The organism is Streptomyces sp. NPDC000345, from assembly GCF_042898825.1.
Lineage (GTDB): Bacteria > Actinomycetota > Actinomycetes > Streptomycetales > Streptomycetaceae > Streptomyces.
In genome coordinates this window covers 57,108-114,778 of record NZ_JBIAZE010000024.1, presented here as the reverse complement: position 1 = coordinate 114,778, position 57,671 = coordinate 57,108, and the positions used below count along the sequence as shown (strand labels likewise).

General features: G+C 70.9%; 42 protein-coding genes and 6 pseudogenes (1 of these 48 only partly in view). 25 read left to right on the top strand and 23 right to left on the bottom strand.

The window, feature by feature from the left end; translation table 11 throughout:
• Positions 1-108 carry the 5' end (the start) of a metallophosphoesterase family protein gene (locus ACFY30_RS37635; protein WP_390849641.1) on the bottom strand. It extends 744 nt beyond the left edge of the window, so 108 of the gene's 852 nt are visible here — the first part of the coding sequence; the start codon lies at positions 106-108; its stop codon lies off the left edge, out of view.
• Between the two features lie 292 nt (positions 109-400).
• On the opposite strand from ACFY30_RS37635, the gene ACFY30_RS37630 reads away from it, so the two are divergent.
• Positions 401-1,171 (top strand): thioesterase II family protein, encoded by a 771-nt coding sequence (locus tag ACFY30_RS37630; protein ID WP_390849640.1) that lies wholly within the window; start codon positions 401-403, stop codon positions 1,169-1,171.
• 51 nt (positions 1,172-1,222) lie between these two features.
• Here the strand turns inward: ACFY30_RS37630 and ACFY30_RS37625 are convergent, their stop codons facing one another.
• From ACFY30_RS37625 to ACFY30_RS37600, 6 genes are all read right to left on the bottom strand, one after another.
• Positions 1,223-4,105, bottom strand: a complete 2,883-nt coding sequence (locus tag ACFY30_RS37625) for an AAA family ATPase (protein ID WP_390849639.1) — start codon at positions 4,103-4,105, stop codon at positions 1,223-1,225.
• A gap of 72 nt (positions 4,106-4,177) precedes the next feature.
• Positions 4,178-6,718, bottom strand: coding sequence for an AAA family ATPase (locus ACFY30_RS37620; protein ID WP_390849638.1), 2,541 nt, complete (start codon positions 6,716-6,718; stop codon positions 4,178-4,180).
• Positions 6,715-9,480, bottom strand: coding sequence for a LuxR C-terminal-related transcriptional regulator (locus ACFY30_RS37615; protein ID WP_390849637.1), 2,766 nt, complete (start codon positions 9,478-9,480; stop codon positions 6,715-6,717). The genes ACFY30_RS37620 and ACFY30_RS37615 overlap by 4 nt, the downstream gene beginning before the upstream one ends.
• Before the next feature lie 581 nt (positions 9,481-10,061).
• Positions 10,062-11,048, bottom strand: coding sequence for a sensor histidine kinase (locus tag ACFY30_RS37610; protein WP_390849636.1), 987 nt, complete (start codon positions 11,046-11,048; stop codon positions 10,062-10,064).
• Between the two features lie 612 nt (positions 11,049-11,660).
• Positions 11,661-13,145 carry a sensor histidine kinase gene (locus ACFY30_RS37605; RefSeq protein WP_390849635.1) on the bottom strand — a complete coding sequence of 495 codons (1,485 nt, stop codon included), beginning with the start codon at positions 13,143-13,145 and terminating at the stop codon, positions 11,661-11,663.
• A gap of 1 nt (position 13,146) precedes the next feature.
• Positions 13,147-13,872 (bottom strand): response regulator transcription factor, encoded by a 726-nt coding sequence (locus tag ACFY30_RS37600; protein WP_390849634.1) that lies wholly within the window; start codon positions 13,870-13,872, stop codon positions 13,147-13,149.
• A 186-nt stretch (positions 13,873-14,058) separates the two neighbouring features.
• Here ACFY30_RS37600 and ACFY30_RS37595 point away from each other — a divergent pair, with 186 nt between their 5' ends.
• The gene (locus tag ACFY30_RS37595) at positions 14,059-15,378 is read left to right on the top strand and encodes a helix-turn-helix domain-containing protein (RefSeq protein WP_390849633.1); all 1,320 of its coding nucleotides are present in this window, start codon (positions 14,059-14,061) and stop codon (positions 15,376-15,378) included.
• A 616-nt stretch (positions 15,379-15,994) separates the two neighbouring features.
• On the opposite strand, the gene ACFY30_RS37590 is transcribed toward ACFY30_RS37595, so the two are convergent.
• From ACFY30_RS37590 to ACFY30_RS37580, 3 genes are all read right to left on the bottom strand, one after another.
• The gene (locus ACFY30_RS37590) at positions 15,995-16,546 is read right to left on the bottom strand and encodes an EF-hand domain-containing protein (protein ID WP_390849632.1); all 552 of its coding nucleotides are present in this window, start codon (positions 16,544-16,546) and stop codon (positions 15,995-15,997) included.
• Between the two features lie 722 nt (positions 16,547-17,268).
• Positions 17,269-17,628 (bottom strand): PLAT/LH2 domain-containing protein, encoded by a 360-nt coding sequence (locus tag ACFY30_RS37585; RefSeq protein WP_390849631.1) that lies wholly within the window; start codon positions 17,626-17,628, stop codon positions 17,269-17,271.
• A gap of 356 nt (positions 17,629-17,984) precedes the next feature.
• Positions 17,985-18,422, bottom strand: a complete 438-nt coding sequence (locus ACFY30_RS37580) for a MarR family winged helix-turn-helix transcriptional regulator (protein WP_390849630.1) — start codon at positions 18,420-18,422, stop codon at positions 17,985-17,987.
• Positions 18,423-18,537: 115 nt separating this feature from the next.
• Here ACFY30_RS37580 and ACFY30_RS37575 point away from each other — a divergent pair, with 115 nt between their 5' ends.
• On the top strand, positions 18,538-20,046 hold the full coding sequence (locus tag ACFY30_RS37575; RefSeq protein ID WP_390849629.1) for an MFS transporter: 1,509 nt from the start codon (positions 18,538-18,540) through the stop codon (positions 20,044-20,046).
• 147 nt (positions 20,047-20,193) lie between these two features.
• On the top strand, positions 20,194-20,985 hold the full coding sequence (locus ACFY30_RS37570) for a maleylpyruvate isomerase family mycothiol-dependent enzyme (protein ID WP_390849628.1): 792 nt from the start codon (positions 20,194-20,196) through the stop codon (positions 20,983-20,985).
• A gap of 862 nt (positions 20,986-21,847) precedes the next feature.
• Here ACFY30_RS37570 and ACFY30_RS37565 read toward each other — a convergent pair.
• Positions 21,848-22,051 (bottom strand): cold-shock protein, encoded by a 204-nt coding sequence (locus tag ACFY30_RS37565; protein ID WP_055711351.1) that lies wholly within the window; start codon positions 22,049-22,051, stop codon positions 21,848-21,850.
• A 595-nt stretch (positions 22,052-22,646) separates the two neighbouring features.
• Between ACFY30_RS37565 and ACFY30_RS37560 the strand changes: the two genes are divergently transcribed.
• Positions 22,647-23,741 (top strand): glutamate--cysteine ligase, encoded by a 1,095-nt coding sequence (locus ACFY30_RS37560; protein WP_390849627.1) that lies wholly within the window; start codon positions 22,647-22,649, stop codon positions 23,739-23,741.
• Between the two features lie 212 nt (positions 23,742-23,953).
• Here the strand turns inward: ACFY30_RS37560 and ACFY30_RS37555 are convergent, their stop codons facing one another.
• Entirely contained in the window at positions 23,954-25,153 is a 1,200-nt protein-coding gene (locus ACFY30_RS37555; RefSeq protein WP_390849626.1) for a serine hydrolase domain-containing protein, read from the bottom strand.
• A gap of 270 nt (positions 25,154-25,423) precedes the next feature.
• Here ACFY30_RS37555 and ACFY30_RS37550 point away from each other — a divergent pair, with 270 nt between their 5' ends.
• The 6 genes from ACFY30_RS37550 to ACFY30_RS37525 all read left to right on the top strand — a co-directional run bounded on the left by ACFY30_RS37550 (position 25,424) and on the right by ACFY30_RS37525 (position 28,773).
• Positions 25,424-25,723, top strand: a complete 300-nt coding sequence (locus ACFY30_RS37550) for a hypothetical protein (RefSeq protein ID WP_390849625.1) — start codon at positions 25,424-25,426, stop codon at positions 25,721-25,723.
• 432 nt (positions 25,724-26,155) lie between these two features.
• Positions 26,156-26,797 carry a carbonic anhydrase gene (locus ACFY30_RS37545; protein ID WP_390849624.1) on the top strand — a complete coding sequence of 214 codons (642 nt, stop codon included), beginning with the start codon at positions 26,156-26,158 and terminating at the stop codon, positions 26,795-26,797.
• 88 nt (positions 26,798-26,885) lie between these two features.
• Entirely contained in the window at positions 26,886-27,125 is a 240-nt protein-coding gene (locus ACFY30_RS37540) for a hypothetical protein (protein WP_390661652.1), read from the top strand.
• Positions 27,125-27,502 carry a fic family toxin-antitoxin system, toxin component gene (locus ACFY30_RS37535; RefSeq protein ID WP_390849623.1) on the top strand — a complete coding sequence of 126 codons (378 nt, stop codon included), beginning with the start codon at positions 27,125-27,127 and terminating at the stop codon, positions 27,500-27,502. Before ACFY30_RS37540 ends, ACFY30_RS37535 begins: the two co-directional genes overlap by 1 nt.
• Positions 27,503-27,581: 79 nt before the next feature.
• The gene (locus ACFY30_RS37530; RefSeq protein WP_390849622.1) at positions 27,582-27,872 is read left to right on the top strand and encodes a hypothetical protein; all 291 of its coding nucleotides are present in this window, start codon (positions 27,582-27,584) and stop codon (positions 27,870-27,872) included.
• A 649-nt stretch (positions 27,873-28,521) separates the two neighbouring features.
• A complete protein-coding gene (locus ACFY30_RS37525; protein ID WP_390849621.1) occupies positions 28,522-28,773 on the top strand; it encodes a hypothetical protein in 252 nt (83 codons plus the stop codon).
• A gap of 148 nt (positions 28,774-28,921) precedes the next feature.
• On the opposite strand, the pseudogene ACFY30_RS37520 reads toward ACFY30_RS37525, so the two are convergent.
• Positions 28,922-29,562: pseudogene (locus ACFY30_RS37520) on the bottom strand (MFS transporter); the annotation flags it as partial.
• A 44-nt stretch (positions 29,563-29,606) separates the two neighbouring features.
• Between ACFY30_RS37520 and ACFY30_RS37515 the strand changes: the two are divergent.
• Positions 29,607-30,191, top strand: a complete 585-nt coding sequence (locus tag ACFY30_RS37515) for a hypothetical protein (RefSeq protein ID WP_390849620.1) — start codon at positions 29,607-29,609, stop codon at positions 30,189-30,191.
• Positions 30,192-31,121: 930 nt separating this feature from the next.
• On the opposite strand, the pseudogene ACFY30_RS37510 reads toward ACFY30_RS37515, so the two are convergent.
• From ACFY30_RS37510 to ACFY30_RS37490, 5 genes and pseudogenes are all read right to left on the bottom strand, one after another.
• Positions 31,122-32,897: pseudogene (locus ACFY30_RS37510) on the bottom strand (BTAD domain-containing putative transcriptional regulator); the annotation flags it as partial.
• A 420-nt stretch (positions 32,898-33,317) separates the two neighbouring features.
• Positions 33,318-33,530 (bottom strand): annotated as a pseudogene (locus ACFY30_RS37505) (helix-turn-helix domain-containing protein); the annotation flags it as partial.
• A gap of 11 nt (positions 33,531-33,541) precedes the next feature.
• Positions 33,542-33,808 carry a hypothetical protein gene (locus ACFY30_RS37500; RefSeq protein WP_390849619.1) on the bottom strand — a complete coding sequence of 89 codons (267 nt, stop codon included), beginning with the start codon at positions 33,806-33,808 and terminating at the stop codon, positions 33,542-33,544.
• Positions 33,809-34,693: 885 nt separating this feature from the next.
• Positions 34,694-34,912: pseudogene (locus ACFY30_RS37495) on the bottom strand (IS5/IS1182 family transposase); the annotation flags it as partial.
• Positions 34,913-34,919: 7 nt separating this feature from the next.
• A complete protein-coding gene (locus ACFY30_RS37490; protein WP_390849618.1) occupies positions 34,920-35,258 on the bottom strand; it encodes a hypothetical protein in 339 nt (112 codons plus the stop codon).
• Between the two features lie 130 nt (positions 35,259-35,388).
• Between ACFY30_RS37490 and ACFY30_RS37485 the strand changes: the two genes are divergently transcribed.
• Positions 35,389-35,544 carry a hypothetical protein gene (locus ACFY30_RS37485; RefSeq protein WP_390849617.1) on the top strand — a complete coding sequence of 52 codons (156 nt, stop codon included), beginning with the start codon at positions 35,389-35,391 and terminating at the stop codon, positions 35,542-35,544.
• A gap of 24 nt (positions 35,545-35,568) precedes the next feature.
• On the opposite strand, the gene ACFY30_RS37480 is transcribed toward ACFY30_RS37485, so the two are convergent.
• A complete protein-coding gene (locus ACFY30_RS37480) occupies positions 35,569-36,066 on the bottom strand; it encodes a DUF1877 family protein (RefSeq protein ID WP_390849616.1) in 498 nt (165 codons plus the stop codon).
• Positions 36,067-36,699: 633 nt separating this feature from the next.
• Here ACFY30_RS37480 and ACFY30_RS37475 point away from each other — a divergent pair.
• The 4 genes and pseudogenes from ACFY30_RS37475 to ACFY30_RS37460 all read left to right on the top strand — a co-directional run bounded on the left by ACFY30_RS37475 (position 36,700) and on the right by ACFY30_RS37460 (position 40,614).
• Complete coding sequence (locus ACFY30_RS37475) at positions 36,700-37,821, top strand: FAD-dependent oxidoreductase (protein WP_390849615.1); 1,122 nt, start codon at positions 36,700-36,702, stop codon at positions 37,819-37,821.
• A gap of 172 nt (positions 37,822-37,993) precedes the next feature.
• Positions 37,994-38,236: pseudogene (locus tag ACFY30_RS37470) on the top strand (hypothetical protein); the annotation flags it as partial.
• Positions 38,237-38,328: 92 nt separating this feature from the next.
• Positions 38,329-38,841 (top strand): transposase, encoded by a 513-nt coding sequence (locus ACFY30_RS37465; RefSeq protein WP_390849614.1) that lies wholly within the window; start codon positions 38,329-38,331, stop codon positions 38,839-38,841.
• Positions 38,842-38,877: 36 nt separating this feature from the next.
• A complete protein-coding gene (locus ACFY30_RS37460) occupies positions 38,878-40,614 on the top strand; it encodes an immunity 49 family protein (protein WP_390849652.1) in 1,737 nt (578 codons plus the stop codon).
• A gap of 164 nt (positions 40,615-40,778) precedes the next feature.
• On the opposite strand, the gene ACFY30_RS37455 is transcribed toward ACFY30_RS37460, so the two are convergent.
• Together ACFY30_RS37455 and ACFY30_RS37450 are read right to left on the bottom strand one after the other, a co-directional pair.
• Positions 40,779-41,672 carry a peptidoglycan-binding protein gene (locus tag ACFY30_RS37455; RefSeq protein WP_390849613.1) on the bottom strand — a complete coding sequence of 298 codons (894 nt, stop codon included), beginning with the start codon at positions 41,670-41,672 and terminating at the stop codon, positions 40,779-40,781.
• Positions 41,673-42,216: 544 nt separating this feature from the next.
• On the bottom strand, positions 42,217-42,510 hold the full coding sequence (locus ACFY30_RS37450; protein WP_390849612.1) for a hypothetical protein: 294 nt from the start codon (positions 42,508-42,510) through the stop codon (positions 42,217-42,219).
• A gap of 196 nt (positions 42,511-42,706) precedes the next feature.
• Between ACFY30_RS37450 and ACFY30_RS37445 the strand changes: the two genes are divergently transcribed.
• The 3 genes from ACFY30_RS37445 (at position 42,707) to ACFY30_RS37435 (ending at position 44,967) form a co-directional block, all read left to right on the top strand.
• Complete coding sequence (locus ACFY30_RS37445; RefSeq protein WP_390849611.1) at positions 42,707-42,925, top strand: Hsp70 family protein; 219 nt, start codon at positions 42,707-42,709, stop codon at positions 42,923-42,925.
• Positions 42,850-43,821 carry an Hsp70 family protein gene (locus ACFY30_RS37440; protein ID WP_390849610.1) on the top strand — a complete coding sequence of 324 codons (972 nt, stop codon included), beginning with the start codon at positions 42,850-42,852 and terminating at the stop codon, positions 43,819-43,821. The genes ACFY30_RS37445 and ACFY30_RS37440 overlap by 76 nt, the downstream gene beginning before the upstream one ends.
• A 696-nt stretch (positions 43,822-44,517) precedes the next feature.
• Positions 44,518-44,967, top strand: coding sequence for a hypothetical protein (locus ACFY30_RS37435; protein WP_390849609.1), 450 nt, complete (start codon positions 44,518-44,520; stop codon positions 44,965-44,967).
• Between the two features lie 256 nt (positions 44,968-45,223).
• Here ACFY30_RS37435 and ACFY30_RS37430 read toward each other — a convergent pair whose 3' ends face one another.
• Positions 45,224-46,702 carry a PQQ-binding-like beta-propeller repeat protein gene (locus ACFY30_RS37430; protein ID WP_390849608.1) on the bottom strand — a complete coding sequence of 493 codons (1,479 nt, stop codon included), beginning with the start codon at positions 46,700-46,702 and terminating at the stop codon, positions 45,224-45,226.
• 967 nt (positions 46,703-47,669) lie between these two features.
• On the opposite strand from ACFY30_RS37430, the gene ACFY30_RS37425 reads away from it, so the two are divergent.
• The 5 genes and pseudogenes from ACFY30_RS37425 (at position 47,670) to ACFY30_RS37405 (ending at position 53,809) form a co-directional block, all read left to right on the top strand.
• Positions 47,670-48,650: a GlxA family transcriptional regulator gene (locus ACFY30_RS37425; protein ID WP_390849607.1), complete on the top strand. Its 981-nt coding sequence runs from the start codon at positions 47,670-47,672 to the stop codon at positions 48,648-48,650.
• Positions 48,651-48,791: 141 nt separating this feature from the next.
• Entirely contained in the window at positions 48,792-50,204 is a 1,413-nt protein-coding gene (locus ACFY30_RS37420) for a DJ-1/PfpI family protein (RefSeq protein ID WP_390849606.1), read from the top strand.
• Positions 50,205-50,789: 585 nt separating this feature from the next.
• Positions 50,790-50,978, top strand: a pseudogene (locus ACFY30_RS37415) (VOC family protein); the annotation flags it as partial.
• Positions 50,979-51,454: 476 nt separating this feature from the next.
• A complete protein-coding gene (locus tag ACFY30_RS37410; protein WP_390849605.1) occupies positions 51,455-52,012 on the top strand; it encodes a PadR family transcriptional regulator in 558 nt (185 codons plus the stop codon).
• 72 nt (positions 52,013-52,084) lie between these two features.
• The gene (locus tag ACFY30_RS37405) at positions 52,085-53,809 is read left to right on the top strand and encodes an acyl-CoA dehydrogenase family protein (protein WP_390849604.1); all 1,725 of its coding nucleotides are present in this window, start codon (positions 52,085-52,087) and stop codon (positions 53,807-53,809) included.
• A 1,503-nt stretch (positions 53,810-55,312) separates the two neighbouring features.
• On the opposite strand, the gene ACFY30_RS37400 is transcribed toward ACFY30_RS37405, so the two are convergent.
• On the bottom strand, positions 55,313-57,268 hold the full coding sequence (locus ACFY30_RS37400; protein ID WP_390849651.1) for an amino acid transporter: 1,956 nt from the start codon (positions 57,266-57,268) through the stop codon (positions 55,313-55,315).
• Between the last annotated feature and the right edge of the window lie 403 nt (positions 57,269-57,671).

Here is a 57,671-nt window from a genome sequence, read left to right as displayed (position 1 = left end):
GTCGGAGGGATCGGAGGGGTGCAGTCGCCGCACCACGGCGCGGTTGTGCTCGTAGGCGACGTGCAGGTCACTGACCGCGTAGAGCCTGCCGCCCGGGACACCGCTCACCGCTTTCGTGCTTCGCCCGTCGCGGGCCGTGGATCCGTGGTGGTGGGCATGGGGGCTCCTCGCTGGGGGTCGGGCGCCTCGGACACGCGTCCGGCGCTCAGCTTTATGCCACCGCGCCCTCCCGCCGCACAACGCACAGCCGCCCCGCCGGGGCAAGTACGGGGGAAACGACCAGACTTCGGGACGCGAGGTCCCGCACGGCACGGCGGTGCCGGATAGTTGCGGCACACCCGCAGGAGCACGCCAGTGATCCAGCCCACCGCAATCCCCTGACAGAGGACGGACGAACAGCGTGAGTGCTTCCCCCGCAGACGACGGCCTGTGGTGCCGGCGGTTCGACCCGGCTCCCGAGGCCGCCCACCGCCTGGTCTGCTTCCCCCACGCCGGCGGCTCGGCCAGCTACTACCTTCCCGTGGCCACCGCGCTCAGCCCGCGCGTCGACGTCGTCGCCGTGCAGTACCCCGGCCGCCAGGACCGGCGCAACGAGCCGCTGATCGACGACATCGGCGCCCTCGCCGACCAGGTGCACCAGGTCCTGCGCGGCTGGGACGACCGCCCGCTGACCTTCTTCGGGCACAGCATGGGCGCGCTCGTCGCCTTCGAGACCGCCCGGCGGTTCGAGCGGGAGGGCGGCGGCCCGGTACGGCTGTTCGCCTCGGGCCGGCGCGCCCCTTCCCGCTACCGCGACGAGCAGGTCCACCGCCGGGACGACGACGGCGTCATCGCCGAGATCAAGTCGATGAGCGGCACCGACGACCGGCTGCTGGGGGACGAGGAACTGATCCGCATGATCCTCCCGGCACTCCGCGGCGACTACCGGGCCGTGGAGACCTACCGGTGCGCTCCGGGCGCCACGGTGGGCTGCCCGGTCACCGCGCTCGTCGGCGACAGCGACCCCAAGACGTCCGTCGACGAGGCCCAGGACTGGGAGAAGCACACCACCGCGGACTTCGACCTGCGGGTCATGCCCGGCGGCCACTTCTACCTCAACAGCCGTGCCGCCGACGTGCTGAAGGTGCTCGACGAGCACTTCACCGCACAGGCCGCGCTCCAGGACACCTGACCGGCGTCCCCCGTCCGCGCGATCGCCCGCCGCCCACGACCCGCCCCGCGCTCACGCCGCCCCCTGGGGGCGGATCGTTTCGGCGGGCTGAGCCGACGCGCCCGTCGGCTCGAACAGGCCCGCGTCCTCGAGCGCGCTCGCGAGCCCGGAACGGCCGGACGTCGACATCTTGCGGTAGCAGTTCGTCAGATGTTTCTCCACCGCCCGCCGGGAGACCCCGAGCGCGTCGGCGATGGCCTGATTGGTCAGACCCTCCACGGCCATCCGCGCCACCATCCGCTCCGCCGACGTCAGCCGCCCCCGCGTCGGGACCCCCACCGCCGCCGGCCCCAGCATCTCCTGCGCGCGGGCCGCGATCCGAGAGGCTCCACAGTCCACCGCCAACTCGTACGACGTGCGCAGCGCCGCCTCCGCCTCCGCGGCATGGCGAGGTGCCACCGCCTCCGCGAGCCGCAGCAGGACCGACGCCCGCGTGAGGAGATCGGCGGAGCCCTCCAGCACCCCGGCGGCCTCCCGCAGCAGACTCGGCGCCGAGGCCGCGTCCGTCACGGCCGCCCGGAGCGCCAGCGCACGGCCCAGACCCGACGGGGCACCCCAGGCCCGCGCCTGTTCGAGGTGCTGCTCGCACAGCTGCTCGGCCCGCTCGGCCTCGCCCATGCGGTGCAGGGTGCGGGCCGCCCAGTAAGCGGACGGCGCCAGCACCGGGTTGCGCCAACCGGCCCGCTCCAGCGCGTACTCGGCGTCCAGGAAGTGCTCCACGGCCATGGCCGGCTCGTGCCGTCGTTCCGCCTTCATGCCCCGCACCATGGTGAGCAGCCCGGCCAGCACGCAGTTCTCGTGCACACCGCGGATCCGCTCCGGCAGCCCGTCGACCAGTTCCGGCTCGCGGGTGCGCAGCGCCACCATGGCCAGGGCGATGAGCGAGAGCGCGCTCGCCTCCTGCGGTCCGATCACCGAGCAGGCCCGCACCGCCCGTTCCCGCGCGGCCGACAGCCTGCCCTGGGCGAGCAGGACCAGCGCCTGCTCACTGAGCACCACCGACTGCTCCAGCCGTCCGCCCCGGCGCTCCGCGTCGGCCAGGGCCGTGTCCAGCCAGGACATCAGTCCCGTGACGGAGTCGGCGGTGACCGAGACCGGCACCACCAGCGGCAGCATGGTGTGCACATGGGCCGCGCGCGCCGGCTCGTGTGCCAGCACCCGGGCCGCGAGTGTCCTGAGCTGCGCGGCGGGCAGCGCCGCGGACACCGTCACCGTGTACATCAGGGCCACCAGCAGCTCACGCTGGCCCGCGTGCGTCATCTCCGGCCGTCCGCCCAGCCCGGTCAGCCGGCCCGCGGCCGACGCGAGCACCGACGGATCGATGTCGCAGAGATGGTGCAGCCGGGCCTCCAGCCGCGGTTCCAGCGGCCGCCGGTCGGCCGGCCGTGCCTCCGTGGCGGTCAGTTCCCGTGCCGTCTGCCGCATCGCGTCGCCCAGCGGCAGCAGCGTGGCACCGGTCGCCACCGGGGTCAGCGTCAACAGCGCCTCGGCCCGGGCCCGGGCCGAGGCCAGCAGCGGGAACGCCTGGGTGATGTGCCTGACCGCCACCGACGGTGCGAAACTGCGCTCCACGGTCGCCAGTTCCACGAGCAACCGGGCCCGCTCCTCGCTGTGCGGCGGTACGTCGCGCAGCGCCCGGCGCACATATCGCGCCGCCGTCTCGGGGGCGCCGCGCAGCGTGGCCGCCTCGGCGGCGTGGCGCAGCGCCGCCACCGAGTCGTCGTCCAGCGGGGCGGTGGTGGCGAGGAGATGACCGGCCACCCGTTCGGGCGTGCTGCCCCGGTAGCGCAGCAGCGCGGCGGCCTTCAGGTGCAGCCGGTTGCGTTCGCCCGGTGGCATGGCGTCCTCGATCACCTCGTGCACCGCCCGATGGGCCAGCGCGAGAGTGGTGCCCTGACGGACGACCAGCGTCAGCCGGCGCAGCCGCCAGAGACTGGCCTCGCGGTCCACCCGGTCCAGTCCGGCCAGCTCACCCACCACCTGCGGATCGGCACCGTCCCCGAGGACCTGCAGCGCACGGGCCGCGGCCAGTACGGACGGCGGCTGTTCCTGAAGACACAGCAGCAGTCGCCGGCGCAGCGCGGGCGGCACCAGCGTGGCCACCCTCGACGCCTCGGCCGCCACCGGGGCGACGCCGCGGGACTGGCACTCCTGCAGAAGCGACACGAGGTGCAGCGGATTACCGCGCGTGGCGTCGTGACACGCGGAGATGAACTCCGGGTCGGCCGGCACGCCCAGGCGCTCCAGGATCAGGGCGTCGACCGACGCTGCGCCCAGCGGGGCCGGGAACAGGACGTGCTCGGCGGCGGCGACCGGACGCACACCGGGCGGCTCCGCCGCGGGTTCTCCCTCGCAGACGGTCGCCGCGACCAGGATGCCCCGATGGGGCACCTGCCGCACCAACTCGTCGAGCCAGTCCAGTGTGCCCTCGTCCGCCCAGTGCAGATCGTCGATGAGCAGGACCGGTGTGCGCTCCTGGCTCATGTTCTCCACCATGGCCAGCAGGGCGCGTACCGTCGTGGCGGTGTGCTGCCGGGGCGACTCCGGGTCGCCCTGGAGGAAGGCGAGCGCGGGCCGGGCGGGTCCCGAGCACCATCTGCTCGCGAACGCACCCGACTTGAGCACCGGTTCCAGCAACTGCCGGGTGACACCGAGGGAGAAGGAACGCTCCGAGGGGGCGGCGTAGGCACGCATCACCAGAGGGCGGCCGGGCACCACCGACCCGGCCGTCGGGCCGGTGGCCAGACCGGCGGCGAGTTCGCCGATCTCCGACAGAACGGCCGACTTGCCGCTTCCGGGCGGCCCGCTGATCACGACCATGGATCCGTTGCCGTGTGCCGCGAGCCGAAGAGCCTCGGCCGCCTCTTTCAGTTCGTTCTGCCGCTCGAGCAGCATGCCAGCGGCCTCCTTGCGCGGTGTGGTTGAGCCGGGGTGGGGGTGGGTGCGGGGTGGGGCGGGTGCGCAGCGTCATGGGCCCATCGCAGTGCCGCCGTCCTGGGTCTCGGAGGCCGGCGACGCGCTGTCCGCCCCTTCCCCCCGGCGCGATCCGGCGGCCTCCCGGGCGACGACGGCCTGGACGTAACGCCGGGACACGGGGGTGGGCCCCAGCCGGCGCAGGGCGCGCTCGGTCAGCCGTGCCGCCCGTGGCGCGGGGGAGCCGAGGCCACGGCGCAGGTCGGTCCAGGCCAGTGCGGAGCCGGTGCCCCACCGCTCGGCCAGCCGCGCCTCCTCGGCGAACAGCTCCGCCGCCCGGTCGTCCTCCCCGCAGCCCAGGTGGGCCAGGGCGGCCAGCGAGCGCCAGGCCACCAGCGCGGGGTTGGACCACCCACGGGCCGCCGTGCGCCGGCCGCACTCCTCGGCCTCGGCCAGTGCCTGCCGGGGGCGCCCCTGGCAGAGAGACAACTGGGCGCGGGCGTACAGCAGATGAATCCAGGGGCCGCTCTCCTCGGCACCGGGCGGCAGCTCCTCACCGGCCAGTCGGCCGGCCTCCGTGTACCGCTCCCGCGCCACCAGCAGGCGGATCTCCGTCGCCCTGAGCAGGGTGAGCCGGGTGGGATCCCACACCTCCGGCGGCGCCAGGGACCGGCAGGAGGAGAGGTCGTGCGCGGCGGTGTCCGGGGCACCGGCCTGCAGACTGAGCTGGGCGCGCAGCAGCCGCCCCCACCCCACCAGTGCGGGGCTGCGACGACGTGCGGCCTCGGCGAGGGTCACGTCCAGCGCGTCACGGGCGGCCTCGTGGGCGCCCGCGACGGACAACGCGCAGCAGAGGGTGAACCGGGGGAACAGCGCCTCGTCGAGCGGCGCCCGCAGGGCGTCCAGACACAGCGCGCGCACCGCGGCCGCGTCGTGTCCCCGCACCGTCCGCCGCCACGCGTCCGCGGCGAGCAGGGCCGAACGGGCGTCCGGCCCCGGCTCACCGTGGGCGGCCGTCCTGGCACTGCGTGCCGTGGTCCTGGGCTGAGGGACGCCGGTGGGCCGGCTCCGGGAGGGGACGCCCGCCGGCTCCGCGCCGGGCGTCCCGTACAAGCGGGCCGACAGGGGCAGCATGGCCTGGGGTTCGCCGCGGCTGAGCAGCAGGTCCGCAGCGGCCGCGCGCACATGCGGTCGGGCCTGCGCCGCGGACAGCAGTTCCGCGATCCTGCGGTCCGCCGCCTCGGGCGCGATCATCGCGTACGCCTCGGCGGCCTCCAGAAGCACTTCGGCGCGCTCCGCCAGGGGCAGCGGCTCGCGCAGCGCCCGCTCCAGCAGTTCCGCGGCCCCGGCGTGCCGGCCCCGGGCGAGCAGGGTGCGGGCGGTGCGGCGCAGTACCGGCGGCACCCAGGGCTCGCCCAGCGGCACGGTGTTCAGCAGCAGGACGGACAGCGCCTCCTCGTCGGCGTCATAGCGGTGCGCCCAGCGGGCCGCCTGCGCGTGCAGCCGTTTGCGCTCGTCGCCGTCCGTACCGGCCAGCAGCCCGGCCGTGCAGCCCGTCATCCGCAGCTTCGGGGGATCGCCGGGGCCGATCAGCCCGTGTACCCGCAACGTCCGCACGGCCACCGACAGTTCGGCCTCGTCCAGCCCCACGAGCGCGGCGACCCGGTCCAGCGGCAGCAGATCCCGGGCGACCGCGAGACCGCGGATCAGCGCGAGCGGTCCCGCGGTCAGTTTCGCGGCCGACTCGGTGGCCCGGTCCCGGTCCGCGGCCTCGATCTGCTGGGAGAGCGCCGTCCGCAGCCCGACGGCGGAGACCAGGGCGGGCTCGCGGCGCAGCTTCTCCAGGGCCCGCAGCATCACCCAGGGGCTGCCACGGGTGAGCCCGGTGACGCCTTCCCACCAGCCGTCGTCCGATGCCGCGGGAACGGGCAGTCCCGACGCGGTGCACATCGCGTGCATCTCGGGCACGCCGAGCGGCGCCAGGTCCAGCAGCAGCCCTCGGCCATCGGGGAAGACGGCCGCCTGGTCGAGGAGTTCCGCGCAGGTGTCGGGGAACTCGCCGTCGGCGGAGGCGACGGTCAGCAGCACCCCGAGCGGGGCCGACGCGAGCCGCCGCAGCAGCCCCGCGATCACCTGCACCGACTCCGGGTCCGCCCACTGGACGTCGTCCAGGGCGAGGAGCGTCGGCCGGGACGCGGTGGCCAGGAGGGAGCGGCACCAGCCCTGCACCGAGTCCTCCGCGGGCGGCTCCGCGGCAGGGGCCGGACCCCCCGCCGTGGAACGGACCGGCCGCAGCTGTCGTACGAAGGCGTAGGGGGCGGGCGAGGACGGGGCCGTGCCCAGAGCGGTGAGCACCTGGACACCGGAGACCCGGGCGAGGGCCATGCCCCGCCGCAGCAGGCGGCTGCGGCCGGCGCCCGGGACGCCGTGGATCACCGTCACCCCGGGCTGTCCGACGGCGAGCCGGTTCATCATGCGCAGCAGCGCCGCCTGTTCGGCCTGCCGCCCGTACAGCGGTGTGAAGCCGTCCAGCGAGGCCAGTTTGAGCAGGAAGGGGTTACGGGGTGTGGTCCGACGGTCCGGTGCGGTGCTCATCGTCCCCCGTCACCGGCCTGGGCCGCACAGGGCCGGAGGGTGGCCCGCAGCACGCCCACGAGCTCCTCCCGGCCGCTCACGCCGAGCTTCTGATAGGTGTGGGTCAGGTGCAGTTCGACCGTGCGCCGGGTGATGTAGAGCGCTTCCGCTATCTCCCGGTTGGACCGGCCGGCCATCGCCAGGGCGGCGACCCTGCGCTCCCGTGTCGTCAGGGCGTCGTCGGGGCGGCTGGTGGGCTGGCGGGGGCGCCCGCCCGCCTCGGCGAGCCGGAGCCGGACGCCTTTCGCGGCGTTGCCCGCCCCGCACCCGGTCATCAGGTCCAGCGCGGTCCGGAGCCGGGGCCGGGCGGCCAGGGGGTCCCCGTCGTCGAGCAGGGCGGCGCCCAGCGCGTATTCGGCGCGGGCCCGCAGCAACCGCGCGGGGGAGTCGGCCAGTCGCGCGCAGGCCTCGTCGAGGAGCCGGTGGCCGGCGCGGCCCTCAGTGGCCAGGCCGCGGGCCAGCAGGGCCAGTCCGGCGCTGCGCGGGGTGTCGGAGCGGGCTATGTGCGCGCCGCCCTGGGCCGCCACCCGGCGTGCCTCGGCCGGGCGGCCGAGTTCCGTCAGCAGGTCGGACGCCTCCAGCCACCACGGCAGCACCAGCGGGGACTCGGTGCCCTCCGGGCCCAGCGCGCGCCCGCTCGCGCGCAGGGTGATCAGCGCGCCGCGCAGGTCGCCCTCGGCGCGTCGCACGGCGGCCGTCGCCCACCAGTACACGGGGTGGATGTAGGAGAGCCGTCGCAGTTCGGTGCAGGCGACCTTGGAGAGGACGGCCGCGGCGGCGGCCATGGTGCCGCGCTGGGCGAGTACGTAGGCGAAGACGACGGCGGACGTGACGGCGGGGCCGTCGCCGCGCCGGCGCTCGAGTTCCAGGGCGAGCCGGCTGTCCCGTTCGGCCGCGAGCAGGTCGCCGGTCGCGCTGAGCACCAGAGCCCGGACCGTGAGGGCGTGGATCCGGCTGGGGTCCAGTTCCCCGCGGAGCTGGTTGCCGAGGAGCCGGTCGAGCGTGTCCAGCGCCGCGGTGTTGTCGTCGGTGAGGTTCGCGACGACGGCGGAGGCGATCAGCGACAGGTCGTCCAGGGGGGTGCCGGGGGCGTCGACGGCGGGGAGGCGGGGGTGCTCGCGCACGGGGCGGCCGCTGAGCACCGACAGCGCGGCGCGGGCGAGCCGCAGCCGGCGGTCGCCGGGGCTGTTGCCGGCGGGTTCGCCGGAGGCGAGGGAGCGCTCCCGGACCCAGTGCACGGTTCCGGGGCCCAGCGCTCCGGTGAGCAGCAGGGCGGACTCCAGCGCGGGGCGGCTTTCCTGCGGGACGACGACCTTCCCGAAGCCGGCCCGGTGGTCCAGCACGTCGGCGAGCAGCCGGGCGGCCTCGTCACCGCGGCCGAGCACGACGAGGGTGTCGGCGTACCGCAGTGCGATGTCGGCGAGTTCGTGTCCGTCGGTGCTGCTCGCCAGCAGCGTGCTCAGCTGGTGGACCGCCCGTTCCGGTGCGGCGGTGCTGAGGGTGTCGGCGAGCAGGGCCCTGATCCGGCGCAGCATGCGGGTGTTCTCGCCGGCGCCGATGTCCAGCGCGTGCGACAGGTAGCGTACGGCGGCGTCCGGCGAGTCGGTGGACAGGGCCGCGCTGTAGAGGGCCTCCAGCATCCACGGCGCGGCCCCGTACCGGATCCGCAGCAGCACGTTCGCCACCTGGGCAGGTGGTCGGCCCGCGTCCTCCAGGAGCCGGGCGGCGCGGGCGTACAGCGGAAGGAGGTCGTCGCTCGACAGGCCCTCCGGCACGTCGGCGGCCGGTCCCCGCGAGGGGGCGCGCGGGCCGCCGAGCGGGAGGACCCGGCGTTCGGTGAGCTGGTGCAGAGCGCGCCGCACGGCGGGCAGGGGCATCCGGATCAGTTGGCTCACCAGCTCGGGGTCGGCGCACCCCAGCACGGCCACGGCCGACAGGACGGCGGAGGCGGAGGAGGGGAGCGCTCCCAGACCCTGGAAGGTCGCGGGGCCGTCACCCGTCTCGTCGTCTGCCGCGCCAGGTGTGCCGGTGTGCCGGTCGGTGAGCGCGTGCACGGCCGAGGGGTTGCCCTCGGAGCGCTCCAGGCACTCACGCAGCAGGGTCGCGCAGGGTTCGTGTCCCAGTCGCCGGGTGAGCAGTTCGGCGATGTCGGTGTCGGACAGGGGGGTCAACTCGACCGTGGTCCACGCATGGTGGGTGAGCAGGCGGACGAGGGCCGGTGGCTCGGCGACGGGGGCCGCCGTGATGACGGGCAGCAGCGGCAGCCCGAGGGATCTGCGCAGGACGTAGTCGAGTGCGCGCAGCGACTGCGGGCGGGACAGGTGCGCGTCGTCCACGGCCAGCACCACGGGCCCGCGCCGGCAGAGCTCCAGCACCGTCTCGTGGAGCTGATGGCACGACAGAGGGCCTTCGCCCGGCGAGGGCCGGCCGAGGGGGGAGTCGCCGCGTGCGGATCCGACCGCGTCGTACCAGGTTCCGTCCAGCGGGCCCGCAAGGAGCACGGACGCCTGGGGGGCCACGAGGTCGCAGAAGGCCCGCAGCACCGCGCTGCGGCCGATTCCGGCGGGCCCGGTCAGCAGCACGCCGGTGGCGGATCCGGAGTCGGTCGGGGGCATGTGGTCGATCAGTGCCGAGAGCACGGTGGATCTGCCCACCAGGGGGTCGGCCGGGATCTCAGGCGTGCTGGGTGATCGATGGGCCGGTAAGGCCGAGGTGCGGTTCACGGGGCCACCGAATGTTCTGTGGGGGACGGACACTTGATGGGCTCTGTGCGGGGAGGTGAGGGGAGAACGAGCGGGCCGCGGGGTCTGCACGGCGGCGTGTGGCTCTAAGTCCACAGTGGCCCATGGGTGAAGGGCGTAAGGCGCTCACCGCCTTGTAAACGGTTTCTAGCGCTTTGTTCTTGGTTCATGGTTGGCGCACACACAACGCTCTGGATTGTAGCGGATTAGCCCTGTCCGCTTGTATGTCATGTGAAAGATGCGGTGCCGGGAATGCTCCTGGGAGTGCCGCGACGGCACCCCGGAAAGGCCGGAAGAATCCGTGTTGACGGGTATTGCTGTCCGGTTCATCCAATTCGCGCCGATGTGGAGCGGGTGTGAATGAGCCGTGACTAGTGAATCGCCTAGAATTTAAGTCAGTTTTCCGGGCAGCTGCTTCACGACGATTGAACGTGCGACATTTTCTGTGTGCCGCCGGGCTCCCTCGAAGTTCTTTCTCCCCGGAGATGGCGCCTTCTTGCTCCCTGCCGGGACCGGTGCGGCGCGCCGGAAATCCGGCGGCTCAGTGGCGTGGCCGGCGCGGCTCAGGCGGGCAGCCGGATGCGGAACCACGCCCCCCGGCGGCCGGGTTCCAGGGACACCGTGCCGCCGTGGGCGGTGACGATGGCCGCCACGACGCTCAGTCCCAGGCCGTTCCCGCCGCCGCCCGTGTCCGTGACCACCGACCCGGCGGCCGGCGTCTGCCCGCCGTGGACGAACCGCTCGAAGGACGAGTGGCGCAACTCGACGGGTATGCCCGGCCCGTCGTCGATGACCTCGATGACCCGGAAACCGTCCTCGGTGCCCAGACCGAGCGCGGTGCGCGTGCCGTCGGGCGTGTGATGCCGCACGTTCGCCAGCAGATTGGCGACCGCCTGGTAGAGGCGGTCCCGGTCGCCGGTGACCGCGTGGGTGCCCGGCAGGATCGTGAGCCGGATCGGATGGTGCGGGGAACAGGCCTGGGCGTCGGCCACCGCTTCGCGGCACAACTGGGCGAGGTTGACCGGCTCACGGCGCAGCGGCTGGCCCAGGTCGAGACGGGCGAGCAGCATCAACTCGTCCAGGAGGCCCGACATACGGCGGTTCTCGTCGGCCATGCGGGCCATGACCAGATCGAACTTCTCCAGATCGGCCAGCCCGCCCAGTCTGGCCAACTGGACATAGCCGGAGATCGCGGTGAGCGGAGTGCGCAACTCGTGGCAGGCGGTCGCGACGAACGCCATCATCCGCTGCTCGGACTTGCGCCGGTTCTCGCGCTCCCTGCGCAGTTGGGCGCAGAGCCCGACAGCCGCCAACAACGGCAGGAAGACCAGTGCCAGCTTGAGCAGCGCCCGCGAACCAGGGGCCCGCAGGGCCGGTATCGGACCCACGATCCCCATGCTGTGCGTGCTGCCGCCGATCACGGCCACTCGATCCCCGCCGCGACCGGTGGCGCCCGAGTGGAGGGTCGTCGCGCAGGCGGTGGCCGGTCTGACCGGCGACGGCCCGCCGCCCTGCACCGGCCCGGCGGACAGGGCCAGGAGAACGGCCACGAGGGACAGGGCCCCGACCGCCGCACGTCTGTGGGGGCTCCGCGCCGAGTTCAGGGGGTGAGGCACCGACACCTCGGTCTCCTCGCCGGTCCGTCGAAAATACACCTCACCGCCCGATCCGGGTGCCTTGCGCCAACGCGATGAAAACAAGCCTTGCTTGGCGGCACGATACCCAAGGCCCCTCTCGGGTCGGCAAGTCTCCGCGTGACGAAGGTGTTACAACGCGCTATGGGCGTCGACAGGAAAGGAAGACCAGGTGGGAAGGGGTGGAGTCGGACATACGGGGGATTCGCCGCGCAGTCGGAACGCTGCGGCCCCGACTCTTCGAAGGAGCAGCCCCGCCGACCGCGTGTTCGTCCACGAGCACCGCACCGCCGCCCGCCGACCCCGCGGCGCCCGACGGAAAAGCGCTGCTCAAGGCCGTCGTACGGGTTCGGGGCGGCGCGGCGCACGGTCACCCGTTGCCGGATTCCGCCCCTCAGCCGGATCACACGCAGCCGGCGCGGGCATGACGCACTCTCGCTCCGTGGATCTAGGGGAATCCCTGGTTTTCGCCGGGATGCCCGGCGCCGGTCCGGCGGATGTGCGGAGGCGTACCGCGTCGGTTCCGGCTCAGGGCAGCGCTCCGGGTGCCGCCGCGTCCAGAAGGCGTCCCCGTCCCGCGGCGGGCAGGGTGACCCGCAACCAGGCGCCGCGCTCGGTCGGTTCGAGACCGATGGAACCGCCGTGTGCGGTGATCACCGCCGCCGCCACGCTCAAGCCGAGTCCGCGGCCCGGGCACCGGGGCGCCCGAGGATCCGTCGGTGCGGCGCTCGCCGCGCGGAAGAACGGCTCGAAGATGCGGTCCCGCACGGACTCGTCGATGCCGGGGCCGTCGTCGATGACGTCGATGACATGGCGTTCCCCGTCCAGGCCCAGCCGGACCAGGGCCGAGGTGTCCTCGGGGGTGTGGGCCAGCACGTTGGCCAGCAGGTTGTCGATCGCCTGCGTCAGCCACCGCCGGTCGCCCTCCACCCAGTGCGGGAAGGACTCCACCACACAGCGCAGCGTGCGCGGGGCACCGGAGCTCTGAGCCCGGGGCACCGCCTGAAGGCAGAGCTGGGCAAGGTCTACCGGACGCTGTTCGAGCATCCCGCCATGCCCCAGCCGGGCCAGCAGCAGCATGTCGTCCACCAGGCTGATCAGGCGCCGGGTCTCCTTCTGGACCTGCTCCATCGCCTGGTCCAGCCGGCGCGGGTCGTCCAGCGCCCGGATCAGGGCCAGTTGCGTGTACCCGGTGATGGTGGTGAGGGGGGTGCGCAGTTCATGACTGGCGGCGTCGACGAGCTCGCACAGCCTGTTCTCCTCCTTCCGTCGGCGCACCGAACCCTCCTCGATGCGCCGCAGCAGGTAGTTGTAGGTGTCGGCGGCGCACCGCAGTTCCCTCAGTGGCTGGGCCGGGACCGGGATGCGTTCCGAGGGCGCGGCACTGCCTTCCGCGATCCGCCGGGCGTCGCGCGACATCTCACGCAGGGAGACGAAGGCCCACCGGCTGGTCCACAGGGCCCCGAGAGCCAACACGGCGATCAGGGGGATGCTGGTGGCGGTCTCGATGCCCATCAGCGTCCGCACGGTCGCCTCGTCCGCGCCCGTCGACCGCGCGGTCACCAGGTAGGTGCCGTCCGGCAGACGGTCCACCAGCGCCCGTGCCGCTCGGCCCGCCACCGGCAGCGGGTGACCGGTGCCGTCCCGCTCGCGCAACTGGTCCGCCGATGTCGGAAGGCCGGCGAGGAGGGACGGTGGCCCCGTCGACAGGCGCACGGCTCCGCGACCGTCGGTCACCAGGGACGCTGATCCGTCCCGGGCCGGATACAGGCCCTTCCCGGCACGCAGTGCCTCCAGCCGGGCGTGGTGGGTCTGCGTGATCTGCCGGTCGGTGCGCTCCCGGAGGCGGTGCGACAGCGTGGACACGCAGTAGAGGTCGGCACCGAGCACACCGATCGCTGCGATGACGAGGAAGCCCCAGACGAGCCTGCGGATGGAGCACCGGGGGACCGCGCGGAACCGGGCCCCCCGGTCCTCGCGACGGCTCGGGGCGGCGTACGCGGCGGTGGACACCTCAGTCCTCCCTGAGATGTCCGGGAGGGGCCGAGCGCACCAGATAGCCCGCGCCGCGAACGGTGTGGATCAGCGCCTGGTCGGTGTCGCCCAGTTTGCGGCGCAGATAGTAGATGTATGTCTCGACGATTCCCGACTCGCCGCGGAAGTCGTAGCTCCAGACGTGGTCCAGCATCTGCGCCTTGGAGATGACCTGGTCGGCGTTTTCCAGCAGATAGCGCAGCAACGCGAATTCCGTCGACGACAGCTGCACCGGCTCGCCGTGCCGCCAGACCTCGCGCGTGTCCCGGTCCAGCTCCACCCAGCCGGCGCGCAGCCTGCGGCCGTTGACAGGCGTCAGTTCACGTCCGCGGCGCATCACGGCCCGGATCCGGGCCACCACCTCGTTGAGGTCGAACGGCTTGGTGACGTAGTCGTCGGCGAGTTCGAGGCCCCGGACCTTGTCCTCCACCGCGTCGCGGGCGGTCACGAACAGGACGGGAGCGCTGACGCCCGCGTCCCGCAGCGCCCGGCAGACCTCGAAGCCGTCCATGTCGGGAAGGACGACATCGAGCAGTACGACGTCCGGGGCGCGGTCGGCCGCCAGGGCGAGAGCCTCACCCCCCAGGCCGGCGGTGATCACCTCGAATCCGAGGAACTGCAACGCCATGGTGAGCATGGAGGCGATGCTGGACTCGTCCTCCACGACGAGCACGGTCGTTTTCGAGGACGTGTCGCTCTGGTTCATCGTGTGCGCACCATGAAGTCGGTAAGAACCCATTGTTGTCGAGATCTGCCCGCGGAATCGAGGAAGACGGGATCACCTGCTGTCCTCGTCATGATGGCACAGGGATGATCCCCCGGTTCCTTTTCCGATCGTGCTCTGAGCGGACTTTGATGTATCTCTGAAGTTCGTGGACTTTGCTGTCCTGACATGACCACACACGCGGGGGCCATACCTGATCTTCACCCACTCTTCGCGTCGGAGGGGATCGAGGATGTCGACGAAGGATGCCGCAGAGTCCGCTGGGAGATCTTCTCGGCTCTGACCGAGGTGGTGTCCGGCCAGGGCGACTGGAGCTGGCAGAGCGCGGCTCGTATCCGTGCGGAGGGCCGGGCGTGGGCGCGACGCGGCCGGTCGCTCGACGAACTGCTCGCCATGGTGGGGGGCATGACGCGCCATCTCATCAACCGGTGCACGGTCGGTGCCCATGACCAGGACGCTCTGACGCACGAGGTGATGGTGCTGCGGCTCGGGGACGCCGGCCGGCTGGTGGGCCGGGAGCTGAACTGCGGCTTCTTCGAGGTGGGGACCGGCGGTGAGAACGATCCGGAGCCTCCCCGGCAGGTCCCCGCGCATCTCACCCAGGAGACGTCCACCAAGGCCCACGCGGTGCTGGCCGTGCGCGCCCTGTCCTGCACGATCGCCGACATCCACCGGGTCTTCCGGGGTCTGGCCGCCGCGGTCGTACCGGCTTCCGACGAAGGCGCCCACGTCCTGCTGCCGGCGGCCGACCAGGAGGAGGCCGTCTCCCTCGCCCGCGAAGCCCACAAGGACCTGCCGGGCGACGTCTGGATCGCGGTCCACTGGCAGGACCCGGCCGTCGGCGCGCCGGACGGGCGGGCGGAACAGGAGGCGGGCGGAGTGACGGTCGCCGACGGGATCTGCGCCACGCTCCTCGCCCTCGACTGTCCGCCCGGCGTGTACGGACTCGACGACGTCCTGGTGGAGTACGGCGCGACGGAGACCCCGGCCGTTTCCGAGCGGCTTCTCAAGATGGTCGAGCCGCTGAACGAGCACCCCGTCCTCTGGGACACCCTGACCGCCCTCATCGCCGCCGACGGTGTCCGACACCGTGCCTGTGAGCGGCTGGGCATCCACCGCAACACGCTGGACCGCCGCCTGCAGCGGATCGGTCTGCTCACCGGCCAGCGCCTCGACGGGCTGCGTGGCCTGTGCACCCTGCGCGCGGCCCTCGCCGTCGCCGCCGTCACCCGGTTCCAGCGCAGCGCGGGCCTGACCTGGCCCGAGCCGACCCTGACGACGGGCGCGTCCGCACCCGGGGACACCTCCTACGTCAGCGACCACGCAGCCGTTCCGGACGGCCCGCTCACCCGCGGCGCGGGCGCGACCCGCCCCCGCATCCCGGCCCCTCGCGGTCCGGCCCCCCAACCGCCCCTCCACATGCCGGCCCACCCGGCCCGAGCCCGCCTCGGCGTCCCCCCGGTCACCACGGCCTACGCTCCCACCTGAACGAAGAGCACCGGCCACGACCGGCGACGACCGACACCGCACAGGCGACAGGACACGGCTCGGCCACGCCCCCTGGACGGCCGGCTCCGGGTCCGCTCCGACGGCGGTGCGATGCGGTGCGGTGCAGTCCGGGCCGCGCCGCCGAAGCAATGCTCTCGGCACGGTCGAACGTCTCGGCCGACGCCGGCGCTTCGAGGAAAAGCCATGTGACCCACATCCTCACGGCCTCGGCACTGCGCACGGCCTCATCTGACAGGGCCGGACCGGACGGCTCACCCTCCGCCTCCCGCAAGGCCCTTCCAGCAACCCCACGAGCCAACGCCACGGCTCGAACGAACCCGCCGCGCTCAGCCGGCACGCCCACCACCCCGGCCACGGCCAAGGACCTTCTTCTCGTGCCGTGACTTCGCCATCAACATCAGCAGCGAGGCGCTCTGTTCGCCGGGATAGGTCAGGACCCGCTGCCGGGCGTACAGCGTTCGCTGTGGGCGGGCGGACGGCTTCGTCGACCACTGGGCTCGTCGATCCCGCGCGGCGACGGCCGCCCACTGGTACAGAAGTCCAGGGGCGGCCGGTGTCCTCCCGGTCGAACTGGTGAACGCCGGGAAGCGGTGGGTCAGACGTGCCCGAAGAACAGGCTGCCCGGGGCGTCCGGGTCGTTGGAGAGGAAGTGCTCGCGCACCGCCCGAATGAACTCGTGGCGCGAGATCGCGCCGTCCCCGTCGGTGTCCAGCTTGGTGAACGTGTCCATGGCGTCGGGCGCGTCGCTCTTCCACACGTCCCTCAGGAAGCGGGCGAACTCGTCCTTGCCGATCTCATTGTCGCCGTTGACGTCGATGACGTCGAAGATCGCGTGGCCGCCGCCCTCGGTCACGTTGAGCCGACTGGTGTCGATGACCGCGAGGCGGTTGGCCGTGACGAACTGCTCCTTCGTGAGCCGGTCCGCTTCCACGCCCGAGTGGCGCAGCAGTTCCAGCCAGTAGATCTGGCAGAAGGTCTGGATGGCCCTGGCCCGGCGATCGTTCTTGTCGAGCTTGTATGCCTGGATGTAGCGGTCGGCGAGCTTCTGGTAGTCCGTCCAGTCCACGTAGCCGTCGTGGTTGGCGTCCATGGCGTCGAAATTGCGCTCGAGCTTGATGGCGATGACGTCCTGTGCCGTCGTGGTCATGGGCTGGCCTTTCGTGATCTTGTCTTGCGGGCTTCTCCAGCATGGGATCAATCGCACTGAAGGCACGTAGACCTGCGCATATGACACCCGATCTAGTGATCGTCTTCCTGTCACTGCCACACGACAGCTGCGGTCGGCCGAGCCGAGCCGGAGAAGATCGGGGCGGACCAGGGCATCGTCGGCGGCCTGGTCGGCTGGGCCACCACCGTGCTCGGCCACGAGCTGGAAGTCGGCCGTGAAGACCCCGACCAACGGGGGCTCCAAGTACATCCGAAGCGGTGGGCGGTCGAGCGCCCGCTCTGGTGGATCACACACACGGTCGCCTCGCCCGCGATGTCGAGACCGGTCCGGCCCGCTCCGAGACGGTGATCCGCTGGACGACGATCGGCGTCATGGTTCGCCGCCTGACTCGCGGCCGCCCCGCGACACGGCCGGGACCGTGCAGTCGGGCGGCGGCAGCCCTCGTAGGCAGTGCGATCACACCAGCCCGAGCCGAAACGCCTCCCGAGCCAGGAACAACGCGGTCCCCTGCATCAAGGGCGCCGGAAGATGGGTCAGCTACGTTGTCCTCGGCGCCGAGTGTGACGACCAACCCGGCCCGCAGGGTGTACTCGGCGCTCTTGCGCGCGTCACTGGGCCCGCATTTCCCATGCTCTCAGGCCCACGCGGGCCAAGATCGCGACCCAGCGAGAGCAAGGACGGCCGTGCCGCCCCAAGGACGACTAGGCCAGATCGAGGAATCGGTCGATCCGCTGATCGTCTTCGTCGAGCGCCAGCCACTTCGCGCAGGGGAACGCCCACTCCTTGTCGGCGTCCTCATCGCGAACGGTGATGCGGTCCAGGAACCAGCCGGGCCAGTGGCCCGAGTTGTCGTGCCGAATCCTCACTCGGTAGAGATCCCCGAGGTTCTTGAGGGTGTGTGTGAACGTGTCCACCTGGCCGCGCTCGAAGTCGTCCCTGCCGCTGTCGAGTTGCAGTTCGTCGCTGCTTCCGTCGCTGCCGAAGAGTGCGATGTACACGTTCGAGTCGGTGCCGGCGTCGTTGATGTTTCCGGTATGGACATTGATCCTGTAGTCAGGCATCTCCCACCCCCTGGGTCGAGGAGACATCGTCACCCGTCGATCTCGTTCGACACAACGCGTCACCGAGGCGGCTCGAAGCACTCCCGCGCACAGAGGACGGAGTCACACCACCGAGACCTCCCTCTCACCTCATTGACCGGCAGCCGACAGTATGAGTTCCGGTACACATCGAGCCATGTGTCAGCCGCCCGCACTTGGCCCAGCGGCGGACGGATACGTCAGCCCAGCGGTGGAGGGTCCCGTCCACCCCGTGTACAGGAGCGCCCGGACGGCCCGGGCGCGGCGGTGCCGTGAAGCTGCGATGGCGTTGACCGTCCGGGCGGGTGTGTCGCGGCTTCGGCCGGCTCGGCGCGCGGTCAGACGTGGGTGGGACGCGAGGTGAAAGCGCGCTCCAGGAGGGTGTAGAGGGTGTCCCGCTCCTCGGCGCTGAGGTTGTCCAGGCCGGCGCGCGTGGTGTGCATCTTGCCGCGGATCACGTCGATGACGCGTTCGCCTTCGTCGGTGAGGACGACGTTCTTGACGCGACGGTCGGTGAGGCTGGGTTCACGGCGCACCAGGCCGCGCTTCTCCAGGCGGTCGACGATCCCGGTCATGTTGGAGGCGTCGCAGGTCAGGATGGAAGCCAGGACGCGCATCGCGGCGGGCCCGCGGCGCAGGACGTTGAGCGTCTTGCCTTGGCTGGCCGTGAGGTTCTCGCTCGCCGCGGCCACCGTGAAGTCGCCGTAGTAGGCGGCCAGCGACACCGACAGCAGCTCCATGAGCTGCGCCGTGTCGGCACCGCGGGTTCCTGTCATGTGGGTCACCCTAAGCCAGGAAGCTTGACCATCTCAAATAATGCCGGATACGGTCTGGCTCATTGCTTGAAGTTGTCAAGCATCGAGGTTCTCAAACAGTTAGGTCAGAGCTTCCGTGTCCCACGCAACGCACGCACCGTCGACGAGGCCCTCCGGCCATACCGGGATCGTCCTGGTGCTCGGCCTTGCCGCCATGGTCGTCTCGATGATGCAGACCCTGGTCGTCCCGATCCTGGGCATCATCCAGAGCGACCTGAAGGCCACCACGGCGAACGTCAGCTGGGTGACCACGGCCACCCTGCTGTCAGCGGCCGTGTTCACCCCGCTGCTGGGTCGTTTCGGCGACCAGCACGGCAAGAAGCCCACGCTCGTCGGTGTGCTGATCGTGATGATCGCCGGGTCGGTGCTCGCCGCCACCACCACCTCTCTGACGTGGCTGATCATCGGGCGGGTGATGCAGGGTGCGGCGACCGCGATCTTCCCGCTCGCCCTCTCCGTGCTGCGTGAGGAGATCCCGCCGCACAAGCTGCACGGAGCGATGGCGCTGGTCAGCGGCACGCTCGCGTTCGGCAGTGGACTTGCGCTGGTGGGTGCGGGGCTCCTCACCCAGGGCTCCGACCCCGACTACCACCGGGTGTTCTGGCTGGCTGCTGCGCTGGCGGTGGTGGCGCTGGCCGGTGTGCTGGTCACGGTGCCCGCTTCCCGGACGAAGACGGGTGGACGCACGGACTGGCTGGGCGCGCTGACCCTGGGGATGCTGCTGGTGCTGGTGCTTCTGCCGATCTCGCAGGGGCACGAGTGGGGCTGGACGTCCGGCCGTGTGCTCGGTGCCTTCGCCGGTGCGCTCGTCATGGCGGGTGTGTGGGTCCTCACCGAAAGCCGGGTTAAGGACCCGATGGTGGACATGAGGATGTTCGTCCACCGGCCCGTTCTGTTCACCAACCTGGCGGGCCTGCTGCTCGGCTTCGCGATGTTCACTCATTTCATCGGCGTCTCCTACCTGGTGCAGATGCCCGAAGACCTCGCCGGCTACGGCTTCGGCGCGTCCGTCCTGGCCGCGTCCGTGGTGTATCTGCTGCCGACCACGCTCGTTTCTCTCGTCGGCGCCCAGTTCGGCGGTCTGCTGGTGGGCAGGCTCGGCGCGCGCGTCACGCTGGCCGCCGGGGCCTGCTTCGGCGTGCTCGGTTTCACATGGCTGACCGCCGCGCACGACACCACCGCCTCCGTGATCGGCGCGGGCATGCTCATCGGTCTGGCCATCAGCTTCGGCTACGCCGCCATGCCCGCGCTCATCGTCGCCGGCGTTCCGGCTCACCAGACCGGTATCGCCAACGGCATCAACTCCATCTCCCGCTCCGTCGGCAGCGCTGTCGCGAGCGCGGTGGTCACATCGCTCCTGGCGTCGAAGACCGTCCCACTGCCGGCCGGCATGCCCGCACTCCCTCAGGAGAGCCAGTTCACGCTGAGCTTCGCCATCGCCGGAGCCGCGTTCGTCCTGGTCGCCGCTGTCGCCCTGATCGGACTCAGGACGGCGTCCGCGCCTCGTACTCCGGTGATGCGCATGCCCGTCGCAGCCGAGCCGGCCGAGCTCGCGGAGGCGAAATCCGCGGCCGAGCCGGCGTGATCAGGGCGGCGCTCAAGCCCTGACCGGGCGAGACGGCCCGTACGCGCCCGGCACACCGCCGCCCGAGGCCGAAGCCGCAGCCGCAGCCGCAGCCGCAGCCGCAGCCCAAAGCCAGCACCCGAAGCCGCCCCAGAGAAAGGCCCCGCGATGACCCCCTCGGACCACCCCGCCCCCCGATCCACAGCGGTCGACCACCGCGCCGCGATCGCCACCGAGACCGCCCGATTCGTCGCGGCGCTCAAGGACGCCGACCTGACCACTCCCGTGCCGAGCTGCCCCGAGTGGACACTCGCCGACCTGGTCAAGCACACCGGCAGCGTCCAGCGCTGGTTCTCGAGCCTTCTGCACGCGCGCATCCAGGAACCCCCGCGCACGCGGAAGGTGGACCTGCAACTCCCGGACCGGCAGGAGGAGTACGCCGACTGGCTGGCCGAGAGCGCGACCGTGGCCGCGCAGGCCTTCGCGGCCACCGACCCGAACCTGCCCATGTGGGCGTGGGGCGTCGACCAGCACGCCCGTTTCTGGGCGCGCCGGATGCTCTTCGAGACCCTGCTGCACCGGGTCGACGCCGACCTGGCACTCGGCCGCCGGCCCGCGATCGACCGCCCGCTGGCGGTCGACGGGATCGACGAGTTCCTCGCCAACCTGCCCTTCGCCGCCTTCTTCGCACCCGACGTCGCCAACCTGCGCGGTCCCGGCAAGACCATCCGCTTCCAGGCGACCGACGGTGACGACGACTGGTTCGTCCGTCTGCGGCCCGACGGCTTCGGCCTCGACACGAGCCCCGCTGCGACCGACACCGCCGACGCGACCGTCCAGGGCACCGCGGCCGACCTGTTGCTGCTCCTGTACGGCCGCCTGCGCCACGACGCGACGCCCTTCACCCACGACGGGGACAAAGATCTGCTGGCGCACTGGTTCGCCAACTCCGCCTTCTGACAGAGCAGCCGCCAGACAAGCCACCGACGCACAGGCAGCGCCTGCGTCCCTGCCCCGCCGGTTCCCCAGCGACGGAGCGCCCGGACGCAGTGCGATGCCGCGTTCGACGGCCTCGCGGGCCCCGGACAGACCAGCGCGACGGCGGCGCTCCGGCCTCGGCGGGAAGCCGGCAGGCCAGCGCCTTGACCTGCGCCACCTGTGACGCGGTGAAAGCGCAGGGCCGCCCCGGTCGCTTGCGGTCGGCCAATCCCGGCAGGGCCGGGTCAGCGAACGGGCGCCATCACGTGCGCACGGTGTCCACCCGCACTCCCACCTCGACGGCGGTACGCGCGTTGGACTGCTTCGAGCCGCCCGGATCACGATCTGCGCCCGCACCCGGGCCGGTGCTCGGCATTGTGGCCCCAGGCTGCGTTCTTCAACCGGTGCCGCTCGGCGGCGGTCAGCATTTTCGGGCGCGGAGGGAACAGGCAAGGCAGGCAAACCGATCAGCAGAAGCGGATCACGACGGCTGCCTCATCCGCTTCCCTCTGGGCCTGGCCCGTGTTGGGGCGGCGGGCGCGCGTACCGGGGGTATGGGCTGTGGGCAACGCTGCACTGCACCCCCCGTTTCCGCCGGTGGGCCAAGGGCGGCACGTTCACCCGGATGCCGGGAGGCCGCGCAGCCGAGGGCGGATGCGGCCGGCGACATCGACTGGTCGGCGCCGGTCGATTCCACCACCGTCCGCGCCGCTCCAAGGCAATCCGCACCTCGCTCCGCCGACGGGGCATCGCTCACACGATCCCCGAGCGGGCCGATCAAGTCCGAGATGAGCGAGACGGTCGTCGGATCGGACAACCACCTCGCTCTGATCCCTGCGCCGGGTCAGCCTCGGACGATGTTCTGGGCCTGGGGGCCCTTCTGACCCTGGCCGATGTCGAAGGTGACGTGCTCGCCCTCGGTCAGCTCGCGGTATCCGCTGCCCTTGATCTCGGAGTAATGCGCGAAGACGTCCGGGCCTCCGCCGTCCTGCTCGATGAAGCCGAAGCCCTTCTCGGCGTTGAACCACTTCACGGTGCCGCTGGCCATACTGGTCGATCCTTCGTTCATGCCTGGGAACAGCCCTTCAGCCGGGCCTGCTCCGGCTCTGTGCACTCACACGAGCCAACAGTCGTTCTACCCCGAAACACCGCCCGCACCCGACCGGCGACACAGGCGCTCTGCTTCCGGGGCCGAGAACGGTCGTGCGGGTCCCTGCAAGCCGGCAGGAGACGCCCGGCGGGAAGGCGGGACAGATCTCCGTCGCGATCACAACATGCGGTCCGCCGAGGGAGCGGTCGGTGCGGCCCTGCCGGCCTGGCGACGGGGCTGCGGTTCTCGACCGGGCAGTCGCCGACGGGCTGCCCGGCCAGCCGCTGATCACGCCGGCCGCATCAACCGGCGCCCGGCCCGGCGGCCCGGGACGCGCCATCCCGGCTTCCCCGCCTGTCCACGCGTCTCAGCGATTCTCCGATCGTGGCTTTTCCCGCGCGAGCGATCTCATCGAGAGATATGTCAGTGTTTGTACACGAAGTAGCTGCGGCACTCGGCCACTGAGAATGTCCCCTCCAGGGCGCCCCGCTGTGAGATGCACCGGCCAGGCGCATTGCCCAGCCCGGCATCCGGGCAGAACCGAAGGCGATCGATGACGACGATCGGTGTGGAAGAGGAGTACCTGCTGCTCGACCCGGTCACGGGTCTGCCGGTACCCATGGCGGACAAGGTGCGCGCCGCGGCCGGTCTGGGGCGTCTCGTGGCCGACCAGGAGGTGCAGAGCGAGCTGCTGCAGGCGCAGGTCGAGGTGGCCACCCCGGTGTGCGGCACGCTGGAGGAGGTCGGGGGACACCTGCTCCGGCTGCGGCACGCCGTCGGAGCGGCCGCCGAGGCGCACGGCTGCCGGATCGCTGCCTGCGCCACACCCCCCTCGCGTCACGGCCACCCCGTGGCCGTGACCGACCAGGCCCGGTACCGGGCCATGCTCACCCAGGCGCCCCAGCTCGTGGCGGAGCAGCTGGTCAACGGCATGCACGTGCACGTCGGCGTGCCCAGCCGGGAGACCGGCGTGCAGATCCTGAACCGGATGCGGGTGTGGCTGCCGGCCCTGACCGCCCTGTCCTCGAATTCTCCGCTGTGGGACGGCCACGACACCGGCTTCTCCAGCTGGCGCACCGTGATCTTCAGCCGCTGGCCGGTCAGCGGCATGCCCCCGCATTTCGCCGACATCGCCGACCACGACCGACGCGTGCAGCAACTGCTGGACAGCGGTCTGATCTCGGACACCGGTCAGCTGTACTGGCAGGCCCGGCTCTCGGCACGGTACCCCACCATCGAGGTGCGGTGCCTGGACGTGCAGCTGCGCGCGGACGACGCGGTGATGCTCACGGGCCTCGTCCGGGCCCTCGTGGAGACCGTGCTTGCGCAGACCGCCGCCGGCGCTCCGGCACTCGACTGCGACCAGGAACTGCTGCAGGCGAGCATGTGGCACGCCGCCCGCCACGGACTGAGCAGCACCCTGGTCGACCCGGGCGGTCGGCAGCGCCGGGCCGGGGAGATGCTGTACGAGCTGCTGCGCTACGTCGCTGCCGCGCTCGACGCGTCCGGCGACAGTCGGCAGGTGACGGCACTGGTCCACCGGCTCCTGCAGGGTGGCACCGGCGCGGACCGGCAACGCGCGGCCCTTGCCGAAGGTGGTCTCCCCGCCGTCACCGACCTGATCATCGGCAACAGCGCCATACCCTGACACGCCTCCGTCGCGAAACCGCATCCGAGGTCGCGACCGTCAGATCACGGCCCCCGTACATGTCCCATCGGCACCGGCAAACCCGACGCCGCCGGAACGCAGGCACGCACCGCCTCGCACCTCGGGGCGCTCTCCGAGCGGCAGTGATCCGAACGTCCCCAGCCATCCTGGCAACGGCCGTCAGCGAGTGCTTCTGACCGGCACGGTCGGTATCACGCACGGGTCGCCGAGTCCTCCGCGCTCGGGCTGCGGGTGAGCAGGTCGGCGACCCGGGCGATCGTCTGGCTCTCCTCGCCGTTGCGGGCGGTCGTCGGGTGGTACGCGAGTACGAAGCGGCGCAGCTGGTCACGAGTGGAGAATGCGGCGTTCTTGTACCCGTACGTCTCGCCGGTCTTGCCCCATAACGTCACGCCGTTGACGGTGGCCTGCTGCAGACCCGTGCTGTAGCGGGCCGGAGAGCCGTCCATCATGCGCACGTCGTCGGGCGGCAGGGTGAACATCAGCTGAAGCAGCTCAGGCGGGAGCAACTCGCCGGAGAACAGCGCAGCCAGCATCCGGTCGACATCGCTCGTGGTGGAGATCATGTCGCCTTCGCCGCGGGAGGACGACTGGTCGCAGGAGGTGATGTCCCGCAGGCTCCCGTCGGTCATCCGCAGGTAGCCGTGCACGTGCCGGCCGTGGATGCGCGGGTCGTCGCCGGGTACGACGGTGCCCGCCAGGTCCAGCGGACGCAGGATGCGGGCCGTGACGGCCTCACCGTACGGGCGGCCGGTCACCTTGTCGACGATCAGGGCGGCCAGTACGTAGTTGATGCCGCGGTACTCCTGTCGGGTGCCCGGGCTGAACTTCAGCGGCCCGTGCGTGGCCGTCGCCACCCACTCCCGCGGCGTCCAGTGATCGAAGCGGTGGCGGAACACCTCCTCCGCCGTATCCGGCTCCGGGACGCCTGTGTGGTCGGGCAGTCCGCTGGTGTGGTTCAGCAGATGCGCCACGGTGACATCCGCGAAGCGGGCCGGCAGCAGCCCCGGCAGGACGCGTCGCACCGGCGAATCCAGGTCGACCCGGCCCTCCGCCACCAGTTGAAGTACCACCGTGGCGACGAAAACCTTGGTGATGCTGCCGATCCGGACCTTGTCACGTGTCGTCACCGGCCGCCGCGTCCGGATGTCGGCCACGCCTGAGGTGCCGTACCAGTGGCCGGTCCTGCCGCGGACTCGCAGTTGGGCGGCCGTCGACGGCGGGTGCTCCAGGTCGTCGATCGCGGCCTGCAGGGCCCTGGGATCCAGCGGAGGGAGACGTGTGGACGAGGCATGGGCGCGGCGCGCGGGAAGAGCCGCGGTGGCAGCCAACGCGGCCGTCCCTGACAGGGTGACGCCCGCAAAGGCCCTTCGTGACATGCGCGGTGAAGTCATGCCTCTACGCTGTCAGCGGGCGCCCGCCCGAGCATCGGGGTTCATCCCGGAGCGGCCCCCGATCACACCCTGACCCGTCCCTCACACGGGCAGTACCGACTGGGGCTCGGGTGCCTCATCGACGCCAAGGTCCGCGGGAGCGTGGTCACATCGAAGTGGCAGCTCCTCACCATCGCGTCGCCCGGATTCGTGCGTCCGGAGACGGGCCAGACCTCGGTCAAGGTGGAGTGTCCGCGGTGCGGACGCATCTTGTCCGTGACCGTTGAGAGCGTGCGGAAGGCGCGAATGAAACAGCGGGTCTATCGGCGCGTGGGCGCGCTCCTTCTGTGGTCGCTGGTCGTATGGCTGCCGATGCTGTTCCACTACGGTGCCAAGCCGGTCGACGAAGGAAAACCCGAGCAGTCACCAAGCATGCTGCTGATGGGAGGTCTTCTCGCCGCGACCTTCGCCTCCTTCGTGGCCGGGCTGACGCTCTTCCAGCTCGGAGGCGGGTACGACGGCCTCAGGAAGCTGCGCTGGGTGCGGCCCGACGGCTCCTTGTCGGTCTTGGTCAAGGGCCACAGGATCTAGCCTGTCCAGTTCGCCGGGACAAGCGGGCCAATGGGGGTGACGGGGCGCCACCTGGCGACTCGTTCCACGGAGCCGTTCCGCCGCGATGACGCCCTCGCGGAACTCCCGACGCAGGACACCTGGCCACCGCGAGGAGGCCGAGGCCATTTTCACCGCCCACTGTCGCTTCCTCGCCGAGCCCGCCACCTGAACCTTCTGACCGTGCTCGAACCGGCTCCGGATCGGACCATCCGTGTCCGCTGACCTCATCTGGCGCGCTGCGCACACGGTGGACCGGTGGTCGTACCGTGCGGAGCAGCACCGTCGCGCGCTGAGGTTCCGCACCGAAGCCGACCCCGCCCGGCGCCTGAGGCTGATGACAGGGCCGTCAGCGTGGCCCGTCGGCGAGACCTGGCGGTGCGGCGACCGGTGCCGCCTCGTAGGCTGCGGACCATGACCGCGATCAAGACCCCGACGCCCCGTGACGCCTTCGAGCTGCTCCTTGCCGGCAACCAGCGCTTCGTCGCCGGCGTCCCCGAGCACCCGAACCAGGACGCCGCCCGCCGCGCCGAGACCGCACCCTCCCAGCAGCCCTTCGCCGTGCTGTTCGGGTGTTCCGACTCGCGGCTGGCCGCTGAGATCATCTTCGACCGCGGCCTGGGCGATCTGTTCGTGGTGCGCACCGCCGGTCACGTCATGGGCCCGGAGGTGCTGGGAAGCATCGAGTTCGGCGTGGAAGTGCTGGGCTGCCCGCTGGTCGTGGTCCTCGGCCATGACTCGTGCGGCGCGGTCGGGGCGGCGTGCGCCGCTCTGGAGGACGGGCAGACCCCGGGCGGCTTCGTCCGGGACGTCGTCGAGCGGGTGACCCCGAGCGTGCTGGCCGCCCGGGCCGCCGGACGGGTGCAGCCCGAGGAGGTCCTCGCCGAGCACGTACGGCACACGGTCGACCTGCTGCTGGACCGATCCCGGATCCTCGCCGAAAAGGTGGCCGCCGGCCAGGCCGCCGTGGTGGGCCTGCGCTACCGCCTGGCCGACGGCAGCGCACAGTTCGTCGCCTCCCGCGGCCTCGACGGGGCAGTCCCTGCCGCATCCTGACCGCTCCGGTCCGCCGGCGGTTGTGGAGCCGCTGCCCACCCCGGCGCCGACACCCCCGCCCAGTGGTAACAACTGTTACCATGCTGGCATGGCGAAGACGCAACTGGGTGCACGCGTGGATGAGGATGTGGCGGAGCTCGCGAAGAAGCGAGCCGCCGACCTGGGGCTGAGCATCGGGGACTACCTCGCCCGGCTGGTGCAGGACGATGCCAGCGGCCTGCGCGCCCGCGCGGTGGACGCGGCCACCCGCTTTCTCGCCGACCACCAGAGTGTCTTCGACGAAGCCGAGAACGCTCAGCAGACGGCACGGGGAGCGCGCGCGGCCTGATGGACCTGCACATCGACGTTCCCTGGATCCTGCAGGTCGCCGAGGCCGCCGGGGCGAACGATCCGGCCCCCGACGACTACGGCGTTCCCGTCTCGGCGGTCGCCCGTCACCGCGCCGAGCTGTTCGAGCAGCCCGTCTACGACGGTCCCTACGCCAGAGCCGCCGCCCTCGTGCACACGCTGGGCCGGTGCCGCTGGCTGGAGCGCTCCAACATGGCCGTCGCCGCGGCGACCGGCGTCATGTACCTCGAAGCCGCCGGAATCACGGTCAAGCCCGCCCGTGAGGACGCCGTGGCCCTCAAGGACCTGCTCCTCGACCCCGCCTGTACCGCCGGGGAGATCGCTGCCCTGCTGCGGTCCTGGCCCACCACCACCTGAAGCAGCCCGCCGGCCCGCCCTGCGCACCGGCGTGGGCCTCGCTGCGGCAGGACACCGACCAGCAGGGGAGGAAGTGCGGATGGAAGTGGGTCCGGTGCTCGGCAGCATAGGCCGAGTGGCGGCCGGAGTCGGCCGGCTGGTGTGGGGAGTGATGACCGCGCCGACCACGGGCACCGAGTATGACGCCCAGTCCAAGATCGACAGGCTCGCGGAGAAGATCGAAGCCGAGGTACCGGAGGAGCTGCGGGACCGGGCGTGGGGTCTGGTCCTGGATGCGCTGTACTGGGTTCCCCAGGAGATTGAGCAGTTGGTGGAGAAACACCGAGAGCCGGACGACGAGGGGACCGAGGAGCCTTCGGACAAGCACTGATGCCGGAAGGGGCCGGGTGGTCGTACCCCGGTGGGGCGAGTGAGAGGTCGAGGCTCAGGCCGGGCGTCCCATGGTGGCAAGTTCAAGATGCCGGAACGTCGGCCCCGGGTGCTCGACGGCTGTCCGGCCGGCACCGTCCTGGCCTTCGACGAGTGACCAGCTTGAGCAGGCCGCAGCCGACCGTACCGCGGCGATCCTGGAGGACTTCGCCCCCGGGCGCTGCTCGAAGCCCACTGCGAGGCTGCGAGGACGGCTCGGCAACTCTCGCCGTGGTGGCTCCCTGCTGCGGCACCGCGACCTCGCTGGACGCGCTGGACCACGACCGGCCTTGTGCCTTGCTCGATGCGAGATCGCCACCTGTAACCCAGAGCGTGTCGGGTTCAGCGACGAGGAACTGACCTGCATCAGCGATGCGCTCGGACATCCCGCCACCTGTGGCGCGGACGCCGAACGACTCGGCCTGCCCAGCCTCGACTTCTGGCTGGTCGACTCCCCAGCCACCGTGAGGTTCGTACCGACGACGAGGGCGTCACCACGACTGATCTCGGGGCGCGCTGGTCCGAGGTACCACGGCCGGCTCAGGTCGGGTGGATACGCAGGCCCGGCCGTTCACGACCCAGCCCACGGACAGGCGGGCAGGGTGAGCGGCATGAATCCGAACCCGCAGGCAGACCGAGGCTTCCCTGCCGGCTCCGCGCCGGAGCCGCCGCCGTTCCTCTCCGTGCACACCACTGTCGTCCTGCTGTCCGCCGTCGTCATCGGGTTGGTGGCCGGCGGCCTGACCGCCCTCACCGGCGCTCCCGGTGCGGGCGCGGCGCTGACCGGGCTCGCGGCCGCGGGCCCGGCGGTGCCGGTGCTGCGCTCGCTCATCGGACCGCCCCGGGACGGCCCCTCCGCATGAGCTCACGTATGCGCTCGGGGCGCGACGGGCCCCGGCGGCCGCAGCCCGTACGCGGCCATGGGCTCCCGAGGTGCGCCGCTCGGCACGCCTTCATCGCAGCGGGCATGCGACCCGTGACCGCGGTCAACCGGACGGGCCCCGGGCGCGTTCACCGGTCGGGGCGCTCAGCCGTGCGCAGGACGTGCAGTGCCAGCAGGACGCAGCACACCGTGCCCGACGCGCCTGCCGCGCAGACGACCACGCTGACCGGCCAGAACTCGGCCGCCGCACCGGCGAGGGCCATGCCTCCTCCCTGGACCGTCATCAGTCCCGCTGTCTGCGCGGTCATGGCCCGACCCCGAAGTTCTTCCGGGACGGCCCGTACGAACCACTGATCCAGACCGAGCGTGTACGCGCCCGCGATTCCGGTCAGCGCCAGGGCGAGCAGCACCCACCCGGGACCGGGCAGCACGGGAACGGCGAGCAGGGGGAGCAGTCCGCCGGCCGCCAGGGGCAGGGTGATCGGGCGCGGGCGGCGGGGGAGAACAGTGCCCCCGCGATCAGCTCCCCGGCGATGGTCCCGACGGGCATCGCGCACATCAGCAGGCCGACGCCTGCCGCGCCGACACCGAACTCGTCGGCGTAAGCCGCGGCCAGCGCTTCGGGAGCCACGACGAACAGGGGCGGTCCCCACGTGAGCAGCAGCACAGCTCGGGTCCGGCGATCCTCGAGCACCTGGCGAGTACCGGACAGCGAGTTCCGTACGAGCGCACCCTTCCCGGTCCGGGCGGGTCGGCGGCGGGCCCCGAACCCTCGCCGCACTGGGCCTGGTCGCGGGGCTCACCTTCGGAGGCATGAGCGGGCTCGCCGCCTCCAGCACGGACGCGTTGCCGGGCGACGCGCTGTACGGAGTGAAGCTGGGCGTCGAGTCCTGGCGCCTCGGCATGGCCGACGGGGCCACCGAGCGTGGCGCGGTCCACCTCGGATTCGCCTCCACACGACTGGCGGAGCTGCAGGAACTCGAAGGCCTCGTGGCCCGGGACAACTCGCGGGCTGAACACGACGCGGACGTTGCCGCCGACCCTTGTACGGACAACCTCCGCAGGGCACTGCTCGGCCTGCTCCGCGAGACCACGGCCGGAAAGGAGCAGCTGGTCGGCGAGTACCGGAGAAGCGGATCACAGGAGCCGATCAAGGTGCTCACCGGCTTTTCGGACGCCCACCGCGGGGACTGGGCGCGGGTCCGCGCCCGGCTTCCGGCACGGCTGGAGGACGTGGCCGACGCGGTCACGGTCGTCTTCGACTCCATCGAACGGGCGACGACGACGCTTCGCGATCCGTCGGCCCCCACCACCGGCCCGTCCCCCGCACGGCATCCTCGCTCCGCGGAGCCGGGCGGGACCCCCGACGCCAGAACACACCGGGTGGCCGAGATCTAGATCCGTGTCCGCACGGTCCCACCTGGCTCTCGGCGTCCGGGACGCCCACGCACGTTCAGTGCGCGGGCCCCCGGTCCGGTCCGCCTCAGGAAGGGGGACGTACGAGCGGGAGGGCGCGTTCCACCGGCCGCCCGGTGAGAACGGTGCACGCCGGGCCGTGCGGCAACGCCCAGCCTTCCGCCGGCCTGCCCGTCCTCACCTGCCTGATCGTCCCGCGTCCGCGACCAAAGCCACGCCGATCCCGCTCTCACCCACTGAATGCGCAAGTCAGAGTCCGACCGCAGGCCTGATGAGTCGCCGCCCCGTGACCCAGGGGGTGGGACCCGCTCAGGCAGGCCCCACGCCGCATGCGACAGGCGCATGCCCGCACCCCAGGGGGAACCGCTCAGTGAACATCACGTTCGACCTCGCCACCGCACTCGTCGTGGTGACGGCACTGGCCGTCGGCTGACAGGTGTACCGGTGGACGGCGCCGGCCCCCGGGGCCGTCGGCACGACGACCAGAGGGGAGCGGCTGGTGGCGGCGTTCACCACGGCAGCGGCTGTTGTCGCCATCGGTGCCCACCTCGCCGGCGGGATCAAGGACGTCGGGCCCTCGTCAGAGGGACCGGCTCCCGTCCCGACGGCCACCCGCACCGGCAGCGCTCCCTGGACATGACGGCCTCCGGTGCGCGCACAGGGAGAGACAAGAGAGGGCAGCCGGCGATCAGGTCGGGCGGGCCGACGAGTTCTACAGCCGGAGCGCATGGGAGCCGCCCCGCTCCTGCCGCGCGACACCGGCCTCGTCCGGCCGCCTCCGAGCCACTCGGTCTCGTGGCCCCTCGACGGATCGGCAGCCGGGGTTGAGGCACGTCGGGAACGCTTCCCCCTCACGTGCCGATGAGCCCGTCCACCACTGCCCTGGCGAGGTCACGGCGCGTGAAGAGACATCGCGAAGAGCCGTGCGAGGATGTGCACTTGGTAGTGGGCGGGACCGACGGCCACGAGCAGGCCGGTGTCGACCAGGCTTTCCAACAGATTCTCCGTCTGGGCCACGCCGCGGTCGAGAAGACCCGCCGATTCGGTCAGGGACATGAACGGGTTGGTGGAGGAACTCAGCAGCCTGAAAGCGCGCGCCTGTTCGGCATCCAGACGGGCGTAGCCGCGTTCGAAGACAGGCGTCATGGCCAGGTCGCCCGCCTGCAACTCGGCCAGCCGGCTGGTCTCGTCCGCGAGCCTCGCCGCCAGCATCGCGACCGTCCAGGTACGGCGGGCCGCCAGCCGGGAGGCTGCGATACGGACGGCCAGCGGCAGGAATCCGCACGCGGCGACCACATACCGGGCCGCCTCACGTTCGACGGCCACCCGCTTCTCGCCGACGATCTGTGTGAAGAGACCGAGCGCTTCGTCCGGGGACAGCACATCGAGTTCCACCAGGTGCGCGCCGGCCAGGTCGATCATCCTCCTGTGCGACGTGACCAGTACGCCGCAACCTTCATGGGCGGGTAGCAGCCACCTGACGTGTGCCGCGTCCTGTGCGTGGTCCAGCAACACCAGGACGCGACGGCCGTCCAGGACGGAGCGGTACAGAGCTGAGCGCTCGCCGAGGCTGTCGGGAACGTCGTGCCCAGCGACCCCGAGGGCGCGCAGCGCCGCGCCGAGCGCGGCAGTCGGGTCCTGTCGTTCCAGGTCGACATAGAGCTGGCCGTCCGGGAAATTCTGCCGGACTGCCTGCCCGACCTGTACCGCCAGGCTCGTCTTTCCCACGCCGCCGGTGCCGGAGATCGCCACCACCGGCAGACTCGTGCGCCGTGCGGTGGCCAGCACGCGGACCAGTTCCGCCGCAGCGGCCGCACGTCCGGTGAAGTCCGCGACGGAGGCAGGAAGTTGTGCCGGTCGGACGAGTGTGCGGGCGGGATCGGCCTCGTGGAACGTCGAGGATTCATGAAGCGTCGGATCCGCTTGCAGGATGCGTCGCTGGAGCTCTGCGAGCTCCGGACGCGGATCGACTCCCAGCTCGTCGGCGAGCAGCCGGCGAGTGTCCGCGTAGACCGCGAGGGCCTCGGCCTGCCGACCGCTGCGATACAGCGCCAGCATCAGCAGCTCACGCAGCCGCTCGCGCAGCGGGTGCCCCGCGGTCAGCGCCGTCAGTTCGGAGACCGCCTGGGCATGCCGGCCCTGCTCGAGATCCATGTCCAGACAGGCCTCGAGCATCTGCAGCCGCCACTCCTCCAGACGGACGCGCTGTGATTCCGCGTACGGTCCGGGAACGCCGGCGAGCGTCTCGCCCTCCCACAGACCGAGCACTTCTCGAAGCAGGGCACGCGCCTGATCCAGGTCGCCCGTGGCACGGGCCTTTTCCGCCCGCGTACACAGGGTCGTGGCGTTGGCGACGTCCAGGGCGTCAGCGGGCAGCCGGATGGCATAGCCACCGGACTCGCTGATCAGTACCCCGGGATCCAACTGCTTGCGCAATCTGGAGGCATAGGTCCGTACGGCGGCCAGCGCCTGCGAGGGCGGCTCCTCACCCCAGATCGCGTCGATCAGCTCGCCCGCGGTGGCGGTGCGCCCCTCGCGTAACAACAGGGCTGCCATCATGGCCCGTTGTTGCGGAGAGCCGGTCGCCAGCGGGTGGCCTTCCTGCCATGCGCGCACCGGTCCCAGCAGCGCGAAATAGAGCCCTGACGCCGGCACCGCGGGCTTCGGCGTCGCACTGACGGGTTCGATGCTCCTGCGAGCCGCCGGCCGTGTGAGCGGCGGCGCGGGGGACAGGGGCGCGGGGGACAGGGGCGCGGGTGAGACGGGGGATCTCAGCCCAAGTGCGCGCCGCCAGGCGTCGATCCACAACGGATGCTCGGCCGGCACGACGGAGCACGCCGTCAGAAACCCGGTCAGCTGGTGGACATCACGCGGTACGGTCTGGCTGCGGACGATGCGGTGGGCCGTGCTGTGCGGAAGGCGGCCCGTGCCGGCTCGCTTCTCCATCTCACGCATCGAGGGCCGGCCGGCCAACTCGTACAACGTGCGCAGACCCGCCTGGAACGTGTCGGCGCCGTCGATGGCCAATGGATTGGGTGAACTTCCCGCAGTGATACGGAGGCTGCGCCTGCGGGCCCGCAGCCACAATTCCAACGCCTTCGTTTCCGACGCGCCGCAGGCCCGTGCGTACGCCCGCACACTCTGCACACTGGGGACCGACCGCCCCGACGCCGCCCGCTGGAGCGTGGTGGCATGGCACTCCGCGCGACTGGCCAACTCCGCATACGAGTATCCGCGGGCCGATCGCTGGTCGCGCAGCCATTGCGCCAACGCGACCAGTGCCTCGTTCGACGAGGAGATCGGCTTCTCTCTGCGCCCCACTGCCGCAATCTTCAGGGCGTGGCGACCGCGTGCACGACGCGGACCAACCTGTGGCCCAGCCTCTGGCCACCTCCCCGCAAGGCCATCATGGTGCCCACGGCAACCGCGCCGGCGCCGCCCAGCACCGCCAGGACCGACGACAGCTCCAGACCGCTCACGGACAGCCAACAGGCCAGCACGGTGATCACCACGATGACCACGGCATCGGGCATGGACGGCCGCTGTGGGCAGGACCCGCCGTGCACCACACAGCGGGCCGGGACGGACATGCGTGACATGGTCGTGCCTCCTGAGATCAAGAAGCCCCCACGCAGCGCAGCGCGCGAGGGCGAATTGCGGGCTCCAAGTCCTTGCGTCCGCACGGCGTTTGCCGACACCGAGCGGATCTGCATCGTGCCACCCGGCCCGCGATCCGGGGGATACCCTCCAAACCCTTTGATGCACCGGTGTCCACGCCTCCCCCTGCCGGTGCCGGCCCGGCTTCGGTGACGAACCCACCCCCGACCAGCCGGTTCGTACCCGGGCCTGGACTCCTGACTGATCGGGCCGCCCGAAGATGCAGGGGGTATCCCAATCACCTCGCGGCCGGGTTCATCAATCATTCAAGGCCAGGCGGCAATGTCTTCCAGCGTCGAAACACCGCTCCTGAGCGTTGCGGGCTCCACCAAGGCGATCAGGAAAACAGGCGCACTCACGTTGCCGCGTGAAGCCGCCGAGGGCCGGCGCCCTCCCGGAGGGCGCCGGCACGCACCACTGACCACCGAGCGTCCGCCACCGCGCACGGACCCGCCGGCCGTGGGTCCGTCTGGCGAGCACGGCGATCGGCGGAACCGCGCGAGCCGTCCGACGGCGCCCCGATGCAGTCGGGGGCGCAAGGCCTCAAGGCAGTCTCGGATCAAAGGCGTTGAGCCATTTCATCGATCCGATCATGAGAGTGCGAGCACGCTGGAAGCGCCTCATCTCAAGGCAGGGCCGGGGCCGATGGACGCGTGGATCACGTAGGCCCAGAAGCTCTAGGGAGCCTGCGTCGTCCGCGTGGGTTCCGGCCCGATGAGATGACTCGCGTGTCGCGGTCGACTTGGGTGTGAAAGCGCTGTGGACCGTGCTGGCGAGGGTGCTCGACCATTACGGAGTCGAACTCTGACTCCGGGTGAGGCGGAAGCGGGCACCGGGGTTCCGTCCACGATCAGCACGATGTCCTTCCGGAACCGCTTGCGCTGCTGGAGCGCGAGCGAGGGCCCGAGGCTCCAAGGCCGGCCCTCGCGAACGGGGTCTGCGCCCTCGCGTCGTAACGCCGTGATCAGCTTGCCGAACTGTCGCGGGCTCAGTCCGCTGAACGGGGCTGTCCAGGACGGCTCGGACACCGTGATCACACCAGTCACTGCGTGATCATTCCACCGCTTCAGGCGCTCCCTGCTCAAGCGCGAGGCGGCAGCGTTCAACCTGCTCGGCCACCTCCTCCATGAACCAGCGCATGATCTCGTAGGGGATGACGTGCTCGTCGTGGCTGTGGATGTGGACGGCCGGCTCCAGGCTCGGGTCCTCGTCGGGTATCACGGCCACCACGAAGGCAGTTCCAGGCAGGTGCGTCTCGGCGTTGGGAATCTCAGCCCACGCAGCCGGCGCCGGGACGGCCTCGCTCAGCTCCACGCACCAGGCGGCGTCCGGCAAGGCGTAGTGGAACTGGATGGCGTAGTGGCGGCCTGCATGAACGCGCAGCTCTGGCATGTCCGCAGGCTGCCACGGTTGCCGCGTCGGAGTCTCGGGGGTATCCGCCCAGTACCTGGTGCCGCCGCTCCAGCGACCATGTGCGGGACAACTCTTAGGTCGGGCATCGAAAGTGGATCTTGACCGATGAATGATCACGGTTGTCGACCCGGCGGACTACAAGGCCCGCCACGCCGCCGAGTACAGCATCAACCGGCTGAAGCGGCACCCGGCCGTCGGCGCGCGATACGACAAACACGCTGTCCGCTACGAAGCGAAATTGCTGGTCGCCGCCATCAACGAATGACTGTGACCGGCACGCGGACACGCCTCAAGCCCACACCGCCCTGACCACGGCGTGACCCACTGCCGCCGCCCGCCCGTAGAAGGCTTGGAGGCTCCTGTGATGGTCGAGGAACTCCTGCCTGACCTGCACTTCGTCCCCGCCGGCCCAGACGAGCCTGGTACCGGCGACGTTCCACAGCTCGTCGAACGAGACACCTGTGAGGAAGCGTGCGGCCCGTGACACCCCAAGCGGCTCCAGAAGCCCCAGGGGCGGGTTGGAGGGGTCGGCATCGGCGCTGTGTGTCACCGGCCGCCCGCCGTAAATCGGCAGCTCCCAAGAGTCGTCGGCATCCGCATCGAGGACATCGGCAGCGGCATAGAGGTCATTGACGGAGTCCCAGACCTTGTCGATCGACTCGGCGATGCCCGCTGCGTACTCGGCGGGGTGGTTGTCCCAAGCCTCCCACATGAACGCTGCAAGCCAGGTGTGGTCGTCCCGGATCTCGGATTCCGCAACGGCGCGCATGTGCATGTGGATGCTCACGGCGACGAGTCCTCCCAGTTCGGCGGCCCGCCTGTCGGGCCGGACGGAGAGAACCTACTCGACGGCACTGACGGCGCGATGCCCGTCTCTCAACGCCGGGATGTCGGGCTCCGCCAGGACGCCCGACGACACCCGAGCGCCGTGTGTCGTCGAGGTCGAGCACTGTGGACAGGGGGCACACCGTACCGACATTCGCAACTGGACCAGTGCAGCAGCCTGGCCCTGGACACGCCAGGCGGGTGATCTTCACTCGCCGTCCGAGCGCCCCGGCTCAGCCTGCCCGTCGGGCGGGAAACGGCCTGGGCCGGCGAGCTCAGTTCCGTCACTTTCCGGTACCACTCGGACAACCACGCCCAACGCCCCCGCCGAGCCGGTCGAGGCGACTGTCGGGGATGAACATGGCGAGCGCGGTGCGTCGCAGCGTGAGCGGCCCCGGACACTGCGAGGTGGATGCCGGGCTATAGTCCCGGGGTCGCGAAAAACGATGTCCCGCGGGTCCACCCGCCGGGCATCGCTCGTACATCGATGCAGACGGTTCTGATCGGTGAGCGTCTCCTTGCCGAGACCGGACATTCCGTCCGCTCCCGGCGCTGACCGTCGCCGACGCGTGTCGGCGCTACAGAGGAGCGCAGCATGCAGAAGACCGTCGCCATCGTCGGAGCGGGACTGGGCGGGCTGACGCTCGCCCGGGTACTTCAGACTCACGGCGTCGCCGCGACAATCTACGAGGGTGAGGCTTCGGCGACGACCCGCGCGCAGGGCGGCCTGCTCGACATCCACGAAGAGACCGGTCAGGTCGCGCTTCGCGCAGCTGGTCTCTACGACGAGTTCCTCACTCTGGTCCGACCGGGCGAGGACGCCAAGCGCGTGGTCGACCGCCACGGCACGATCCTTTTCGACATGCCTGCGGACCCCGGTTCGGCCCGTCCCGAGGTGGATCGTGGTGAACTCAGGCGCCTGCTCATCGACTCGCTGGCGCCCGGGACGATCAGGTGGGGTCACAAGCTCGCCTCGATCCGGCACCGTTCCGAGGGCGGTTACGTCCTCACCTTCACGGAAGGTTCCGCAACGCGCGCCGACATCGTCATCGGCGCGGACGGTGCCTGGTCGAAGGTGCGTCCGCTGCTCACCCCCGCCGAGCCTCTCTACAGCGGAACCTGCTTCCTCGAGACCGCCCTCACCTCGGGCGGCCAGAACCATCGGGCGAGCGTGGCCGCGATCGGCAGCGGCACGTTGATGGCGGTCGCGCCGGGCAAAGGCATCATCGCCCATCGCTACGCCGACGGGCACGTGCGCGGATACGTGGCGCTGAACAGGCCCGAGACGTGGATGAGGTCGATCGACTTCGGCGACCCGTCCGCCGGCCTCCGTCAAGTCGCCGACGAGTTCGACGGCTGGTCGCCGCTGCTCACCGCTTTCGTGACAGAGAGCAACGCGGAACCGTGGCTCCGACCCGTCTACGCCCTTCCCGTCGGGCTTGAATGGGACAGGGTGCCCGGCGTCACGCTCGTCGGCGACGCCGCGCACCTGATGTCGCCCTTTGCCGGCGAAGGCGCAAACCTCGCCCTGTACGACGGCGCCGACCTGGCGAGCGAGCTGGTTGAGCAACTCGACATCGAGGCCGCGCTCACCGCCTACGAAGAGCGGCTGTTCCTGCGTAGTGGCGACGCCGCCGACCGCTCGGCGCAGAATCTGGAGGTCTTCTTCGGCCGGGAGGCACCGCAGAGCGTAGTCACTCTGTTCGATCGCTCCTGATGCTCCGGTGCGGTTTCGCGATCTTGTGGCCGTACCGGCCAGGGAAGGGTACGGCCACCGCGTGATCATCGGTTGGTGTGTGGACAAACGAGGATCGTGCGGTGGCCGCGGGCCATAGCGTAGACCCCACCCGTCGGCGGGAGATGTTCCACCAGGGCGTGGCCCGGATCGCGTGCCGTTTCGGCCGAGTCGACCCCCGGGCGAGTGCCCGTGCCTGTCTGCTCGGGCTGCTGTCGAAGGCGGAGCGGAAGAACTGCTGGCAGCTGGCCGAACAGGCCGGCCTGCCCGGCCGGGGCCGGTGCAGCGGCTGCTTCGTTACGCCCGCTGGGATGCCGATGCCGTCAGTGACGACGTCCGCGCCTATGCCGTCGAGCACCTCGGCACCGACGGTGGGGTGCTGATCGTGGACGAGACCGGCTTTGTGAAGAAGGTTCACGCCTCGGCGGGCGTGCAACGCCAGTACACCGGCACTGTGCCGGGCGCATTGAGAACTCCCAGGTCGGGGGTTTGCTCGCCTACACCACCAGCCGGGGGCGGGCGCTGGTCGACCGTCGGCTCTACCTGCCCGAGCAGTCCTGGTGCGGTGATCCCGAGCGCAGCCACGCGGCCGGGATACCCAAGGAGGTGCAGTTCGCGACCAAACCCCGCCTGGCCCGGGAGATGCTCGCCGCCGCGCTGGACGCCAAAGTGGGGGCACGGTGGGTGACCGGCGACGAAGCCTACGGACAGGCCCCTCAGCTTCGTGCCGCCCTGGAAGCGCGCGACACCGGATACGTCATGGCCGTCGCCTGCTCGACGCGGGTGCGGACCAACGCAGGCCGCACCCTGCCCGCGCGGACACCGCCGCCGGACGCCTGCCCGCCATCGCCTGGCAGCGTGTCGAGCTGTGGGCCGGGGAGATGTGGACCAGTACCTCCGCGTTCCGAGCCGGCGGACGAGATCGCCTGCCGGCTCTGGCTTCGCGATTCCTTACTCAACTTCTCTGTCAGACGCGGCACCTACGCTGTCCCCAAGAATTGATCAAGGAGTAGGGCAGTGCGAATAGAGCGTCATCAGGTGGGCGAGGCCGTCGTGTCGGCTGCGCGCGAGGACTTCACGAACCGGATCGGGGGCCTGGTGCGATCCATGTCGCGGGCCGGCCGCATGGCCACCTACGAATGGCAGTCGATCGCCCGAGAGTTCCTCCACTACCTGGGCGCCCTTTCGATCGACACGCCCGAACTCGACACCCCGGAAGCGAGGGCCGCACTCAAGGACGCCTCCGAGGCTGCGGCCGGCGCCGTCGCCTACGCCGCCTACCACCCGCACTGCACCTTCCAGGTGTTCCTGGAGTACGTGAACTTCGGTATGCGCTACGACCCGGGTGAGGACGCCCCTGAGGAGAGTGTCACACCGGGGGAGTGGATCGGCGCCCTGTGTCTGGCGATCCTTCGGGACAAGGCCAAGTGGTACGGCGAGGCATTCCACTTCGCCCGGCACAAGTTCGCCGAGGAGGCGACAGGAACGCCCGCCGGTGAACTCGCCACTGGACTGACGGCCGTGGTCCTGGACGACACCGGCGACGACGAGGAGTACCCGCCGAGCGCGCAGGCCAAGCTCGCCGCTGTCGACGCGGCCCTGGACAGGATCCGTATCCGCGCGGAGGAGACCGGCAAGCCTCTGCTGGACCGGCCGGACAGCGCGGCGCTCCGCACGCTGCGTGCCCTGGCCGCCGAGGACCGGGAGGCCTTCAACGGCGCGCTGTCCGACCTCCTGGTCAGGCACTCCTCCCTGCACACCGCCTCGCTCTCCCCGAGCAGTCTTCTCCCTCTGGTTCCCATCGCCCTTGCGGCGCTTGCCTACCGGACGCTGGGCTGGGCGCCTGCCGTCGATACCGACTACCTCCCCCGCGCCCTGGTCACCGGTTTCGAGACCCGTGGGCCCCGGGTCGCGGGGTTCGGCCGGAACCGGCGGCCGGACGCGGTCGCAGCGCTCGCCGCTGGCCCCCTGGTGGTGGAGCGGCCGGACTGCGAGCGGACCGTGCACCCGCAGACCGAGGCCATGTACGAGGAGGAACTCCGGGAGATGTTCACCTCCGCGGGCGGGGAGCCACTCGACGTCTCACGGCTCGACCGGGTCATGGGCGATCAGGAGCGCCTGTTCAAGTGGCACGCGGGTGACCCCGGTGGCATCACGGACGCCCAGCTCGCACGGCTTCGGCTGACCTCCCGGATGGGGGCGGCTCTGTTCCGCATCGCGTTGGCGGAGCCGGACACAGAGGCGGAGGTGACCATCGACGGCCGCACGCTGCGCTACCGGGCCGAGCGGGGCGCGGAAGTCTGCGCCCACAATTGGCAGAAGGCCACTGCCCTCGCCCTGATCACGGGCGCACGCGAGGACCTGGCTCCCCTGGTCCTCACCGGACCCGACTTCGCCCGCCCGGACGGCTCCGTCTTCGCCGCGTACCGCGAGGCCCTCCACGCCTACCTCAAAGGCACCGATCCCGAACCGGCCGCGCAACGGGCGCTGGAGCAGACGGAGAAGGCCGAAAACCGGGGCTTCGCCATGCCACCGGCCGTGCTGCTGTCTCAGCTCGTCGAGGGCGACGAGGAGAGCTTCAACCTGGCCCTCGCCGACGCGCTCGAAGCCCACCGCGACCACTACGGGATCGCCGACCGCGCAGACGATCCGGACGCCTCCATCAACCTGGACATCCTCGCTCTGACCTGCCACGCCCGTCGCCGCGGCTGGACCGTCCGCGTCGAATCCCCCTACCTGCCGCAGAGCCTTCTGGAGGCCGCTCAACCCCTGTAGGGAGGTGATCCCCAGCAGAACTCCTGGCCGGCCGAGGCGCCACGCCGCGTTTGCGCCGGCCATCACAGCCTTCCCCGCCCTCGTTCGGGAAGCGGATCAAGGCGCCAGCGGAGGCGTCCCGAGCGACCTGGAGCCTCGGCCGTAAAGCTCGCTGCTTGTCCCCGCTACTTGGTTCGCAACATGAGGGCGTGACGAGTGTTGTCGCCGTAGACGCCGCTCTCGTCGCCGCGGATGCCGTACCACTGCTGGAATCTGGCCACGGCCGCCCGGAGTTCCGTGCCGTAGCGGCCATCGATCGCACCGCCGGCGTAGACGTTCGGGACCTGGAGCAGACGTACTTGCAGCTCGTACACCCCGTGACCGCTGTCGCCCTGGCGCAGAACGCCCGTTCCAGGGATCTCGGGGAGCGGGGAATCCGGCAGGTCGGGCGCGGGGCGATCAGGCTGTCCTGCGGGCGGGGCGGAGACCTCTGGCAGAGGGCTGCCGTTGACCGTCAACGACGAGGCGAGGAGCAGCCCGCTGACTGCGCCCACCCCGAAGGCTGCGGCGAGCCGGGCTTCCCTCCGGTCGGTGAAGCGCAGCCATCCCCGGCTTCTTCTCGTCGCGTGTGCCCGGGCGCGCGGCGGCGACGTCTCGGACGGCGGGACGACGGTTTGGTCGGACGGCGGGAGCGGGTGCCGGGGAGCCGGTGACGGCGGGATCACCGGCGGTGCTTCATGTGTCGGCTCGGCGTCACGCATCGTCGCCGGCGTCAGCGCCGGCGGAGGCGGAACGGTCTGAAGATGCGTCCCGCGCGGCCACTGCGGCTCCACGACAGAAGGTGACGGGGCAGCCGGCCTTTCCGGATCCGGCTCGGGCTCATGCCTGATCGGTTCGCTGTGCTGTTCCCGGGACAGCGGCGGAAGGTCGGCCTCGTTCTGCCGCACGTCGACTGCGTAGAGGTTGGCGCGGGCGGCGTCCAAGGCATCCAGTACGGCCTGGAAGGAGTCCTGAATTTCCTGCGCGAGGTCCGGGCTTGACCCATGAGCCGGTTCCGGTTCGGTGTCGCTGAGGCCCATCGGCAGCCCTCCTCAACCCTGCGTCCCACGTCACGTCTGGCTGTTCCAAGGACGTTCCCGTCACTGGCAGTTGAGCCTCACGGAGCCGAACGCACCTACAGTTTCGTCGTGATGCGGTACGCAGCGCGTGCGGCCCCGTCTCATCCGTGCCGCCTTATGGGACGCAGGCCACAGCAACACGCTTCGTCCATGGACACCCCGTGCCGGGATACGGCGGCCGCGTCCACGGCAGAGGGAAGGTGGGCGCGGATCATGTCCGCCTGGACAAGCACCAGTTGTCCGTACCCCCGTCGGAGGGCCCGGGGGAGGGGAGAGGTTCGGCACGGTGCGCGGGCGCGCCATCAGCGATGAAGAGCCCCGCTTCTGGCGGCACCAGGTCAGGATCCGAAGGAGACGCCCCCTCCGCCTGGCAGCACAGGCCGTGCCTGTATCCGGTCCGGGTCCGCAGGCGGCGTCCCAGTGCGTTCGCCAAGCATGTTCCGTTCACGGGGGATGCGGTCGTTCGCGGCCGCGGACAGGACGTGCAGGGTGCGATCCGCCTTGATCACGCACGACCCCGCAGCTCCGCCAGGAGCCGGCTGCACTCGACAGCGACCGCGTCGACCTCGGCCCGGTCGGCCGGGGTGAGGGTCACGCGCCGGGCGGACCAGCGGCGCTGCTCGGCGGTCAGGGACTCGACTCGCTTGGCGTCGGCCGCCGTCTCCGCCTCGGCGATCAGCCTGGAGTAGGCCCCCACCACGTGGTTGATGCCCTCCAGCGCGACCTCGTAGGCCGCGCCGTCCTGCGACGACCACGTGCCCAATTCGATGTTCTGCAGAACCCATTCCGGCTTCGTCATGATCCTCCCTCGGGTCTCCCCCGGTGGCCCTCACCACGGGTGCACTCTTGACTCTGTCAGACGCGATGGGCGGCTGCACTGGCGAGCGCCGGGTCGACCACCGCCTGCCCGGCACCGTGTCCCTTGCTGGGCGGAGCGCCCCTGAACAACCGCCGACGAGCAGCGGTGGAGGGCTGCCAGGGCATACCGACGGTCGGTGGGCGACGGCGTCATCGAGGTCAAGGCGACATGCGGCGATGCCCGGCTCGGCGGTGACGACTGGGACAGCGAGACGGCTCGGCACCTCGCCGCCCGGTTCAGGAGCCTGCACGGGGTGGACCTCCAGCCGCCCCGACGTCCTTGCGGCGACTGCGCGAGGCCGCCGAAAAGGCCAAGGTCGAACTGTCCTCGGCCACAGAGGCCGCGGTCGAGGTGACCTGCATCGCCGCCTCGATGCGGGGCCACCTGCATGTTCACGACCAGTTGACCCGACACGCCTTCCAACAGGTCACCCAGCCCCTGCTGGACCGGTGCGCGGCGCCCCTGCAGCAGGTGTTCACGGACGCGGGCATCCCCGTGTCGGAGGCGTCGAGGGTCGTCATGACCGGAGGGTCGACCCGTATGCCCGCCATGATCTCCTTGGTCCGGGAGCACTTCGGCGACCACACCCCCGCCATGGTCATGCAACCGAGCGAGAGCGTCGCCTACGGAGCCGCGCTCCAGGCGGGAGTGCTCAACGGCGAGGTCCGCGACGTCCTGCTCCTGGATGTGACCGCCCGCTCCCTGGGGATCGCCATCGGGGGCGGCGTGATGAGCAAGCTCATCGAGCGCGGCACCACCATCCCGACGAAACGGTCGGAGATATTCGTACCGGCCCCGGACGCGGCCACGACGGCGATCCTGCACATCCCTGTCCATCAGGGGGAGAAGAAGATGGCCGCAGACAACGAGCAACTCGGTGTCCTGCCCCTCATCGGCCTGACCCGTCCGGCGAACGCCGGGCCGGCGCACATCGAGGTGACGCTCGACATCGACGCCAATGCCTTGCTGCGCGCCTCGGCGACGGACTCGGCCACCGGCACGACGTGGTCGATGAACGTCGACGGCGCCCGCGTGGGGCAACGCACGCAGGCTCCACGAGAGCCTGTGAGGCCACCGGCCCCCAGGCAACGGCGGTCAGAGCAGTCAGCCCCCAAGCAGGACCCACCTACCGAGCAGCAACCGGCTCACGAGCCGCAGACGAGCAGCGCGCCGAAGTCCCTCGCCCTGACACCGCTCGGCGTCCTGATCGCGCTGGGCCTGCTCGGCGGCTTCTTCTGGGCCTTCTTGTGAGATCTCGCTTCGCGCAGGTTGCGTGAGACTGCAGCAGATGCCGTGAACGCCTACCAGGAGAGTTCCAGGCGAGTGGTGCGGGCGGAGGCCCGCCCGACGCCCGTACGACGTGCAGCGGTGAGCTTCACCACGCCGTACTCGACTCCGGTGAGCTCGTCGAGGCCGGACGGCGGACGTCGACGGTCGGCTTTCTCGGTTCAGCGGATTCACGCGGGCAAGAGCCGATGCGCACAGGACAGGCGGCGCAGGTGGGGGCTCAGCCGCGGTCTGGGATGATCGCGCGGTGCTGTGAAGCGTCGGGACCACTGCTGACACGTGCGGCCGCTGCGACCACCCGCTCGCCCACCAAGACACTCCTGTCATTCGGCTCCTGACCCGAGCCCCGCCCGGGTGCCGCCGCCAGACGAGCCCGGGTTCGCCAAGGCGAGGGGGTCTGGACGGGGGTGCCGTTCGTCGTCGGATGCTCCAGCAGGCTGGACGGGTCGGCTTCTGTCAGCCACGACGGGGCGGGCGGCGGCGCAGCAGGTTGAGAACCGGGTCGGTGGTGCGCGCGTCTTCGCTGGTGCAGGTCATGCCGCGGCAGTTGCTGGGGCCGGCAGCGTATGGGGAGAGGCGAGTGCGCTACGACGATGTGGTGTTCGGGAACCCGGCGGGGCAGTGGTGACGACGAGTGGTGGGCTTCGGCCGGGTAAGTCGATGGTGTGGTTGGTCAGTTCGTTCTTCCAGCTGGACGGTGAACCAGTCGGTGCGTTCTCGGCGCAGGCCGGTCGTGGACGTCAGGATGTCCTGGGTGGCACGGACCGGGTCGGTGACGACGCCCGTCTCGTCGTCGACTTCAATGAGGGGCGGCCCCTGTTGTCCGCGGGCGGACAGCGGGTGGGGGAGCGTCATGGGAACACGGTGCTGCTGTGGGAACAGGAATACCGCATCTGCCGTGCTCGGTTCCGCAGGAAGCTGCGCTTCTCCGTGACATCCCGGGACGGAACCGTCCTTGAGGTCAGGGAGACGTCCCGGCCCGACCGCACCGTCCACACGTACCTCACGCGCAGCGATCCCGCGCTGGACCCGGTGGTCGTGCTCGGCCTCATCCTGCTGGAGGCACGACCTGACAGGATGACGGTGCTCAACGAACTGTTCACGAGGTGACAGAAGTACCGCCTTCACTGCCTCCGCCTGCGCTTCACGACACGCCGCTGATCACATCAGCGGCAGTCTCCAGCTGCGCAGCTCCCTGGCCCCACTGAGCCCTGGTGATCGTCCCACCGTGTGGGCGGGGCACGCCTCGGCCCCATTGTCATCCCACCGACAGCGGTACTCTCGGCGGGCCGTCATGCTGGTTGTGGCCCGGGCTCTCTGGCGGGCTGTGGTGCCGCTCCTGTCTGCTGCGGGGTGTGGTTCCCTGTCATTCGGGGTTCGGCGCTGTTCCCGCTTCGCCGTCCACGCGCAGGAGTCGGTCGGGGGTGCCGCCGGTACCACGGTGCAGCAGCAGTATGTCGTTGCCGCACTGCACCGGCGGGATGTCTCCCGCGGCTCGCTGCCACAGGACGCGGCCATGGCGCAGACCGACCAGGGCGGCCCCGTGCCGCCGGTGGGGAAGCTCCGCGTAGACGCGGTCGCCCGCCATGGTGAGGCTCTTGCGCACTGCCTGGTGCACAGGGCCGCGGACCCGGTCACCCTCCACCCGCAGCCGGCGGGTGCGGCCGTCACCGGCGTGAGCCGTCCACAACCGTCCGGCGTTGTCCTGTGTGTACAGCCAGCCGTCCGCCACGGCGAAGGCCGCGTCCCGGTCGGCCAGGCGGCGCGGCAGCCGGTACACATCCGTCCGTCCGGTGTCCGCGTACGGACGCATCCGGCGGACCCTCGAGCCGCTGCGGTGGCCGAGCCACACCGTCTCCCCGAAGTCGGCGATCTCCAGGAAACACCCCTGGTAGCCCCAGCGAAATCGGGCCGTGCCGAGCGTCTCGCCGGTCGTGGGGGACAGCCAGTGCAGTCGGCTTCTCCTGCTCTCGAGCGCGAAGACCAGTGCGGATCCGCGGTCGTGCGCGCGCCGGGGGACGACCAGGTTCGCCACCCCGACAGACCGGCGCCACAGCCGTCTGCCGGTGCGCAGGTCGTAGCCGTGGAAGGGAGCCAGGTGGCCGGGACGTACTTCGTACCGGGGCACTTCCCGCTCCACGCCCTGCACCACGAGGACGGAGCCGAACACTGGCAGGAGGCCGGAGTAAGCGTACGAGGTGTGGAAGAAGGGGCGCTCCCACAGCACCTTCCCGGTCAGTAGGTCGTAGGCGGATATCCGGTGACAGCCGCTAGGCTTCGGGCCGAAGTGGGCGACCACCAGGGTTCGGCCGTCGCTCATGAGATCGGTGAATTCGCGGAAGCGGTGGCGGTGCAGGGTGGTGCCGGATTCCCCTTCCAGCACGGCAAGCCCCGCCGGAGCGCGGTGGGTCCCGTTCACCGAGAGCGCCAGGAGGAACCCGCCCGCCGCGGTGAGCGCCGGCCGGGGCATGGTGGCGGAGCCTGCCCTGGGCGTGACCTGCCAGAGCACTGCGCCGCTGTCGCGGTCCAGAGCGGCGACACGGCGCCCCACCCTCAGATAGACCCGCCGCTCGCCCACGATGGGGGAGCTCAGGCTTCCCGCAGGCGCGGTCAGGGCCCACTGTGCGGTCCCCGTCTCCCGCACCACCCCTAACGGCATCCGGTCCTCGGCCACCCCGGCCACCCCCTCGTCCAATGGGATGAGTATCGCCGCAAACCCTCCGAGGAAATCCTGCGGCCTGCGCCGGTCCGGGCGCCGCCAGGACGCCGGCTGCCCGCCCCAGGTGCACTGCCGCGCCCGCCGGACGGCCCGTCCAGCGCCGCCGCCCCGACGTGCGCCTTCCACGGGAACCGCCCCTCCCGGCACCGCCGGGGGATCCGCTGCCCCCTTCCCAGCAAAGACGACCAGGCCGTGACCGCGGGAGGGCCGGCTCTCGCGGGCGGCAGGCGGCCGCGATGTCGACTCGGTCGGCTGCCGCGGGCGCCATGCGTGCGGTGGCGTGCGGGATCAGCCTCCTCGCGAGGCACCGGGCACTCGCCACGCGCTACGGCGGGCCGGCGGTCCACTTCGGGCCGGCCGTCCTCATCGCAGCCGTCGGCCAGTGGCTGCGGGCCACGGTCTTCCTACGGAAGGGGGGCCGCGTTCCACGCCTTTGGCGGACCGCCGCCGCACAGCACGGACGCAGGCCTCCTCACCCACGACGGTGTGCTCCCGGCAGCCGGGCAGCGCCGGAACACCACCTCGACGGTGACGTCGCACGGCCGCCGAAGCCCTGTGCCGTCCAAAACGGGGAGGCATCCGGCCAAGCTGACGTTGGGACAGTGACCGATGGAGTGGACGCTGACGTCCCCCACGGCCCGTCGGCCTGCCCCACGGGTGAAGTGGTTCTCGCCGCCGCCCGGAACCGTTGCTCCGCCCGCTCAGGCGGTTCTCGCCGACGGCCGGAACCATTGCCCCGCCGGCGCGGGCGGTGCGCGCTTCGCCGCGGGCCGGCCGAAGCGCACGGTGCGGCCGGCCCGAGCACGCCCATGGCCGGTCAGGAAGGCGCACGGTCCGGCCCCGGTTCCGCCGGCGACGGCTCGGCGACCCGGCCTGCGGAGCCGGGTCGCCGAGCCGATCCCGGCACCCCCGCTGCCGGACGGGAGCGCGGTCTTCGGCCCGACCGGTACGGCATGCCGCTGACGACTGCCTCCCCGCGCTCGTGCGAGCCGCCCTGGAGCTGCTTCCGGCCCACACCCCGGTGCCAGATCTGTCCACCCCCCGTCCCTGACAGACCTCATGCGGGCGGCCGGTGGCGGCCTACTGTGGCGGGGTGAGCGAGGAGACGAACGCGTGCACCGGGCGGGTGCTGGTACTGGTGCTGCCGGAGGTGAATCTGCTGGATCTCGCCGGTCCTGTGCAGGTGTTCGATGCTGCGGCATACCTCGGCGGCGGCTACCGGCTGGAGTACGTCGCCGAGACGGAGGTTCTGCGGTCCGCCCAGGGCCTGCGGCTGGCGGGGCTGGCACCGCTGTCGACGAGCCGGGTGGCAGCCGGTGATCTGGTGCTCGTACCGGGTCCCCGGCTGACCGGATCCGACCGGCTGGTGGCACGCACCGTGGTGCGCTGGACACGCGAGGCCTACGACGCGGGTGCCCGGGTGGCGTCCGTGTGCACCGGTGCGGTCGTTCTGGGGGAAGCTGGGCTGCTGGACGGCAGGGCGTGCACCACCCACTGGTCGCTCACCTCGGCGATGCGCGACCGCTACCCGCGGGCCCGGGTGCGCGAGGCCGCGCTCTACGTGCACGACGGGCGGATCAGCACCAGCGCGGGCATCTCGTCGGGCATCGATCTCGCACTGTCCCTGGTCGAGCGGGAGCGCGGCCCGCAACTGGCCGCGAAAGTCGCACGTGAACTGGTGCTGTACCTACGGCGGGAGGGGAACGCGGCACAGATCAGTCCGTTCCTGCGCCACCGCGACCACGTCCAGCCCGCGGTACACCGGGTGCAGGACCATCTGGCCCAGCATCTGGACACCTCCCTGACCCTGCGGGAACTCGCCGCCATCGCCGGGCTGTCGCCGCGGGGTCTCACACGCGCCTTCACGGCGGCCACCGGCCTCACCCCGTTCGCCTACCAGCGGCAACTGCGGCTGGAGCGGGCCCGCACCCTGCTGTCCGGTACCGACCTGACGGTGGAGGCGATCGCGCTTCGCTGCGGATTCGGCGACGCCCGGCAACTGCGCCGGATGGTCACCGACGCCTTCGGAGTCCCGCCCTCGCTGCTGCGCGTACCACTGCGGCCGAACGCCTGACCCACCCGGCACCCAGAGCCAAGGACCTCTCGGCCGACCGCCCCAGCTACTTCCCCCTCTTTCCTGTCCCCCCTTTCCTGTTTCCGCGAGGGCCGACGGCACAGCGCCGCCGACCTACGCCCGGATTGATGAGGTACATCCTTGTTCGAGACGAGTTCCACGGCACGCAAGAGACACCGGGCGCTGCGCCGTATCGCCTGGGTACTGCTGGGCACGGCTCTGGCGGTCGCGTCCTTCGCCGGGATCGCCCTCGCCGGGGTGAGCGCGTCGATGGCCGACAGTTTCGCCCCTGCCTCCCCGGGATCCGATTCCAAAGGGTGGCCGGCCGCCAGACCGGTGCCGGGCAGCCGCATCACGGTAGCGGTCGCGGTCAGCAACCAGGGCTCCGTAGCCACCGATGTACTCGCCCCCTACCAGGTGTTCGCCCAGTCGCGGAACATGTTCGTCTACACGGTGGCCGCCGAACGCCGAGTCTCCCCGCTGTCCGGCGGCGCCCATCTGCTGCCCGACCACACACTGGCCGAGGTGGCCCACGGCACGCTGCCGGAACCCGACGTGGTGGTCGTGCCCGCCGTGACCGACCCCACGAGCGCGGCCGAGGAGAGCCTGCGCCGGTGGATCGTCGAACGCCACCGCAACGGCGCGCGGATCCTCGGAGTGTGCGCGGGCTCCGAACTGCTGGCCGCCTCCGGCCTGCTCGACGGCCGCGACGCCACGTCGTTCTGGTCCAACATCACTTCCTTGGAACGCAGTTACCCGCAGGTCGACTGGAAACGCGGACAGCGCTACGTCGAGGACGGCCGGGTGACCACCACCGCGGGCGTCACCTCCGGCACCCTGGGCGCGCTGCGGCTGGTCGAGGAACTGGCCGGCACGACAGAAGCGACCCGTATCGGCACCGCTCTGTCCTACCCCGGCTGGACCCCCAACGGGCCTACCGCGATACCGGCCCACCATCTCGCCCCCGGCGACCTCCCGTACGCTCTCAACGCCGCGTTCCCGTGGTTGCGCCCCACCACGGCCATCGGCCTGGTCGACGGCGTCGAGGAGATCGACGCTGCCGCCGCCTTCGAGGGATACGGCGGAGTCTCCTTCGCCACCCGCACGCTCGTGATCGGCGCCGGTGACACCGTCACCACCCGCCACGGCCTGGTCCTCGTCACCCGGCCGGCCAGAGGAGGTGCTCACGGCGTGGACCGCTTCGTGGTACCCGGCGTCAAGAACGCCTCCGGCCTCGACACTGCGCTGAGCGGCTGGGCCCGCCGCAACGATCTCACCGCCGAACTGCCCGGCGGGGGAAAGCGGCCCGGGGAGTTCGGCTTCGATCCGGTCCTGCGGGATCTTGCCGAGCACAGCGACCGCCGTACGGCGCTGACCACCGCGAAGTTCTCCGAGTACCCCACGGCCCACCTGGACCTGACCGGCGCGTCCTGGCCCTGGCGGCCCACCCTGCTGGCCGCGGCGGCTGCCGCTGCGAGCGTGACGGTGGGGCTGTCACCGACCCTGATCCGACACATGGTTCGACAGCGCCGCCGCACCGCAGAGCACCCCTGACACCACGAGCGCCACACCACGTCAGCGGGCCGCGACACGAGACGCGCACGGATTGATCCCCAGCGCCAACAGGAAGGCCCGGCCGCCCCAAACGTTCCGTGGACGCTCATACGACGAGTCCGACGCTTTGCGGGACATCCCGCACCCGGCGCGCTGGCGGCGACGGCTTCCGCCATCACCCCGACACCCACTCCCGTGCACAGCTCCATGAGAAGGCCGACCATGCTCACCCCGAAGACCACGTCCGTCGACCCTGGTGCCCATCTGATCGACGAATGCGCCGATACCGCCAACGAGTGCAGTGGTGCACCTACCAGAGACCGCGAAGCAACTCAGCAGACGTCGGCCGACGCGACACGCGGCGACGAGCCCGCCACAGGCCACGCACTCTGAGCCGCTCCCCGTGCGCACAGCACAGATCAAGCCTGTGATGTATCTGGTCCATAGGATCTCGGATCTGTCAGGCAGACGACCTACGCTGAGGTCCCGTCCGCGCTATCTGGGAGAAGCATGACAAGCAGGTTCACCGAGCTGAGCGTTGACTGCCATGATCCGGAGAGGCTGGCGGCCTTCTGGTGAGAGGTCTTGGACTTCAACGTGATCGACCGGAGCGAGGGCAGGGTCGAGATCGGGTCCTGGGTGCCAACCGTCGAGGACGTCCGGGCCCGCCAGATGCCGCCCACCCTGGTGTTCATCCGTGTGCCTGAGGACAAGACCGTCAAGAACCGGCTTCACCTCGACGTCAGCCCGGTCGACGGCAGCACCCAGGACGAGGGCGGGACCGGATCGAGCCGCTGATGCCGGCCGGTCCGGTGCGCAAGCGGTGGTGGGCCGACCACCGCCGCACGCTTGGGGCCATCGTGTGGGAAGTGCCGCACCTACTCGCCCTGGCGGGATCCACCTGACCGCAGACGGCCATGCACGGCCAGGGCTCTGACGGTCAACAGCGGGCCCGACCCCGCCGCCGGCGCGTCAGCCGCACTCGGAGGGCGGACGGATGGACGCCTGCCCCCGAGGATGTGGACGTGTTGACACCGGCCGAGTCGGCACCGGTGACCGGGCGATGCGCAAGTCGCTCGAAGACGGCAGACACGAACCCGGTGCAGCCGATCTCTGTTACGGCGAGATGGAAAAGCGCTGGCACACCGATGACATCCCTCGCAGTGAGTGGAGCCTCACTTGCATGAGGTGAGCGGTGTCTCACTGTGGCGGCGTTGCTATGCAACGAGGTGCATAGGAAGATCGTGTGTATGGCGCTCGAGCACGCGATCCTCGTCTCCCTACTGGAGAAGCCGGGCTCCGGGTATGAGCTGGCCCGGCGGTTCGAGCGGTCCATCGGGTATTTCTGGACCGCCACACACCAGCAGATCTACCGCGTGCTCAAGCGCATGGAGAGCGACGGCTGGGTCGACGTCCGCGACGTCCCGCAGTACGGGCGTCCGGACAAGAAGGAATACTCCGTCACCGGGCCCGGACGAGACGCGCTCTCGGCGTGGCTCCATGAACCGACCGAGCCCGAGAGCGTACGGCACGACCTGGCGGTGAAGATCCGGGGCGCCGCCTTCGACGACCCGGCCGCTCTGATCGGCGAGGTCGAGCGGCACCGGCAGGCGCACACGGACCGCCTCGCCCACTACCTCGCGGGCGAGGCCCGTGACTTCGGGGACCCCGCCGCGGACGACCCGCTCGACTCCGAACGGGAACTCCAGCACGTCGTGCTGCGCGGCGGCATCGCCTACGAACGCATGATGATCGCCTGGCTCGACGACGTCCTCGCCACACTCGCCCGCCTCGACACCGATCACTGACCTGCCGAGCGGGCCCTCACCGGGACCGTGCCCGGACCCACCCTCATCCATCCCAGCCGAAAGGCGGCACTCGTGACCGACGCGCTGCTGTTCAACCCGCGCACCTACGATCCCGCGCACTTCGATCCGGAGACCCGCAGGCTGCTGCGTGCCACCGTCGACTGGTTCGAGGAGCGGGGCAAGCGCCGGCTGATCGATGACTACCGCAGCCGCGCCTGGCTCGGCGACTTCCTGGCCTTCGCCGCAAAGGAGGGCCTCTTCGCGACCTTCCTCACGCCCGCCTCCGCCGCCGCAAAGGGTGAGGCCGACAAGCGCTGGGACACCGCCCGCATCGCCGCCCTCAACGAGATCCTCGGCTTCTACGGCCTCGACTACTGGTACGCCTGGCAGGTCACCATCCTCGGCCTCGGCCCCGTCTGGCAGAGCGACAACCCCGCCGCCCGTGCCCGCGCCGCCGAACTGCTCGCCCAGGGCGAGGTGTTCGCCTTCGGCCTGTCCGAGAAGACGCACGGCGCCGACATCTACTCCACCGACATGCTTCTGGAGCCCGACGGCAAGGGCGGCTTCCGGGCCACCGGCTCCAAGTACTACATCGGCAACGGCAACGCCGCCGGCCTCGTCTCCGTCTTCGGCCGCCGTACCGACATCGAGGGCCCCGACGGCTACGTCTTCTTCGCCGCCGACAGCCGTCACCCGGCGTACCACCTGGTCAAGAACGTCGTCGACTCGTCGAAGTACGTCAGCGAGTTCCGCCTCGAGGGCTACCCCGTAACGCCGCAGGACGTGCTGCACACCGGCCGCGGCGCCTTCGACGCCGCCCTCAACACCGTCAACGTCGGCAAGTTCAACCTGTGCACCGCCTCGATCGGCATCTGCGAGCACGCGATGTACGAGGCCGTCACCCACGCGCAGAACCGCATACTCTACGGTCGCCCGGTCACCGCCTTCCCACACGTGCGGCGCGAGCTGACCGACGCCTATGTCCGGCTGGTCGGCATGAAGCTGTTCAGCGACCGCGCCGTCGACTACTTCCGCACCGCCGGCCCCGACGACCGCCGCTACCTCCTCTTCAACCCGATGACGAAGATGAAGGTGACCACCGAGGGCGAGAAGGTCATCGACCTGATGTGGGACGTCATCGCCGCCAAGGGCTTCGAGAAGGACAACTACTTCGCCCAGGCCGCCGTCGAGATCCGCAGCCTGCCGAAGCTGGAGGGCACCGTCCACGTCAACCTGGCGCTGATCCTCAAGTTCATGCGCAACCACCTCCTGGACCCCGTCGCCTACGAGCCCGTCCCGACCCGCCTCGAGGCGGCCGACGACACCTTCCTCTTCCGCCAGGGGCCGGCCCGCGGCCTCGGATCGGTGCGCTTCCACGACTGGCGGCCGGCCTTCGACGAGTACGCCCACCTGCCCAACGTCTCCCGGTTCCGCGAACAGGCCGACGCGCTGTGCGAGTTCGTGCGCACGGCCGCTCCCGACGAGGCACAGAGCCGGGACCTCGACCTTCTCCTCGCCGTCGGGCAGCTCTTCGCGCTCGTCGTCCACGGACAGCTGGTCCTGGAACAGGCAGCCCTGGCCGGCGTCGAGGCGGACGTCCTCGACGAACTGTTCGCCGTTCTCGTACGTGACTTCTCCGCGCACGCCGTCGAGCTGCACGGCAAGGACTCCGCGACCGAGGAGCAGCAGTCCTGGGCGCTCGGTGCCGTCCGGCGCCCGGCGGTCGACGAGGCGCGTTCGGAGCGCGTCTGGCAGCGCGTCGAAGCTCTGTCGGGGGCATACGAGATGACGCCCTGAGACCCCGACGCGGTCTATGACCGCCTCGCGGAGTACGGCGGCCGCCGTACTCCGCGAGGGCGTCCGCCGGTGAGTGTGCAGCGGTTGACCGAAGGCCGGACGGGGTCAAGAAGAACAAACCGCAGTCGCTGCGTACCCGGCTACGACTGGCGACTGCCGAACGGCGCGGACTGGCACCACCCATACCCCTGCGATCCCACCTCGCCATCGGCGCTGAGCCCGCCACACTCACCCGCGACACACCTTTGGCCGGCGCGAAGAGCGGTTCTTGGCTGTATCACCAGCTCACCACCTGGCCTGTCCTTCCGTGGCCAACAGCTGAGGCGGCCCTCGGCCTGACCCCGGCCAGCAACCCGCTCACCCCGCCCGCCGCACGCGCGAGCGGTGGGCTCGCGGCGAAGGCCGCCGTCGACGACGGGTACGTGGAAGACGCAGCCCGGGCCCCGGCTGGCGACCTCCGCGCGCAGATCGACGACCTTTCAGTCCCTGGTTGCGGGGGACCGAGATGCACCTGGAGCACCTCGCGATCACCGGCAGAGCCGTCACCGGCCTCGCCGAACCGCAGGGCTCCCGTCCTGTGCATCCCCGAGCAGGGGCGGGAGCCCACCCGCACAGGAAACCCCACTGCGGTGTGCCATCGGATGTGGAGATGCTGGTGGTGGTCGTATCAGCGCGTGATGATCGTCGTTGACCAGCTCGGGGAGATCGTCGTTGGGCGGCGGCCGGTGATTCTCCGCCGCGAAGGCCGCGCGACCGCCGCCCGTGAGAGCGTCCGCGTCGACGGCGACACGGTCAGGGTCGGCGCCTGGCTTGCCGGGGGTCCGCACGAAGCACCGGGCCGGTCAGCTTGTCCCCGAGTACGCTGCCTTGGCACAGTGCTGTTCGACGGTGACTGCGACCGGCGAAGGCGCGTCTCCAGTGGTTCTGCAGGGGAAGCCCGCGGATTCCGAGGCGGCGCTTGCGGCTGTACGTGGCAGTTGTCGGTGCGAGTGACGTCAGCGACCGCGTCCGGCTGGATCACGTCCGGGGCTGCTGTGGTCCGCCGAACCGTTCGGCAGCCAAGGTTCGGACGGCTTCTGGTGCGAGATGTGCGATTTGCCTGAGGACGTGCTGCCACGAGCCGACGGCGAGGGCCCGTGCGATCATCCGTTCGCGGTGCGGCGAGGGCACCGCCTCCGCGAGGCGCGCCAGCGTGTGAGCCTGCGCGGTCTTCTGGTGTTGGAGGGGGACCAGTTCCTCTGCCTCCGCGGCGCGCGCCGCGGCCCTGCGCGTATCGCCCACCTCCGCCAGGGCGACCACCAGTTCGGTGAGGGGTGACAGTCGCGAAGGCTGGGGAAGTCCTGCGATGAGCGCCTCGGCCTTGGTGGCCAGTGCCGCTGCTCGTCCTCGGGCCGCCGAGCCGACCCCATCCGAGCGGGTCGGACCGGGTGCTGTCAGCTGCGTTCGCCCGGGGGAGCGGACCAACGCCCCTTCTTCGACGCCGACTACCTACGGGTGGCGGGCTCAGTCGCCGACGTGGATGCCGGGGCGGCGGTCGGGGTCGGGTTCGTTGCTGCGGATGATCTCGCGGGTGACTGGGGCGGTGTCGCCGCGGCCGAGGAGGAAGTAGCGGATCATGTGCACCAGGGGGCTGCCTTCGGCCCAGGCGAAGTAACAGTGTGGCCGCACCCCGGTGCCGTCCCGCAGGGCCAGCAGGATGGCGGCTATGGCGTTGGGCGCGGCCGGGGCCTGGGCGCGCAGGATGCGGTGGCCGTCGACTTCGATGCCGTGGACGGTGAGGGTGTCGCTGAAGTCGGACGGGTCGACGACGTCGATCTCAAGGAAGAGAACGTCGGCCGGACCCGGTACCGGGTTGGTGCCCCGCTGTTCGCGTTCCTTGGCGCTGTACTCGGCGGCGTCGCCGGCCTCGCGGCGGTTGGCGATGATGTTGATGGACTGGTCGTGGGCGAGAGTGTCGGTGATGAACCGGCGGGCGGTCTCGTCGAAGACGAGGCGGTCGGCGCGAAGCTCGGTGGTGCGCGATACGCGGGAGACCAGTGACACGGTGATGATGCCGAGGATGAAGAAGCCGGATATGGCGATGCCGTCCGGCTTGTCGATGATGTTGGCGATCAGCGCATAGAGCAGGACCGCGGTGAGCGCAGCGAATCCGGTGGCGGCTGCGCGCCGTCGGTGGCGGGCGACGAAGACGGTGACGGCGAAGGCGCCGGAGACCATCATCGCCAGAATGCCGGTGGCGTAGGCGCCCGCCTGCTTGTCGACGTCGGCGTCGAAGGTGATGGTGATGATGATGCACAGGGCGGTGTAGACGAGGACGACCGGGCGTACCGCGCGGCCCCACTCGGGGGCCATGCCGTAGTCGGGCAGGTAGCGGGGCACGATGTTGATGAGTCCTGCCATGGCGGAGGCGCCGGCGAACCACAGGATGAGGATGGTGCTGATGTCGTAGATGGTGCCGAATGCCTCACCGACGTGCTCGTGCGCGAGCCACGCCAGGGCACGGCCGTTGGCGGCGCCTCCGGTCTCGAACTCGTCCTCGGGGATGAGGACGGTCGTGACGAAGCTGGCGGCGAGCAGGTAGACGCTCATGATGAGCGCGGCGGTGGTGAGGAGCTTGCGGGTGTTGCGGATGCGGGCCTTCAGCCGCTGTTCGTCGTCGGCGCCGTCGGCGGCCACCAGCGGCATCATGCTCACACCGGTTTCGAAGCCGGACAGGCCCAGTACCAGCAGGGGGAAGGCCAGCAGGGCAGGGCCTGCCAGATCACCGAAGCCGCCCAGGTCGGTGAGGGAGCCGGTCCACGCCGACCAGGCGTCGGGATCGGTGAGCACGTGGGCCACGCCGACGCCGATGACCACGGCGTTGAGCGCGAGGAAGACGGCCACCAGGGGGATGGCCACCTTGACCGCTTCGCTGAAGCCCAGTAGGAACACTCCGCCAAGGATCAGCAGAAGCGCTACCGTCAGGGCGACCTCATGGCCGTGCAGTACCGAGGGGAAGAACGGGTTCTCCACCACGTGCACCGAGGCGTCCGCCGTCGACAGCGTGATGGTGATGATCCACGAGGTGGCCACGAAGCCGAGCAGGACCAGCACGAACAGCTTGCCCCACCAAAACGGCAGCAGGTCCTCGAGCATCGCCACCGACCCCGCACCGTGCGGGCTTTCCTTGGCCACCCTGCGGTACATCGGCAGCATCCCCAGCAGCGTCAACGCCACGATCAGCAGTGTCGCCAAGGGGGAGACGGCTCCTGCGGCCAGGGCGGCGATCGCCGGTACGTAGGCCAGGCTGGAGAAGTAGTCGACGCCGGTCAGGCACATGACCTTCCACCAAGCATGGGGCTCGGCATGACTCTCGCCGGCCGCAGGTCCCACCGGCTGCACTCGGTGACGAAGCAGCCACCGCGCCGCCCTGCCTGCCGGCTCGGCCCGCAATGCGGGACTGTCCACCGTCTCCGGCATCACCGGCCGACTCGCCTCACTCATGTCCCCGTTGTCCTTCCGCTGCTTGATCACTGAAATGGCTGCCGGAGCTGCCCATGGCACCAACGATCATCGCGTATGCGGCCCCGGTCATCCGGTACTGAGGTGTACCTGAGTGAGCCGAGGGCGGCTGGTCAGGCCAGTTTCCTGCAGCGCAGGACGCGGTAGATGGAGTGCAGACGGTTTGACGGCGGGGCAGCTGTAGCGAGTCCGGGCCTACGCGGGTCTGGGGAAGCGCGGGCCCACCCGGAGCGGCGCGTCGACTGATCTCATGGGGCAGAAGGATCACGGGAAAGGATCCAGCCCTCCAGCGGTTCCGGCTACCTTAACGGGCCCAGGCCATGCTGGAGGCAGGCGTACGCCACACTGCCGTCCTGCTCCA

What these genes read in the sequence shown, in the direction of transcription:
- ACFY30_RS37620 (WP_390849638.1), bottom strand. Translation starts at nt 6,718, where the DNA reads ATGAGCACCGCACCGGACCGTCGGACCACACCCCGTAACCCCTTCCTG.
- ACFY30_RS37540 (WP_390661652.1), top strand. Translation starts at nt 26,886, where the DNA reads ATGGCGAAGACGCAACTGGGTGCACGCGTGGATGAGGATGTGGCGGAG.
- ACFY30_RS37410 (WP_390849605.1), top strand. Translation starts at nt 51,455, where the DNA reads ATGGCGCTCGAGCACGCGATCCTCGTCTCCCTACTGGAGAAGCCGGGC.
- ACFY30_RS37525 (WP_390849621.1), top strand. Translation starts at nt 28,522, where the DNA reads ATGAATCCGAACCCGCAGGCAGACCGAGGCTTCCCTGCCGGCTCCGCG.
- ACFY30_RS37450 (WP_390849612.1), bottom strand. Translation starts at nt 42,510, where the DNA reads ATGACGAAGCCGGAATGGGTTCTGCAGAACATCGAATTGGGCACGTGG.
- ACFY30_RS37530 (WP_390849622.1), top strand. Translation starts at nt 27,582, where the DNA reads ATGGAAGTGGGTCCGGTGCTCGGCAGCATAGGCCGAGTGGCGGCCGGA.
- ACFY30_RS37565 (WP_055711351.1), bottom strand. Translation starts at nt 22,051, where the DNA reads ATGGCCAGCGGCACCGTGAAGTGGTTCAACGCCGAGAAGGGCTTCGGC.
- ACFY30_RS37535 (WP_390849623.1), top strand. Translation starts at nt 27,125, where the DNA reads ATGGACCTGCACATCGACGTTCCCTGGATCCTGCAGGTCGCCGAGGCC.
- ACFY30_RS37400 (WP_390849651.1), bottom strand. Translation starts at nt 57,268, where the DNA reads ATGCCGGAGACGGTGGACAGTCCCGCATTGCGGGCCGAGCCGGCAGGC.
- ACFY30_RS37475 (WP_390849615.1), top strand. Translation starts at nt 36,700, where the DNA reads ATGCAGAAGACCGTCGCCATCGTCGGAGCGGGACTGGGCGGGCTGACG.
- ACFY30_RS37555 (WP_390849626.1), bottom strand. Translation starts at nt 25,153, where the DNA reads ATGACTTCACCGCGCATGTCACGAAGGGCCTTTGCGGGCGTCACCCTG.
- ACFY30_RS37490 (WP_390849618.1), bottom strand. Translation starts at nt 35,258, where the DNA reads ATGCCAGAGCTGCGCGTTCATGCAGGCCGCCACTACGCCATCCAGTTC.
- ACFY30_RS37435 (WP_390849609.1), top strand. Translation starts at nt 44,518, where the DNA reads ATGGTGTGGTTGGTCAGTTCGTTCTTCCAGCTGGACGGTGAACCAGTC.
- ACFY30_RS37590 (WP_390849632.1), bottom strand. Translation starts at nt 16,546, where the DNA reads ATGACCACGACGGCACAGGACGTCATCGCCATCAAGCTCGAGCGCAAT.
- ACFY30_RS37570 (WP_390849628.1), top strand. Translation starts at nt 20,194, where the DNA reads ATGACCCCCTCGGACCACCCCGCCCCCCGATCCACAGCGGTCGACCAC.
- ACFY30_RS37625 (WP_390849639.1), bottom strand. Translation starts at nt 4,105, where the DNA reads ATGCTGCTCGAGCGGCAGAACGAACTGAAAGAGGCGGCCGAGGCTCTT.
- ACFY30_RS37580 (WP_390849630.1), bottom strand. Translation starts at nt 18,422, where the DNA reads ATGACAGGAACCCGCGGTGCCGACACGGCGCAGCTCATGGAGCTGCTG.
- ACFY30_RS37560 (WP_390849627.1), top strand. Translation starts at nt 22,647, where the DNA reads ATGACGACGATCGGTGTGGAAGAGGAGTACCTGCTGCTCGACCCGGTC.
- ACFY30_RS37585 (WP_390849631.1), bottom strand. Translation starts at nt 17,628, where the DNA reads ATGCCTGACTACAGGATCAATGTCCATACCGGAAACATCAACGACGCC.
- ACFY30_RS37545 (WP_390849624.1), top strand. Translation starts at nt 26,156, where the DNA reads ATGACCGCGATCAAGACCCCGACGCCCCGTGACGCCTTCGAGCTGCTC.
- ACFY30_RS37485 (WP_390849617.1), top strand. Translation starts at nt 35,389, where the DNA reads ATGATCACGGTTGTCGACCCGGCGGACTACAAGGCCCGCCACGCCGCC.
- ACFY30_RS37600 (WP_390849634.1), bottom strand. Translation starts at nt 13,872, where the DNA reads ATGAACCAGAGCGACACGTCCTCGAAAACGACCGTGCTCGTCGTGGAG.
- ACFY30_RS37515 (WP_390849620.1), top strand. Translation starts at nt 29,607, where the DNA reads ATGAGCGGGCTCGCCGCCTCCAGCACGGACGCGTTGCCGGGCGACGCG.
- ACFY30_RS37595 (WP_390849633.1), top strand. Translation starts at nt 14,059, where the DNA reads ATGACCACACACGCGGGGGCCATACCTGATCTTCACCCACTCTTCGCG.
- ACFY30_RS37500 (WP_390849619.1), bottom strand. Translation starts at nt 33,808, where the DNA reads ATGTCACGCATGTCCGTCCCGGCCCGCTGTGTGGTGCACGGCGGGTCC.
- ACFY30_RS37455 (WP_390849613.1), bottom strand. Translation starts at nt 41,672, where the DNA reads ATGGGCCTCAGCGACACCGAACCGGAACCGGCTCATGGGTCAAGCCCG.